46 protein-coding genes and 1 pseudogene (1 of these 47 running past the window's edge) are annotated in these 57671 nt (G+C 70.4%); 24 read left to right on the forward strand and 23 right to left on the reverse strand.

Annotated elements, in window-relative coordinates; translation table 11 throughout:
* Positions 1–370 precede the first annotated feature (370 nt).
* Positions 371–1021, reverse strand: a complete 651-nt coding sequence (locus C4V41_RS54215; RefSeq protein ID WP_235030971.1) for a TetR/AcrR family transcriptional regulator C-terminal domain-containing protein — start codon at positions 1019–1021, stop codon at positions 371–373.
* 403 nt (positions 1022–1424) lie between these two features.
* Here C4V41_RS54215 and C4V41_RS54225 point away from each other — a divergent pair, with 403 nt between their 5' ends.
* The 3 genes from C4V41_RS54225 to C4V41_RS61345 all read left to right on the forward strand — a co-directional run bounded on the left by C4V41_RS54225 (position 1425) and on the right by C4V41_RS61345 (position 5420).
* Positions 1425–1913, forward strand: coding sequence for a DUF6326 family protein (locus C4V41_RS54225; protein WP_103963917.1), 489 nt, complete (start codon positions 1425–1427; stop codon positions 1911–1913).
* Between the two features lie 573 nt (positions 1914–2486).
* Positions 2487–4067, forward strand: a complete 1581-nt coding sequence (locus tag C4V41_RS54230; RefSeq protein ID WP_103963918.1) for a class I adenylate-forming enzyme family protein — start codon at positions 2487–2489, stop codon at positions 4065–4067.
* Between the two features lie 309 nt (positions 4068–4376).
* Complete coding sequence (locus C4V41_RS61345) at positions 4377–5420, forward strand: VOC family protein (protein WP_146104176.1); 1044 nt, start codon at positions 4377–4379, stop codon at positions 5418–5420.
* A gap of 156 nt (positions 5421–5576) precedes the next feature.
* Here the strand turns inward: C4V41_RS61345 and C4V41_RS54240 are convergent, their stop codons facing one another.
* Together C4V41_RS54240 and C4V41_RS62495 are read right to left on the reverse strand one after the other, a co-directional pair.
* Complete coding sequence (locus C4V41_RS54240) at positions 5577–6032, reverse strand: CYTH domain-containing protein (RefSeq protein ID WP_160150716.1); 456 nt, start codon at positions 6030–6032, stop codon at positions 5577–5579.
* Between the two features lie 490 nt (positions 6033–6522).
* Complete coding sequence (locus C4V41_RS62495) at positions 6523–6672, reverse strand: hypothetical protein (protein WP_160150717.1); 150 nt, start codon at positions 6670–6672, stop codon at positions 6523–6525.
* A 364-nt stretch (positions 6673–7036) separates the two neighbouring features.
* On the opposite strand from C4V41_RS62495, the gene C4V41_RS54245 reads away from it, so the two are divergent.
* From C4V41_RS54245 to C4V41_RS54265, 5 genes and pseudogenes are all read left to right on the forward strand, one after another.
* Positions 7037–7981 (forward strand): phosphotransferase family protein, encoded by a 945-nt coding sequence (locus tag C4V41_RS54245; protein WP_103963921.1) that lies wholly within the window; start codon positions 7037–7039, stop codon positions 7979–7981.
* 308 nt (positions 7982–8289) lie between these two features.
* Positions 8290–9261 (forward strand): aldo/keto reductase, encoded by a 972-nt coding sequence (locus C4V41_RS54255; protein WP_103963922.1) that lies wholly within the window; start codon positions 8290–8292, stop codon positions 9259–9261.
* Positions 9262–9481: 220 nt separating this feature from the next.
* Positions 9482–9756, forward strand: a pseudogene (locus tag C4V41_RS64970) (ATP-binding cassette domain-containing protein); the annotation flags it as partial.
* A gap of 163 nt (positions 9757–9919) precedes the next feature.
* Complete coding sequence (locus tag C4V41_RS63640; RefSeq protein ID WP_200824898.1) at positions 9920–10324, forward strand: hypothetical protein; 405 nt, start codon at positions 9920–9922, stop codon at positions 10322–10324.
* Between the two features lie 7 nt (positions 10325–10331).
* On the forward strand, positions 10332–11285 hold the full coding sequence (locus C4V41_RS54265; RefSeq protein ID WP_103963924.1) for a hypothetical protein: 954 nt from the start codon (positions 10332–10334) through the stop codon (positions 11283–11285).
* 5 nt (positions 11286–11290) lie between these two features.
* Here C4V41_RS54265 and C4V41_RS54270 read toward each other — a convergent pair whose 3' ends face one another.
* The 5 genes from C4V41_RS54270 to C4V41_RS54290 all read right to left on the reverse strand — a co-directional run bounded on the left by C4V41_RS54270 (position 11291) and on the right by C4V41_RS54290 (position 15129).
* Positions 11291–11614, reverse strand: coding sequence for a YbaB/EbfC family nucleoid-associated protein (locus C4V41_RS54270; protein ID WP_103963925.1), 324 nt, complete (start codon positions 11612–11614; stop codon positions 11291–11293).
* A gap of 58 nt (positions 11615–11672) precedes the next feature.
* A complete protein-coding gene (locus C4V41_RS54275; RefSeq protein ID WP_103963926.1) occupies positions 11673–11885 on the reverse strand; it encodes a hypothetical protein in 213 nt (70 codons plus the stop codon).
* Between the two features lie 66 nt (positions 11886–11951).
* Positions 11952–13604, reverse strand: a complete 1653-nt coding sequence (locus C4V41_RS54280) for a YncE family protein (protein WP_103963927.1) — start codon at positions 13602–13604, stop codon at positions 11952–11954.
* Between the two features lie 401 nt (positions 13605–14005).
* Complete coding sequence (locus C4V41_RS54285) at positions 14006–14497, reverse strand: hypothetical protein (RefSeq protein WP_146104177.1); 492 nt, start codon at positions 14495–14497, stop codon at positions 14006–14008.
* A gap of 101 nt (positions 14498–14598) precedes the next feature.
* Positions 14599–15129 (reverse strand): hypothetical protein, encoded by a 531-nt coding sequence (locus C4V41_RS54290; RefSeq protein WP_103963929.1) that lies wholly within the window; start codon positions 15127–15129, stop codon positions 14599–14601.
* 469 nt (positions 15130–15598) lie between these two features.
* Between C4V41_RS54290 and C4V41_RS54295 the strand changes: the two genes are divergently transcribed.
* From C4V41_RS54295 to C4V41_RS54310, 4 genes are read left to right on the forward strand one after another with little or no spacing between them, the layout of a single operon-like run.
* Positions 15599–16603, forward strand: a complete 1005-nt coding sequence (locus C4V41_RS54295; protein WP_160150718.1) for an NAD-dependent epimerase/dehydratase family protein — start codon at positions 15599–15601, stop codon at positions 16601–16603.
* A gap of 10 nt (positions 16604–16613) precedes the next feature.
* Positions 16614–17279 carry a PIG-L deacetylase family protein gene (locus C4V41_RS54300; RefSeq protein ID WP_160150719.1) on the forward strand — a complete coding sequence of 222 codons (666 nt, stop codon included), beginning with the start codon at positions 16614–16616 and terminating at the stop codon, positions 17277–17279.
* The gene (locus C4V41_RS54305; RefSeq protein ID WP_103963932.1) at positions 17276–18217 is read left to right on the forward strand and encodes a methionyl-tRNA formyltransferase; all 942 of its coding nucleotides are present in this window, start codon (positions 17276–17278) and stop codon (positions 18215–18217) included. The genes C4V41_RS54300 and C4V41_RS54305 overlap by 4 nt, the downstream gene beginning before the upstream one ends.
* Complete coding sequence (locus C4V41_RS54310) at positions 18202–19848, forward strand: hypothetical protein (RefSeq protein WP_146104178.1); 1647 nt, start codon at positions 18202–18204, stop codon at positions 19846–19848. The genes C4V41_RS54305 and C4V41_RS54310 overlap by 16 nt, the downstream gene beginning before the upstream one ends.
* On the opposite strand, the gene C4V41_RS63645 is transcribed toward C4V41_RS54310, so the two are convergent.
* The 3 genes from C4V41_RS63645 to C4V41_RS54325 are packed head-to-tail and all read right to left on the reverse strand — an operon-like array spanning position 19827 to position 23252.
* Positions 19827–21779: a N,N-dimethylformamidase beta subunit family domain-containing protein gene (locus C4V41_RS63645; RefSeq protein ID WP_200824899.1), complete on the reverse strand. Its 1953-nt coding sequence runs from the start codon at positions 21777–21779 to the stop codon at positions 19827–19829. The two genes, C4V41_RS54310 and C4V41_RS63645, sit on opposite strands and share 22 nt — an antisense overlap.
* Positions 21776–23020, reverse strand: coding sequence for a condensation domain-containing protein (locus tag C4V41_RS54320; protein ID WP_103963934.1), 1245 nt, complete (start codon positions 23018–23020; stop codon positions 21776–21778). The genes C4V41_RS63645 and C4V41_RS54320 overlap by 4 nt, the downstream gene beginning before the upstream one ends.
* The gene (locus C4V41_RS54325; RefSeq protein ID WP_235030972.1) at positions 23013–23252 is read right to left on the reverse strand and encodes an acyl carrier protein; all 240 of its coding nucleotides are present in this window, start codon (positions 23250–23252) and stop codon (positions 23013–23015) included. Before C4V41_RS54325 ends, C4V41_RS54320 begins: the two co-directional genes overlap by 8 nt.
* Positions 23253–23395: 143 nt before the next feature.
* On the opposite strand from C4V41_RS54325, the gene C4V41_RS54330 reads away from it, so the two are divergent.
* Genes C4V41_RS54330 through C4V41_RS54345 form a run of 4 tightly spaced genes read left to right on the forward strand, consistent with a single transcriptional unit; the run spans position 23396 to position 37954 of the window.
* Positions 23396–24820 carry a class I adenylate-forming enzyme family protein gene (locus C4V41_RS54330; protein ID WP_235030973.1) on the forward strand — a complete coding sequence of 475 codons (1425 nt, stop codon included), beginning with the start codon at positions 23396–23398 and terminating at the stop codon, positions 24818–24820.
* 2 nt (positions 24821–24822) lie between these two features.
* Complete coding sequence (locus tag C4V41_RS54335; RefSeq protein WP_103963937.1) at positions 24823–26316, forward strand: condensation domain-containing protein; 1494 nt, start codon at positions 24823–24825, stop codon at positions 26314–26316.
* On the forward strand, positions 26313–32483 hold the full coding sequence (locus C4V41_RS54340) for a non-ribosomal peptide synthetase (protein ID WP_103963938.1): 6171 nt from the start codon (positions 26313–26315) through the stop codon (positions 32481–32483). The genes C4V41_RS54335 and C4V41_RS54340 overlap by 4 nt, the downstream gene beginning before the upstream one ends.
* Entirely contained in the window at positions 32480–37954 is a 5475-nt protein-coding gene (locus C4V41_RS54345; RefSeq protein WP_103963939.1) for a non-ribosomal peptide synthetase/MFS transporter, read from the forward strand. Before C4V41_RS54340 ends, C4V41_RS54345 begins: the two co-directional genes overlap by 4 nt.
* Here the strand turns inward: C4V41_RS54345 and C4V41_RS63650 are convergent.
* The 4 genes from C4V41_RS63650 to C4V41_RS54360 all read right to left on the reverse strand — a co-directional run bounded on the left by C4V41_RS63650 (position 37928) and on the right by C4V41_RS54360 (position 42026).
* Positions 37928–38989: a 2-oxo acid dehydrogenase subunit E2 gene (locus C4V41_RS63650; protein WP_200824900.1), complete on the reverse strand. Its 1062-nt coding sequence runs from the start codon at positions 38987–38989 to the stop codon at positions 37928–37930. The genes C4V41_RS54345 and C4V41_RS63650 overlap by 27 nt on opposite strands.
* Positions 38982–39962: an alpha-ketoacid dehydrogenase subunit beta gene (locus C4V41_RS63655; RefSeq protein ID WP_200824901.1), complete on the reverse strand. Its 981-nt coding sequence runs from the start codon at positions 39960–39962 to the stop codon at positions 38982–38984. Before C4V41_RS63655 ends, C4V41_RS63650 begins: the two co-directional genes overlap by 8 nt.
* Complete coding sequence (locus tag C4V41_RS54355; RefSeq protein ID WP_103963940.1) at positions 39959–40837, reverse strand: thiamine pyrophosphate-dependent dehydrogenase E1 component subunit alpha; 879 nt, start codon at positions 40835–40837, stop codon at positions 39959–39961. The genes C4V41_RS63655 and C4V41_RS54355 overlap by 4 nt, the downstream gene beginning before the upstream one ends.
* 514 nt (positions 40838–41351) lie before the next feature.
* Positions 41352–42026: a class I SAM-dependent methyltransferase gene (locus C4V41_RS54360; RefSeq protein WP_103963941.1), complete on the reverse strand. Its 675-nt coding sequence runs from the start codon at positions 42024–42026 to the stop codon at positions 41352–41354.
* Between the two features lie 143 nt (positions 42027–42169).
* On the opposite strand from C4V41_RS54360, the gene C4V41_RS54365 reads away from it, so the two are divergent.
* The 7 genes from C4V41_RS54365 to C4V41_RS54395 are packed head-to-tail and all read left to right on the forward strand — an operon-like array spanning position 42170 to position 47728.
* Complete coding sequence (locus tag C4V41_RS54365) at positions 42170–42424, forward strand: acyl carrier protein (protein WP_103963942.1); 255 nt, start codon at positions 42170–42172, stop codon at positions 42422–42424.
* On the forward strand, positions 42421–43806 hold the full coding sequence (locus C4V41_RS54370; protein ID WP_200824902.1) for an aminotransferase class III-fold pyridoxal phosphate-dependent enzyme: 1386 nt from the start codon (positions 42421–42423) through the stop codon (positions 43804–43806). The genes C4V41_RS54365 and C4V41_RS54370 overlap by 4 nt, the downstream gene beginning before the upstream one ends.
* Before the next feature lie 5 nt (positions 43807–43811).
* Positions 43812–44234, forward strand: a complete 423-nt coding sequence (locus C4V41_RS54375; protein ID WP_103963943.1) for an acyl-CoA thioesterase — start codon at positions 43812–43814, stop codon at positions 44232–44234.
* Positions 44227–44694, forward strand: a complete 468-nt coding sequence (locus C4V41_RS54380; protein ID WP_103963944.1) for a 3-hydroxyacyl-ACP dehydratase FabZ family protein — start codon at positions 44227–44229, stop codon at positions 44692–44694. The genes C4V41_RS54375 and C4V41_RS54380 overlap by 8 nt, the downstream gene beginning before the upstream one ends.
* Complete coding sequence (locus C4V41_RS54385) at positions 44691–45809, forward strand: beta-ketoacyl-[acyl-carrier-protein] synthase family protein (protein ID WP_200824903.1); 1119 nt, start codon at positions 44691–44693, stop codon at positions 45807–45809. The genes C4V41_RS54380 and C4V41_RS54385 overlap by 4 nt, the downstream gene beginning before the upstream one ends.
* A complete protein-coding gene (locus tag C4V41_RS54390) occupies positions 45799–46299 on the forward strand; it encodes a beta-ketoacyl synthase N-terminal-like domain-containing protein (protein WP_103963945.1) in 501 nt (166 codons plus the stop codon). The genes C4V41_RS54385 and C4V41_RS54390 overlap by 11 nt, the downstream gene beginning before the upstream one ends.
* A gap of 7 nt (positions 46300–46306) precedes the next feature.
* Positions 46307–47728: a class I adenylate-forming enzyme family protein gene (locus C4V41_RS54395; RefSeq protein ID WP_103963946.1), complete on the forward strand. Its 1422-nt coding sequence runs from the start codon at positions 46307–46309 to the stop codon at positions 47726–47728.
* On the opposite strand, the gene C4V41_RS54400 is transcribed toward C4V41_RS54395, so the two are convergent.
* From C4V41_RS54400 to C4V41_RS54430, 7 genes are all read right to left on the reverse strand, one after another.
* The gene (locus C4V41_RS54400; RefSeq protein WP_160150720.1) at positions 47719–49440 is read right to left on the reverse strand and encodes a non-ribosomal peptide synthetase; all 1722 of its coding nucleotides are present in this window, start codon (positions 49438–49440) and stop codon (positions 47719–47721) included. The two genes, C4V41_RS54395 and C4V41_RS54400, sit on opposite strands and share 10 nt — an antisense overlap.
* Positions 49441–49466: 26 nt before the next feature.
* A complete protein-coding gene (locus tag C4V41_RS54405) occupies positions 49467–50204 on the reverse strand; it encodes a thioesterase II family protein (protein WP_160150721.1) in 738 nt (245 codons plus the stop codon).
* Positions 50201–51973 (reverse strand): condensation domain-containing protein, encoded by a 1773-nt coding sequence (locus tag C4V41_RS54410; protein WP_160150722.1) that lies wholly within the window; start codon positions 51971–51973, stop codon positions 50201–50203. Before C4V41_RS54410 ends, C4V41_RS54405 begins: the two co-directional genes overlap by 4 nt.
* Before the next feature lie 91 nt (positions 51974–52064).
* Positions 52065–52445, reverse strand: coding sequence for a hypothetical protein (locus tag C4V41_RS54415; protein WP_103963950.1), 381 nt, complete (start codon positions 52443–52445; stop codon positions 52065–52067).
* Positions 52446–52759: 314 nt separating this feature from the next.
* The gene (locus tag C4V41_RS54420) at positions 52760–53542 is read right to left on the reverse strand and encodes a neutral zinc metallopeptidase (protein WP_103963951.1); all 783 of its coding nucleotides are present in this window, start codon (positions 53540–53542) and stop codon (positions 52760–52762) included.
* 386 nt (positions 53543–53928) lie between these two features.
* Positions 53929–54666, reverse strand: a complete 738-nt coding sequence (locus C4V41_RS54425; protein WP_103963952.1) for a DUF6461 domain-containing protein — start codon at positions 54664–54666, stop codon at positions 53929–53931.
* A gap of 193 nt (positions 54667–54859) precedes the next feature.
* Positions 54860–55705 (reverse strand): dienelactone hydrolase family protein, encoded by an 846-nt coding sequence (locus tag C4V41_RS54430; protein ID WP_103963953.1) that lies wholly within the window; start codon positions 55703–55705, stop codon positions 54860–54862.
* 96 nt (positions 55706–55801) lie between these two features.
* Between C4V41_RS54430 and C4V41_RS54435 the strand changes: the two genes are divergently transcribed.
* A complete protein-coding gene (locus tag C4V41_RS54435; protein WP_103963954.1) occupies positions 55802–56770 on the forward strand; it encodes a GlxA family transcriptional regulator in 969 nt (322 codons plus the stop codon).
* Between the two features lie 448 nt (positions 56771–57218).
* On the opposite strand, the gene C4V41_RS54445 is transcribed toward C4V41_RS54435, so the two are convergent.
* Positions 57219–57671 carry the 3' portion of a dihydrofolate reductase family protein gene (locus tag C4V41_RS54445; protein WP_103963955.1) on the reverse strand. The gene runs 111 nt beyond the window's last position, so 453 of the gene's 564 nt are visible here — the last part of the coding sequence; its start codon lies off the right edge, out of view — the gene reads right to left on this strand; the stop codon is at positions 57219–57221.

A 57671-nucleotide genomic window follows, 5' to 3' on the forward strand; every position in this document is an offset into this window, starting at 1 on the left:
GCCTGGCTGAACGCCTTCACCGCCACCCACGACCCACCCGCACACCCGGCCTGACCCGCCGAACCCCAGGTCACCGCCGCCCTCGACGGTCCCGCACCGACACCCGCGCTGCCGCGCCCACCCTCGCTTCCGACCCCTGAAGGACACCGGACAGGCCGCGACCCCGCACGCGGCGGCTTCACCATGCCCAAAAGCGCGCCCTCACCTGCACATCCGGCCCTCGTCGAGGAATTGGACCGAAAAATGATCAGGCCAAGTCACACCGTGGATTCAGGCTAAGTAACCGCGCCATCCCAGCACAACTGGACCCGCAGACTGGCGGTAACTCAACAAATCCACACGATCACATAACGGCATCACGGATGGAGGCTCACGTAGGTACTCTCAGGGGCTCGAGGGCGGCTAGGACGAGGTCGAGGCCGAAGGTGAACTCCTCCGCCGGGTCGTAGCCGGCAGCGGCGAGCACCGCGGCGGACTCGTTGAGGTAGGGGAACTCGTTAGGAGGAAGCTGGGGCAGGAAGACGTCCTCGGCCATGTCCGCGAACTCATCGGCGGTGTCGAACGGCAGGCTGGCTTCCTGCAGGGCGAAACCGTAGACATAGCTGTCGAGCAACCAGTTGGCGTGCGTCGCCATCAAGACCGGGAAGCCGGCCCTTCGCAGGCAGGCGGTGACCGCTTCGCGGTGGCGGAGGTTCGCGGGCCCCGGCGATGTCCGCGACTCCATCAGGCCGATCGCCCACGGGTGGCGTGCGAGAACCTGTCGGACGGATACCGCCCGACGTCGCATCGCTGACTGCCAGTCGGTCTCTTCGGGCGGGAGCTCGATCTCCTCGAACACGACGTCGATCATGGCGTCCAGCAACTCCTCCTTGCTCGCTACGTAGTAGTAGAGCGACATCGCGCCCGCGCCGAGCGCGCCGGCCAGCCGGCGCATGCTCAGCCCTCCGACCCCCTCGCGGTCGGCGAGCCGGACCGCCTCGACCACCACCCGTTGCTTGCTCAGCGCCGCGTCTGTCGACACCTGGCGTTGTTCCCTCGCAGACACGGGTCTCCTCTCGCTCGCTCGAGCGGCTTGACAATCGTCCAGCGCACGGTCATGGCACAGCGTACTACTCGTAGTACAGCGTACGACGTACGATGTACGAACCAGCGAGAGTCGTGGCTCGGACGTGAGGAGGCTTCTGTGGGAATCGAACAGCGATCGAGTGCCGGAGTACGCCTGGCGCCGGGGGCGAGTCCGCCGGGGCGACGACGATGCGGGCCGCCGACCGGCACCGCTACGGCCTGCCCTCAGCGCTCGAGTCGTCCGAGGTCCGGGCTACCGCTGCCCGGTCGAGGCGATGTGCTCGTCCAGGTGGGCGCGGCCTCGGTACATCCCTGCCGCCACTCCGGCGGAGGGACCGCTCCTCTCGAAAGAAGTTCCGATGACCATCCGAACGAAAACCCCGAACCTGCTCGACAACCCGCCGGTCCCCGTGCAGGCCAAGCTCGCCGCCGCATGGACCAGCTTCATGTTCCTCTACATCTACGTCGACTACTTCCACCTCCACAAGCCCGGCATCATCGACAACCTCCGCGCCGGCGTCGTCTTTGAGTTCGACATCAGCCCGACGTTGTTGACCATGATGCTCGCGTCCGTGGCGATCCCGGCCCTGATGGTGATGCTCTCCATGACGCTGCCCGCCCGGGTGAACCGCGCCACGAACCTCGTCGTTGCATCGCTCTACATCCCCTACTCGGTGGTCAACGCGGCAGGGGAGTCCTGGAACTGGGCCCCCTTCTACGGCCTCTCCATTGGAATCGAGGTGCTGCTCCTGGCCTTCATCCTGCGCTCCGCCTGGACCTGGCCTCGAACCCCCGCCGTCCCAGCCGGTCCCGCGACGACCGACCTTCGACAGGACCTTCGACAGTAGGTGTCCGTGTAAAGCCCTACGGCGTGAAGCCCGCCGCCGCGGGCACCGGGCCGACCGTGACCAGCTCAGTCGCGGTATACGCAGAGAACCTGCTCACGAGCGGTCCGGTGTCCGCGCCAGCCGCGCCCGTAAGCCAAACGGTGGCTGACCGACCAGCAGACCTCATCCAACCAACCGCAACGACGAAAGGGCATTGGCTCGCTTAACGCACTCTAAAGACCACGCTGGCTCGCTACACGGCACTGGAGCCGGCCGAGCAGGGAGTGCTGGTCAGGCCCGGATTGTAGGTGGCGCTGGAACTGCGATGAAGTCGGTGATTCTTTACTCGGCCTGAGGGCGTTTCGTGTTCCGTGACTTAGTGCAGGTCGGCTTGCATGGCAGATGTGAGTTCTGTCAATCCTTTCGCCGAAATGGCTGCTGGGGTATCCGTCCCTGATCCAGATGCTGGGGGTCACCGTCCTGGAACGGGACCACAGCACCATCTCCGACTTCGGCGAGACGGGGAGAGCTCGCTGTGAAGGTAACCAAGTGACGTTCGCGAGATTTCGGCAAGGCGACTGACGGGGGAAGCGCATGAGCCTGGTGACGCAATGGTCGTCGCAATTGCCCGCCACCCATTTCGAGCAAGGCTGGTGGCGCCGCGAAACCTTTCTCGACGACCTACGGGCGCTGGTTCGCGACGCTCCCGACTCGCTCGCCTACCTACAGGCCGGCAGCGCCGACGAGGAGGCTCAGGCCATCACCTTCGGCAAGCTCTCCGATGCGTGCGAGCGACTGGCGGCGGCGCTTTGGGCCCGTGGCGTGCGGCCGGGAGACGTCGTCGCCTACCAGCTTCCCGACACGTGGGAAAGCGTCGCTCTCTGGTTGGCATGCAGCCGGATCGGGGTGGTCGTGACATCACTGCGGATCACTGCGGGCCTCCGCGAACGCGACCTCATCGTTGAAGGCACGGGAGCCACCCTCTTCATCTTCTCGAACGTGCTGGCCGATGACGTATCCGCGAGGAGCGTCCCAGTGGTCGCTCTGAACGACCTACTCCGTCAAGCCGAGAGCCTGGGACCGCTGGCACCGTCCGACCCTGCGGCTCTCGGCCCTGACGACATCTGCCAGATTCTGTTCACCTCGGGCACCACCGGCCGGATCAAGGCCGTGACGCACACCTACAACACCCTCTTCGCTGGCCTTCGTCCAGTGATCAAGCTGCTGCCCGCCGACGGACCCAACGCCTGCCTCGCCCCGCTGAGCGGCACCTATGGCCTGGCCTTCAACGTGCTCGCGCCGCTCGTGGCCGGGCGCTCCACAATGCTCCTGCCCGTGTCCGATGCCGAGGCGTGCCTGGATCTGATCGAACGGCACCGCGTCCGGTGCGTGTCCTCCAACCCGACCTACTTGAACCCTCTGCTCAAGGCCCAGCGCCGTCGTCGCAGAGATCTGTCTGCGCTGGGTGCGATCGTCACGGCTGGAGCGGCGATTCCCGCCCCCATCGCAACCGGGGTCCGCGCGGAAATGTGCCCGGTGCTGGTCAATGTTTTCGGCATGACAGAGGGCGGTGTGCTCTGCGCGACGTCGCCCTCCGATCCGGCCGACCGGGCAGAGGACGGCATCGGCCGGCCGTTCGCCGGCGTCGACGTCGAGCTGCGCGACCAGCGCCCCAACGGGGCCGGCCGCCTGCACGTCCGGGGTCCTTCAATGTGCTGCGCCATGGTGGACCTACGGACAGGGGAGACCCTCTGGGACTCCTCCACCGATGAAGGCTGGTACGACTCCGGCGATGTGGTCCAGCAGGATCAGCAGGGCCGACTGCGCTTTCTGTCACGCGTGGCCGATCGCATCGGGTGGGGACACCTCATTCCCATCTCCGAGGTGGAAGGCGAACTTCTCAACCATCCAGCGGTGGCCGACATCGCTCTGGTCGGCGTGCCGGACCCCGACGGCCTGGAGGCGGCCTGCGCGGTCATTGTGCCCGACGGCGCCCCGCCCTCCCTGGAGGAGCTGCATGCCTACCTACGCGCCCGAGGCATGACTGAAGGCTACTTGCCCGTGCGCTTGGCGATCGTCTCGGCCCTGCCGCAGACCTCAACCGGCAAGGTGGCGAAGTCCGCGCTTCGCGAACAGGTCATCTCGGGAGGGTTGAGTGCGGATTCTCTCTCATGACATGACATCCAGGCGGCAGTCTCGACTCGACAGTGGTTGTCCGAGGCGGTGCGGACGGATTTGCGACCGTGGGCATCCGGCCCGTGTCATCAGAACGACATCTCCCCTGCCTGCCCCGCTGGGCGCACGCCTGCGACGGCGAGCACCTCGACCGGCTGCCGGCCGTCAAACCCGCCTACGACCCGCACGACCTCGTCCGCAACCCGCAAGGAGACGGCAGCCAACCGCCGACAAGCGTAATGCCATGACCGGGCGCCCCTCTGTCCTCCTCACCACGTTGCAACGCCCCCTCGGGCCGCGTTGCCTTCCATGAGAGGCATTTTCCAGATGGATCCGGAACTACAACAAATAAACATGTGGCGCCGTCGGCTCGCGGAAACCGAAGCCGGACTCACCGCCTACGTAGCCGCTCGTGGCGATGCGGAAGCACTGGAAGCGCTTCTGCCGATAAAGGCGGCCTTCCTGCGCGCGCTGCCGGCCGATGATTTCAACCCGTCGGCATGGCAGCGCGCGTTCTTCACAGCACAGGCGGCCATGGAACGTTTCGTCGTTCGCCGGTTCGGTCACCAAGGCGTAGCAGAGTTTGCACGACATGTCGGAAAAATCTATGGGAAGGTATCCTATTCTGGGCAAGGCGGCGCCGGCGAGATCATGGAACGCATTGAACGCCAGGCGGCCAGTTACCGATCTGAAGTGGAGCTAGGGCCCGTCAGCGACACGCACGGTGTGCTTGAGATCCAGCATTGCGCCATTTGGGATTATCGAGAGCGGGCTCGCGACTCCGGGATGGAGCTGGTGCTCGATTCCCCCTGCCAATACTGCACGCATCTGCTCAGCTCGATGATCGCCTCCGCCCGCTTGCGCGCCTGTCATTCGCTGAGGAGTGCGCCTGACGATCCAGGCTGCCGGTGGGAGGCCAAGGAAGCCGGCGATGGACAAGAGGATCTGGCATGGCCCGAAACCGTGAGGCTGATGGAGGACGACGTAGCCCGGCTTCCCATGATCCAGGTACGGACGTTGGTGGCGGCCGCGGATCTGGACCTCACGGTACGGTTCTACGAGGAACTCCTAGGCCAGCCATGCAACCTGCGCTTCTCCTACGCCGAACGGGAGTTGGAGGTGGCGGCTGTGGGGCCGGTGCTCGTCATCGCGGGCTCCGAAACGGCCCTGGCGCCGGTACGCGACGCCGACGCGACGCTGCTGGTGCCATCGCTCGACGCCTATCTCGCCCGTGCAACGGAGATCGGTGGCCGGGTGGTTGAGCAGCCGAAGGTGGTCCCCTCCGGTCGAAATGCCCGTGTACGGCATCCCGATGGGCTCCTCGTCGAGTACGTGGAGCACCTTGGGGAGTAGGCATTCACCTAGCGTGGCTGGCCGACCAAGCCGCCACCTACACCGCCGCCCCCCTGGCTGACCCCCAGGCCCACGACTGGGCCGTGTGCGACTACCGGATGTGGCTGCTGCGCGATGGCCCCGCCAAACGCAGCCCCGTCTACGTCGACTCCGCCCTCACCGCCCTTTGAGATTGGGCCATTCGGTGACGGTGATCACCGCGTCCACACCATCCGCCGACCTGGACGCCTTCCTGGTCCTGGAGCGCACGAGGGAGTCGTAGGTGTCGCCGGTGCGCTCCCGTTCCACCCCCAGCGACCGCGCCCACGCGTCCGGCTCGGCCTGCACCACGACACCCGGCTGGTCGGCACCTGCAGTCCGCTCGATCTCCATGAAGACGCCGGCGAGCTCGACCTCGTCCACGCACACCCCAAGGCCGTCGACCGTGGCAGTGCGCCTGGTCTTGACGATCCGCACGGTCGGCCGGAACCCCATCAACATGATCGCCTGATGCATCTGCGCCCGGTCGGTGACTTCGCTCTCGTACTCCAGACACGCCTGCTCGATGGCGACCGGCTTCTTGACCGTGAACAGGTGCTGGCCCTCCTGGGTCCGCAACCGCGCGAACGCCACTCCGATCTTGCTCTGCCCGTACTCCCAAGCGGCGCCTTGACCATCAACCTGCGTGCTTCCGGCTTCGAGTCGGGGTAAATGCTGATCCTGAACGTGTTGTATCCCGCGGCACACTGCCATGATGTCCGGAAGCCCCAACTCATCACGATCGTCAGCTTCCCCTGAGAGCTCGCACAGGCTACAGCGATCTTGTATGAGCTCCCCACCTCAGCTTGCCGACCCATTCGGTCTGATCACCGGTGCCGGCGACATGATGCAGAAGCACCTTGCCCTTCGTCTCCTTCCGCAGATCCGTTAAGGGCTGTGTCGGAGGAGCGCTTGCCGACCGGGAAGGCGCAGAAACACCAGCAGACGGGTTCGAATCCCCAGATAACCGAACCGAGCAGGCGGTCATGAACGGCAGACCACGACGAAACCGACCAGGAACTGGCCGAGCCGACTGGAATGAAGATCAGGAAGCATCACGGCGAGCACTCTAACGACAACACCCCTATACCGGGCCGAACACCCGCGCCTTGGCCACAGGGACGCTCACGCCTGTGGCGCTGACGCTCTCGGCGGCCTCAAGGAGGGATGCGGCGGTTGCGGTGCTGGTCGTGGTGGTGTGGTGGTAGCCGAGCATGGTTGCGATCACCGACACCGTCTCCTCCATCGCCCGGCTCCTCGGCGTCAGCCTGCTCCACGATCTACAAGTACGTGCCCGAACTCAAGCCCGGCAGCGTCCAGCAGATCGAGACTGGCGACGCCCCCGCATCACCACCCGAACTCGCAGCAGCCACCCCGCAGGAAGAGCACCTGCCATGACGCCATCTGTTTCACTCGACGACTTCGACAGTCCCGAACACCTGGCCAAAGAGCTTCCCGCGGTGCAGGCGTGCCTGATGGCCCAGGCCGACCAGCGACAACAGCTACACGCCGACCGGCTTTCACGGCCCGGTACTCCTGAAGCTGCCACCAAGTGCAATAGTTCTCTGTCCATGCGCTGAAATTTCGAGGTCGAGCCGATGAACCAGGGCACCCATCCCGAAGAGCTGCCGGCCGAGGTCCTGGACGACGTGGCCAGCGTGGTCGGAGCAGAGGTCACTCTTCTCAGTCGCCTTCCCGGAGGCGTCAATGGGGGTGCCATCCGCGTCCAGTTGGCCGGAAGGGCAAATGCAGTGCTCAAAGCAGTGCCCCGGGCACACCCCAGCCACCTGGATGAGACGTTGCGGGCCCAGAGAGTGGTCGAGCACATGCGTAGGCGCGGCTATCCCACCCCGGCCTGGCTCGGAGTGGGGGCCACAGCCACTCATGTATGGCATCTGATGGACTTCGTTGACGCGGCTCCCGCGCCAGATCTGACCCCGTCCCTCATTGAGCAGCTGATGGAGATCATCGAACTCCAGGCCGGCCAAGCCTCCGAGCCCTACGACCACTGGTCGTACGCCTGGCGGGTCGCCACCGGTCAGGAATCGGCTGTCGCCGGGCTGGATTTGAACGAGACGCCGGAGCAGTCGCGTCTCCGCCAGTCCGTGGCCAGGCTCTCGGGGTATTCCTCCGTGGTGTCGGCCTTGGTCGAGCGCCTGCGGCTCGTGTGTGCCGACGTCCCACCACCACGAGAGGCACCTGACATGGTCCATGCCGATCTCTCAACCCCCAGCAACATCCTGGTCCGTGACGGAACGGTGGTGGCGGTCGTGGATATCGGGAACGCAGGCAGCGGCACGCGGGCGACTGATCTCACCGCCCTCGTGTGGTCCACCTTCCAGGATCCGCTGCTGGACGGTGTCCGAAGGCGGCTGTGGACGAGAATCCTCGACCTGGTCGGCTGGGAGGGGGCGGCGGTGCTCGCAGCGGCACAGATCCTCCTCATGCTCGAGGTCCCCATCCGTCACGGGCGCCACGATGTCGTTCCGGGAGTGGTCAAGCGCGGCCATCGCGCCCTCGACGAGCTGAACGCGCTTCGCTGACCCTACGGAGGGCGTTCGCGGAAACCGGCCCTACCGTTCCGACCTTCACATTCTGGTGCAAGCCCCGGACGGGACCATGGCCGCGTCCGCGATCATCTGGCTCGACGAGCACAACCGGACCACCGAGTCCGAACCCGTCGGCACACACCACCGCTATCGGCGGCTCGGCCTGGGCCGTGCCCTCCCAGGTCCCTACCTGGCGCACCTGCTCCGGACCGGCCCCGCCCGACAACCGTCCGCCACACCCTGCCGCGTAGAACCAACCGCCGAACCGCGGCAACCGCCTGTAACCTGCAAGGAGCGTCATCATGGAGTACGTCCGTCTCGGCACCACCGGCTTGAAGGTGAGCCGCCTCGCCCTGGGATGCATGAGCTACGGCGACCCCACCGCCCCCGGAGCCCACCGCTGGGCGCTGACCGAGGACAAGGCCGGGGCGTTCTTCCAACAGGCCGTCGAACTGGGCATCACCTTCTGGGACACCGCCAACGTCTACCAGGCCGGCACCAGCGAGGAGATCGTCGGCCGCGCCATCCGCGAGTATTCCCGGCGCGCGGACATCGTGCTCGCCACCAAGGTCCGTGGGAAGATGCATGACGGGCCCGGCGGTGAGGGACTGTCTCGCAAGGCGATCCTCGAGCAAGTCGACGCTTCCCTGGCGCGCCTCGGCACGGACTACATCGATCTCTACCAGATCCGCCGCTTCGACGATGAGACGCCGGTCGAGGAGACGATGGAGGCATTGCACGACACCGTCAAGGCCGGCAAGGTCCGCTACATCGGCGCCTCCTCGATGTACGCCTGGCAGTTCGCCAAACTCCAACACGCCGCAGACCTCGGTGGATGGACCCGCTTCGCGTCCATGCAGAACCAGTACAACCTCCTGCGCCGCCAGGACGAACCCGAACTGATGGCCATGTGCGGCGACATGGGCGTGGGCCTGGTCCCCTACTCGCCCAACGGAAAAGGCCGCCTCGCCCGCCCCGCCGGCGAACAGAGCACCCGCTCCCGCACCGACCACGTCGTGCAGTCCTTCGACAACCCGCACGACAAACCGGTCATCAACACCGTGCAGCAGGTAGCCGAAAGCCGAGGCGTGCCCATGGCGCAGGTCGCTCTCGCCTGGGTCCTGCGCAACCCGCTGGTCTCTGCCCCCATCGTCGGCGCAACCCAGCCCCACCACCTCCAGCAGGCCGCCGACGCTCTCACACTCCAGCTGACCGACGAAGAAACCGCAGCCCTGCAGAAGCCCTACGTCAACGCCGGTCCGTCCTGGTTCTGAGCACCGCTTCCCGAAGCGGTGATCTTCCATCGAGATCAGGGTGAAGGACCGAGGCGCCGCATACCCATACCGCTCTTCACACAACGTGGCTGATCAACTACTGATGTTCAGGAGGATGCGGGGCAGCGTTCTGGAGGGGGCATCTCTCGCAAGAGGGTGTCCGACCGGCAGCAGCTGCGGCGGCCGGACACCCCCCACCCTCGAGGCAGGACCATCCCGCGCCGCCGTGACCGCCGTCGTCGGCCCGAACGGCTCCGGCAAGTCGACCCTGCTCGGCGTGCTCGCCGGGACGGTACGCCCGTCACGCGGCACGGTCGGGCACGCCGCCCCGGTTCGTGGTCCAGCGCGACGCGGTCGCCGAGTCACTGCCGATCACCGTGCGCGAGACGGTGGCCAGGGGCCGCTGGGCGGCCCCTGGCCACGTCTGACGAGTGGTCGGTGGTCGACACCTGCATGGCGAGCCTGGCCGCGCGCCGGCTGGGCACGCTGTCGGGGGCCCTCCCGCGTCCGTCCTGACCCGGCGGGCCCTGGGCCAGGTGTTCCACGACGACCCGCGCCCCTCCGGACCACACGCCGCACAACGGCAACCGCGAGGTCATCTCCCGGTAATACGAGGTTCAGACACTGGCCGCTGAGCACGTCGGCGGAGGGGACCACCTTGGACATCGATCATTCGAGCATGCAGGGCAACGGCAGGGCCATCCACACCGAGGGCGGTGAGTTCGGCCGGACCGCCGGCCGGCTCCACGCTCAGATGGAACCCCTCCTGCCCTATTTCGGCAACCCTGAGAGCGACGAGGCGGCCCAGATCTTCCGCCGGGGCAAGGACGGGCATCCCGGCTTCGACGGCGCCTACGAGGACATGAGCACGGCCCTGCGCAACCTCCGCGAGTCGTACGAGGTCATCGGCGCCGCCGTCGTGGCGATGAGCAAGAACGTGCGGGGGGCCGAGTGGGCGAGCATGGCCGACAAGAACGGCGTCCTGAAGGACCTGCTCGAGTTCGCCCGGCGTGAGGACGACGAGGTCGGCGTGCCCACCACGCCGGTAGAACGGGACCGGTGAGGCGCGCATGCCCGTCGGGCTCGCGACGAAGGTCGCCCTGGGCGGTATGGCCGGCGCCGGCCTGGCAGGGGCGCTGGCGCCTGAGGTGCTGTTCGGCGTCTCGTTCCTCGACGGCGACCCGGATCGGATCCGCGCGGCGGCCGACGTGCTGGACGACCTCGCCGACGCGATCGACCTGCACTTCCGGGACGCGAACGCGGCCGCCGAGACCGTCTGGAAGACCAGCTCGGACGCGGCGGTCGACGCCTTCAGGAGGTTCTGGACCGAGGAGTTCGGCCCGGCGGTGCTGGCGGTCTCCCTCAAGCACCGCAACGCGGCCAACGCCTGCCGGGCCTACGCCGACGTCATCGAGAAGATCAATCACGCGCTGAAGGTGCTGTGCTGGATCATGACGGTGGACATGATGTTCACCATCGGATATCAGGTGCTCACCTGGAAGCTCTTTCAGGCGATCATGAAGAGGCAGGCGCTCCTGCTCAAGATCACCGCGCGGCGTTTCGTCCTCCTGCTGCTGCCCACGTTCTCCTACTGGGTGGCCGACAGCGCGGCGTACGCCACGGGCCAGGTGGCGCTGCCCCTGGGGCTCAACCTCCTGGGCGGGATCAAGACGGACCTGTCCGGCGCCGACGTCAGGTCGGCCGGCCACAACCTCACCACGTTCCGGGAGCACTTCGTGGCGAACATGGTCTTCGACGGGGTCGCCGACGGCGGAGCGGCGCTGATGGCGAAGGTGCCGGGGCTGCGCACGGTCGCCACCGCCGTCCCCCTGCCGAACGGGATGACGCTGAACACCGGCAGTTTCGTACCCCGGATGGCCGCGTCGACCTCGTACTCGATGGCCATGGACGCGCAGCACGGCGACAACCCCCTGCCCGGTTCCGAGCACGGGCTGACCGAGGAGGAGATGTACCAGAAGTTCCTCATCCACGGGACGCGCAGCCTCATCCCCCGGGTCAGGTGAGCGGGCTACCGCTCACCCTGCCCGAGATAGGGCCGCGTCACGTCCATGAGGCGCCGCGCCGCGTCCTCGGTCGCGCGCATCGACAGATCCATGATCGTCTCGGCCAGTTCCCGCGAGCCCAGCCTCATCGCCCTGGGGTCGATGTGCAGAGCGGTGAGCTGGCCTGACGACGAGACCCGCACCCTGACCTTGTCATCGGGGCTCGCCGCCTCGCCGGCGATCTCGCCGGCCAGGCCGATGACCTCGGAGAACTCCTGAGAGTTCGCCTGGAATTCCGCCATGATCCGGTCGAGCTCGAGGTCGCCGGTACGAAGATCGCGTTCCGCCATAAGGCATTATCCACCCGAACGTCACATAACTCGCGTTAGGCCGCAAAACGTAACATTCTTAACTTCGGTCGCCTACGGATTGACCACCACGTAGGAGACCTGGGGTGAGCAACGGCTCCGGCCAGTCGACCTGCACGAGCACGAGGACGCCGCCGTTGTACGGCGCCACGTTGCGCATCGTGAACCGCCCGTCGCCCAGCATCGGCGGGGGGACGTCGACCTGGCAGTCGGCATTCCGGCGGGCCGACCAGCGGTGCGCCAAGTTCGGCATCCCAACGGAGATCCATCCGCACACCCTTCGCCACAACCCCCCGCCTGTCAGGCGGGGGGTTGGATGTCAGCCGGTTGCCGGGGTGCCGCGTGGCCGGCTGGGGACGGTTACCACGTGGCTGGTGTTCGCCGGCTCGATGGCCGAGTTTCCCGCCAGCTTGATGGTGTAGGTGTGTTCGCCGGGCGTGGTCGGCGTATCGGCGAAGCCGAACGACCCGTCGGCGGCGGGAGTCACCTTTGGCAGGGTTTTCGAGGTGACGGTGCCGTCCCAGGCGATGATCTTGCAGGAGACGGTGATCGTGGTCGGCGGGAAGACGACGCCGTCGGCGGCGAAGGTTCCGCTGAATTCGAGTCGCTCGCCGAGGACGCCTGTCGCCGGTCCGGTCACGGTGAGCACCGGCTGATGCGAGGCCACCGAGACGGCCGTCGAGGCGCCGTCACCCATGAACCATGAGTTGCCCGGCCAGTACAGCTGGTACTTGAACGTTCCGCTGGAGGGTGGGATGTCGGTGAATTGATAGGTCCCGTCCGCCGCGGTGGTGATCTCCTGGAAGGGCCTGTCGGTGCCGTCGGGGAGCCAGCGGTGCAGTTCGAGCGTCTGTACGCCGGGCAGCGCACCGGTGCTCAGCGTGAGCCGCCCGCTGAGCGTCAACTGCTTGAGCGCGGTCGCCCCGGAGGGAGCCGTCATGGTCAGGGTGGAGGCGTGGTAAGGCGAATGCGGCAGCCGCCAGAGGTGCATGCGCCCGGTGCCAGGCTCCTTCAGCACCGCATAGGTGAGTACGCCGTAGAAGGCGATGCTGCCCGCCACCAGCGCCTTCCCCTGGTGGTCGGCCGCGTAGATCACCTCCGCCGTGGCCGGGTCGTACACCACGAGTTCGGCCGCCTCGCCCGCAGAGGAGTTCCAGCCGCCCACGACGTACGCGCCGTTCGGGCTGGCCGCGACCGCGGCAGGCAGGCCGTGCTCGGGCAAGGCGCTGCTGTCGTAGGAACGGGCCCGAGCCAGGGTTGTCGTGTCCCAGGCGTCGAATTGGCGGGTATCAGCCAACGCCGACAGCGCAGCCGACCCGTCCTCGGTGAGGGCGAGATCCCGCAGGAGCGGCAGCCCGTTCGCGTCTCCGCGGATCTCGCCGCGCGGGATGGCCGAGTCGGTGCGGACGTCGTACACCCTGATGACGGCGGGGTCGGCGGCCGGTTCCCCAGCCACCAGCGTGCCCCTGGCGACGGCGACCAGCGGAGGCTGGGTCGTGCCCGGCCCGACCGGGACGAGGGTGGGTGTCGGCGTCCACAGTCCGAGGGCGACGACGCCACCCTCCCCCGCTTCGCCGCACCCGTATCCGACCCACAACCGCTCGTACGACTGGGCCAGCGTGGACGGGCACGGATAGGCGGTGAGGTCGATCCGCTTGGTGATGGCGAGCGTTGCGATGTCGATCTCGATCACTTCATGCGAATCGCGCAGCGCCGCGTACACCTTCCTGCCGTTGTCCGCCACGGACAGGGCCACGGCACCGGACAGGCCGCTGATCGTGTCGATGAGCGCGCCGTCGCTTTTGGTGACCACAATCCGATCGTCGGCGGCGACGAAGATTTTGCCGCTCTTCCCCACCACGTCGCCGCCCCTGTCGGCGGCGACGCCGAGGTCGGTGACGGTGTCGGCGGCCGAGGCGGCGGGCGCCTGAGCGACGAGCAGGCCCGCCGTCACGAGCAGGGACCCGGCCAAGGCGACTAATCGCCGGGATAGAGGAGCACGGCGAAAGGTTGATGGGCGCACAGGCACTCCATTTCTGGAGGAGAAGAAGAGAAGCGACCCCCCCGCCATGACCACGGGACGCGCTTCCGCTGACGATCTTCGTCAATCGAACACATATTCGCATAGTGTGTCGTTGTCGTCCAGGGGCACGTTCGGTGTTACCGGCAGCCGGACGGAATCCGCCAAAATTCTCTAAGGACTACAGCGAGGCCTCCAGGGCGGGCGCAGCGGCCGCATCCGCGCAGCAGGTGAGACTCTTTCGGGCCACCCTGCGGGGTCTTCCCCGGGACAGGTTTCCGTTTGAGGGCAAGAACGGCCGGCGCCCCTTTCACCATCGTGGGACGGATGGATTGCCTCCGTACGAGGGTTGCTCACTCACCCGCGCACGTGCGGAAGCCGTATGCCGCCGCGAATGCCCGCAACGCCTTCTCGTTCTCGTCCGGCTCCAGCGACCGTTCCACCGCCAGCCGCGCCTCCTTCTCCCTGCCGTCGCGCAGCGCCGCCTCCGCGCGCCCGCTGAGCTCACGCAGGCCGGCGGCCAGCGCCCGGGCAGGTGTGTGGAAGCCGTCGCGTACCCGAGCCGCGTCCTCACCGGGTGGCGCGATGGCCTCGATCTCGGAAACGGTGGTGGTCATCGACTCCGATACGCGATGCAGCTCGTTCACCTGGGCGGCCAGCCCGGCGGGCTCGTTCTCGTCAGACTGGCGGGACGCCCGCTCGCACACCGCGTCCACGGCGGCGATGTAGCGCTCCTTGACCCGCGTGTAAGGCTCCTCCTCAGCCGCCGAGGCCCACCCCCATAGCAGAAAGGCCGTGATCAGCGCGACCACACCGACGACTGCGCCCCACAGACTCGCTCTCACGCGTCATCCACCCCTTCAGGGAAAGGCCCTTGGCGCACTCGCGGGGCGCCAAGGGCGAATGTCCGGCCGAGCCACGTGCAGAGGCAGGCCCTGGCCTGCGGTCAACAGCGGATCCGTCGCTCCTCAGAGCGCTTGAAGAGGGTGGCCGTCTTGCTGCCGCGCAGGAGGGAGTAGAGGTGGATCTTCGTCTGGTTGCGGTAGAGCTGGCTGCCGCCGGAGCACTTCCATGAGGGGGTCGTCGTCACGGTGAACGCCGCCCTGCCCTTTTTGACTTCGGAGGTGGCCTTCGTCCGCCAGTAGCCCAGCCCCCGGTACTGCTGCAGGGTCGTCTTGACCACGGCCTGGCGCCCCCACTCGCCCTTGCCACAGTGCACCTGACGGCTGGTCGTGATGCGGTTGCCGCTCCGGTGCGGGGTCTTGATGCGATGCCAGCCCTTGCAGCGGTCGTGGTACCCGATGCGCAGGTAGGACTTCTTCGACCAGCCCGGCTCCAGAGCGGCGGCCGCCGCTCTGTCCGACACCGCGGCGACGCCCGACCGCGCCTGTGCCGACGCGGGAGGGATCATCATGAGCTGGATCGCCGCCAGCCCGATGGCTAAGACCGCTTCTGCCGTCTTCTTTCGTCCGATCATCGGATCTCCTCTCAGAGAAATCCTCAGTGCGTACCGACCGGGGATGTCCCAGCGCGAGCATGGGCTGCGGTGAGACCGGCACCACCGTGACCGCCGAGGGGCACGGCTGGCAAGCGATCGGCCCCGTCCAACCGTCCAGACAATGTCCAGAATCATTAGGACAAGGGAAAGCTCCTGATGAACAGCCAGACCCTACGGCGGATGTCGTGGTCGGCCAGCAGCGGCAGTGTCACGGATGCCCGCCTTGATCATGCCGCACGGTATGGGTCCTCACCCGTCCAGCTTGCCCATGAACCGGCACGTCCGTACCACCGGAACCGGCAGGCTCAAGTACGCTCCGGTGAAAACTAATGTCACGCGTGACAAGTGTTGCGAAAACTGTTTTAATCCGACGCTAGGCGCCACTGTGGCAATACATGCCCAGTGTGGCCGTTTCCTCGAAATCGCGACTTCGTGGGAAGGCAGGCTTGTGGGAGCTCCAAGTGGCGAAGTCATCGTCACGGGCGGTCTCGGTTTCATCGGCTCACACCTGGTGGACGCGTATCTCGAAGCGGGCCACCGCGTAACGATCATCGACTCCAGCACAGGCGCCGTCATCGACGGCAAGGACTACGACCGCGACCCCCGTTGCACGGTCATCCGGCAGCGGGTGGAGGACTACCTGGCGGCGGGCGGTGACTTCGCCGGCGCCGACCGCGTCATCCACGCCGCCTCCTACGTCGGCCCCGCGAGCATCCTGTCCAGAGCGGGGCGGCTGGGCCACGACATCATCGGCAGTACCGCACCCGTCATCGACGCCTGCATCGGTGCCGGGACGCCGATGTGCCTGTTCAGCTCTGCCGAGGTCTACGGGCGCAGCGGCCTGCTCGACGAGAAGGACGACATCGTCGTCCCGACGCACTACAACACCCGCATCGAGTACGCGATCGCCAAGACGCTGGCCGAGGCGATGGTCACCAACAGCCGGCAGCACGGCCTGCGCGGCATCGTCATCAGGCCGTTCAACGTGGCGGGAGCACGGCAGTCGCGGGCGGGCGGGTTCGTCATGCCCACGTTCGTCCAGCAGGCGCTGGCCGGCAAGCCGATCACCGTGTTCGCGGGCGGCGAGCAGGTCAGGGCGTTCATCGCGGCGAGCGACCTGACTCGGTTCCTCATCGAGCACATGGACGCGGCGCTGGACAGCGACGACACCGTCATCAACGTCGGCAACCCGGCGAACGCCATCACCATCATGGGGCTGGCCCATCAGGTGAAGAAGCTGCTCGGCAGCGCGTCGCCGATCGTCGGCGTCGACGGCAGGAGCGTGCACGGGCCGCACTACGCGGAGGCCGAGTCGTTCCACAAGATCCCGGCGCTGCGGGCGGCGACGAGCCTCGGCTGGCAGCCCAGGATCGCGCTCGACGAACTCATCCTGAGCACCGCCGCCTACTATCGCGCCCGTGAGGACCGGAGGGCAGTGAATGCGCCGCTTTGATCGCGTACTGGTGATCTCTCCCCATGCCGACGACGAGGTGCTCGGCTGCGGCGGGCTGATCGCCGCACAGGTCGGGGCGGGAGCCGAGGTCCACGTCCTGTATCTGGCGGTCGACGGCATGCGGCACTACGGCCTCGACGGCGCCACCACCTATCAGCAGCGGCTGGAGGAGATCGAAGCCGTCCGGGACACGCTCGGCTTCTCCTACGAGATCGCGTACGGCGACATGGAGCTGACCGAGCGGCTGGACACGCTGCCGCGCAGGGAACTCGTCGACCTGTTCGAGCGCGCCCTGAACGAGCGGCGGCCCAACCTGCTGCTGCTGCCGAGCTTCGCCGACTATGACCAGGACCACCTCGCGGTGTTCGGCGCCGGGTTCGCGGCGGCCAGGCCGATCGCGCCGCAGTTCGGCAAGTGGCTCGTGCCGACCGTGCTGCTGTACGAGATGTCGAAGATCCAGTGGGCCGCCGAGCCGATGCCGCGCTCGACGGCCTACTGCGACATCAGCGTCCATCTGGACCGCAAGCTGGAGGCGCTGCGGGGCTACAAGAGCCAGCACCGGCCCTCGCCGCACATCAGGAGCGAGGAGTCGGTGACGGCGCTGGCGACGCTGCGTGGCGCGGAGATCGGAGTCGCGCACGCCGAGGCGTTCGCCGTGCTGAGGGAGGTCCTGTGAAGGCGTTCGCGTTCTGCACCGGTATGGAGTTCGCGGCGCCGGCCGTGGACGTCCTGGCCGCTCAGGGCACTCCCCCGTCGCTGCTCATCGGCTACCCGCCCCAGCTCCAGCACCGTTCGGGCTACGCGCCGCTGCGGGACGCGGCGGCCACGTACGACATCCCGCTGCTGGAGACCGCCGACATCAACGACGGCCGGGCGCACAAGCTGGTCACCGAGCTGGGCATCGACCTGTTCGTGGTCGCCGGCTGGTCACAGCTCGTCCGTGAGCCGCTGCTGTCGGCGTGCCCGCTCGGCGCGGTCGGGTTGCACCCGACCCGGCTGCCCGAGGGCCGGGGGCGGGCTCCGCTGCCCTGGACGATCATCAAGGGCATCCGGTCGAGCGCGGTCAGCCTGTTCTTCCTCAACGAGGGCGCCGACGAGGGAGAGCTCATCGCCCAGCGTGAGTTCGCGGTGAGCCGCCGCGACGACGTCACCGAGGTGTACCGCAAGGTGACCGAGATCAACATCGAGCTGCTCGCCACGTACGTGCCGCTGCTGCTCGCCGGTCAGGTGGTGGCGCGCCCGCAGCCGCCGGGCGGGTCGGTGTGGGAGCGGCGGCGGCCCGAGGACGGCCTGATCGACTGGTCCAGGCCGGCGAGCGAGGTCTACGACTGGGTACGCGCGCTGGCCGCGCCGTACCCGGGAGCCTTCACCTTCGTCGGCGGACGCAAGCTGTTCGTGCACAGCGCCGACCTCATCGAGTGGGGTGAGCACCGGGAGCCGCCGGGCACCGTGCTGGCGCCGGTCTGGTCGACCGGCACCGCCGGGGTGCTGGTGGTGTGCGGTTCCGGGCTGCTCGTCGTCCGCGAGGCCCAGTGGGAGGGCGCGGGACGGCATGACGCGCTGACCCTGTTGGAGTCGGGTGAGCTCGCGGCAGGCACATGTCTGGGGACGTGACGCTCACCGGGGCGGTGATGGCGCATCCCAAGCGCAGAGAGGCGGCCGTCCGCCTGGCGGGCGGCGTCCTGAACGTGGTCACCGACCCGGATCCGGGAGGGCGGCCATCGGCGTTCCGGACGTCGCTGCTGGCCTGGTCGAGCATTCCCGAGGGTGCCACCCACCACGTGCTGCTCCATGACGACATGGTGCTGTCGGAGACCTTCTTCGAGCGGGCGGCGGCGGCCGCACGGGCCATGCCGGACGCGGCGCTCGCGCTGTTCGCGTTCTGGAACTCGCGCAACGGCGCCGCCGTGCGGCTGGGCGCGCTCGCCGGGGCGCGCTGGGTGCGCGGGGCCGGGGAGTACACGCCCGTCGCGGCGCTGCTGCTGCCCCGGCGGGTGGCCGAGGGGTACGTCGACTGGGCCCGCGACCGGGGCGGCACCTGGCCGGACGACGTCCTGATGGGCCGCTACCTCCGGCAGGCCGGTGTGCCGGTGTACGTCGCGGTGCCCAGCCTGGCCGAGCACGAGGACCTGGCCAGCCTGGTGGAGAACGACTTCCAGGGGCTGCGGCGCTCCCCCTGCTTCCTCGCCGACGAGCCGCTCTCCGGCGAGGACCAGGTGCTCGGGTCCTTGGCCGCGATCCCGTTCTTCAAACGCGGGGTGGCGCAGTGCGCGGTCCCCGGCGCCTCGGGGTGGCGGGACATCCTCTGTGAGGACTACCTGGACGGGCTGGGCTTCGACGTCGGCGGCCTGCGCGCGGGTTTCGCGGGCCGCTGGTGGCCGCTCTGGCTCACGGCCTTCACCATGGGCGTGGTCCAGGAGGACGCGGGGGATCCTCGGGTGCTGGATCGGGCGCTAGGGACCATGGGGGCCGGCGGGCTCTGCCATGAACTCGGCTCTCGCGAGCTGGCCCGGCTGTCGGAAGAACTCCACGACGTCGCACGGGACGGGCTCGCGGCAGGGCTCGCGGCGTCCCCTCGGCCTGCCGCGCGGCCGACGGTGGCCGTGACCGGGGCCGACACGTGGCTGCGCGAACAGCTCACATGGGCGCTCAGCGACCGCGGCCACCTGACCGCGGCCGATCCCGACGTGGTGGTGCACGTCTGCGGGCCGGACTCCGGCACGGACCCGGCCGAGGACGTGCGGCTGGCGCGAGCGGCCTTCTCGGGCCACGCCGGGCGCGGGATCCTGCTCACCGCCGGTGGCTCGCGCGGGATCGAGGTCGAGGAGGCGGTGGTGTTGCGCCTCGGCGAGCCGTACGGGCCGGGGATGCCGCCCGGCGGGACGGTGATGGAGCAGGTGCTGCGCTCGTCCCTGAGCCGGCCGCTGCGCGCCGGCGGCGAGGCGGGCCGGCTCGTGCACGTGCGGGACGTCGCCGCCGCCGTCATCGCCGCCATGACCCGCGGCGCGGGGGTGTACGACATCGCCTGCCCGCGGGAGGTGAGCGGGCTGGAGCTGGCGGAGGCGGTGGCCAAGGCGGTCCGGCCCGTGCCGATCGAGGCCACGCCTGACGGGGGTGTGACGGAGGGAGCCGTGGTGGACGTCGAGCGGGCCTTCGGCGAGCTGGGGTGGCGGCCGGAGGTGGACCTCGACTACGGGCTGCACACGTGTGCGCAGTGGCTGGCCTACGAGAGCGACCGCCAGTAGAGCCGTCCGTCGGGAGCCCCGATGACCAGCCGCCCTGAGGCGGCGGCCAGCGCGACACGGCCCCCGGAGAGGACCGGTCCGGGGCTCTCCGGGCCGGAGTCGGGCGGTGCGGGGACGGTCGTGGGCCGGGACGGGCCGAGGCCGGTCCAGTCGCGGTTCTGACGGTCGACGGTTCGCGTCAGGACACGGTCACCCGCGATGGCGAACAGGCGCCCGTTCATCGCCGTCAGGCCCGTGGCCCCTCCCCCGCCGCCGATCCGGATCCAGGCGGCGTCCGCGAGGCGGCGGATGGGGAGGTGCCAGAGCTCGTCGTCCGAGGTGAGGGCGAACAGCGCCTCGTCCGCGGCGGCCAGGTCCGTGGTGCGCTCCGGGGCCCGGCTCACGTCCGTCCAAGGGGCCGGGGAGAGGACGGGGTCCCGATAGCGGATGGCGCCGTCGGGGGCCAGGCCGTACAGGCCCGCCGGTGGGCCTCCGTGGGCCTCACGGGGGGCGGCGAGCGCCTGGGCGTCGGTGACGTCGATCGGGCGCCAGGGCAGGTTCTGGCCGGACAGGTCGCGCGTGCTCAGCACGCCACCGGGCCCGGCGGCGAAGAGCCGGTTCTCGCACACGACCAGCGCGACCGGCCGGGCCTCCGCGGCCGGGCGCGCTGGAGCAGACGAGCGCGACGGAGCAGACGGCCCCGACGGGGCAGGCGGGCCCGATGAAGCGGCTGGGTGCGGAGTGGCCGGGCCGATGTCCTCCCACCGCGGCGGGCCGGGAGGGCCGGATAGGCGGTCCAGGACGTTGCGGGTGATGCGGGCCAGGACCGGGTCGGCGGCCAGGGTGTTGCCCCAGTTGATGGTGCCGGCGTTGAAGACCGTCCCGGCCCCCAGCCGGTGCACGCCCATGGTGGCCGCGCCGCCCCTGCCGTACCTGCGCCAGTGCGACAGGTCCGCCGTGGCGAGGACGACGAACGACGGCGGGGTGCCGTCACGGCCCGTGGCCCGGGGGACGCCGTCCAGCCACTCCAGGTCTGCGGCGTCGGTCTCGTAACCGAGCGCTCCCCTGCCGAACGTGTCGCCGTCCCGCAGGCCGGTGCCCGTGTAGACCCAGTGATCGGTGAAGCGGGCCGTGTAGGACTCCTGGGACATCACCCGCGAGTCGACCCAGCAGCCGGCGCCGTTGCGGAAGGTCAGCCCGGTGAGGGTGTTCTCGGGACGGTTGACGGGGTCGCTGGGCCACTCGACGGTGGTGCGGCCGGGGTCGGTGCGCGCGAGGGGGTCGGCGACGGCGTCGCGGTAGCAGACCATCGTGCGCAGGTCGTCCTCGAAGCGGACCTGCCACCAGCAGGTGTTGCCGGAGAAGATGGCGATGTTGCCACCGCCCCGCGCGAACGCCTCCACCGCGTCCCGCATCTCCCACGACCAGTACTCGTCGTGTCCGTTGATCACCAGCAGCCGGTAGCGGCTCAGCAGATCGAGACCGCCGTGCAGGTCCAGCCCCGAGCAGTAGTCGACCGCGTATCCCGACGGCCCGAGCCACCGCAGCAGCCCGAGCTCCCACTCCTCGACCTGCGGCCCCGCTCCCGGCCGGTCGAAGCTGACCTTGACCGCGCGATCGGGCTGCTCGGACTGGTAGAGCCCCTCACCGGGCACGCCGGGCCGGTTGTACGCCTCCCAGGTGGGAAAGGGGATCGCCACCACCACCGGCGAGGCCGGCGCACTCGCCCGTACGACGAAATACGCGCACCCGTCGCCCAGGACCGCGCGATAGAGGGAGCTGGGCCAGTCGGAGCCCACCTTGAGCGTCCAGGTGTCACCCTCGGCGGTGTCGCGGAACACGACCCGCCCCGACGGCACGTCCTCGACGGTGATCGTGCCCCCGTCTCCGAGCAGGTGGAACCGGAGGGCCTCGCCCTGCGCGCACGACGTGGCCGCCGCGTACAGGCTCATGCGAACGCCGCTTCGACCAGCGTCGACTCCAGGTCGAACAGAAACCGTTCGATCGCCGGCGGCGCGAGCAGCGCGGTGTCGGCGTACAGCGACACCTCCATCCGCCCCGGCTCACCGCCCACGTGCAGCCGGAAGTCGCAGATGTTGCGGTCCATGGTGTCCGTCCAGGCCAGTTCGGTCCGCTCCATCGAGGCGCGGACGGCCCGCTCGTCCGGTCGTGCCGCCTCGTCGCGCTGCACCAGCCGCTGGTCGTTGAAGCAGCCGAACGACCTGATGCCCGTCCCCATCCCCGACACAGCCTCCTCCATCGCGTACGGATCGAACTGGGCCTGCCGGTACGCCTTCATGGCCACGCGCCAGCCCTGCCGCGCCAATTCCCCGAAGTCCGGGGTGCGCAGGTCGAGGAGCACGAGCCCCTCCTGCGAGATCGTGGAGACCACGTCGCGGCGATCGGCCGCGAACCGGTTGTTGACGATCACCCGCATGCCGCAGAACCGCTGGCCCGTGAGCCGTCCGGCGAGCCGGATCGCGGCCGTGAGCAGCACCGTCGATGAGCTCACCCGCGCGCGGGCCGCCACGGCCTGCGCCGCCGCGGCGATCGCCACGGAGGTCAGCGTGGCCTCCCAGAACCGCGGGTGCCGGGGAGCGTCCGACAGGATCACCGGATCCATGCGCCGGTATTCGGACCGCCAGAAGGACAGGGCCTCCTCCGACACGCGCCGGCCCTCTTCCGAGCGCTGCCATGCGGCGATCTCGCGCGGTGCCGCGCTCGCCACCGGGGGCAGCGAGTCGCGCAGCAGGAGCAGCCGGAAGTCCTTCACCAGGAGTTCGGCCGCGTGCCCGTCGGCGGCCAGGTGGCACAGGACCAGCACGACATGCCGGACCCGGTCCCCGTCCACCAGGAACGCCACCCGCAGCGGCCACTCCTCCCAGTAGTCGAACGGCCTGGCCGACAACCGGTCGCACACCACCTGCGCGGGTTCGTCGGTCACCTCGACGTAGGGCCGGGCGATGGGCGAGATCCGTTGACGGGGGTGGTCGCGGGGCCCGCTGAGCCGGGTGCGCAGCGCCTCATGCCTGGCGACGAGCCTGTCCAGGGCGTTGACGGCGCGCTCGACGGTCACGGGCCGCTTCGGTGCGGCGAAGATCCGGCCGATGTTGAGGTAGTGCTCCTCCGGCCGTGCCGCCACGACCGCCCGCCAGATGTCCTGCTGTCCCCACGTGAGCGGTGACTCAAGCATGGAGCCGCAGGTAGTCCGCCAACGCGTCCAGGCTGTCGGCCGACGCCAGGTCGAGTTCGACGCCGAACTCCGCCTCCACCGCGTCGATCAGCCTGAGATAGCCGAGCGAGGTGACGCCGAGATCGGACAGCCTGGCCTCGCCCGTCAGCACCTCGGCCGCCTCGACCGCGCCGTCGGTGGCCTTGGCGATCATGTCGGCGAGCCGTCCGCGTAGCTCCTCGTCCGTCTGCACCTGGAAAGCCCTCCCGTTCTGGGAAATTCGGGGCGAGTGTGTCATGCGGGGCCTGATGGCGGCAAGCGCCTACAGGTAAGGGGTTGACGGGAATGTGCATTTTTTCTAGCGTCATGCGGCAGCCCGATAAAAAATTTTGGGGGGTGGTTCAGTCGGCCCTTCCTGTCCCTGCTCTGCTGAGCTCACGAGCCGCTACCGCCCCCGATCACGAAGCCCTCATCGTCGCCGGAGCAGGCGGCCTCACGCTCCGCGAGTGGGACGAACGCTCCAGCGCCGCCGCCCATGGCCTGCTCGCCCGGGGCGTACGCAGAGGCGACCGGGTCGCGCTGGTGTTCGGCGGTGCCGACTGGCTCGACTACGCCGTGCACTGGATGGCCGTGCTGAAGGCGGGCGCCGTCGCGGTCCCGCTGTCGGACCGCCTGGCCGCGCCTGAGCTGGGCCGCCTGGTCGAGCACTGCGGCGCGACGACGATCATCCGCCGCGACGACGCGCCCGGCCCCACCCCGTCCGTCGCGGCCCCGGTCCCGGTCCCGGTCGACATCGATCCACTCGATCTCGCCCAGATCCTCTACACCTCCGGCACCACCGGACAGCCCAAGGGCGTGGCCGCGAGCCACGCGAATCTCGCCTCCCCGCCCGTCCACCCCAGACGGCGCCCGTTCGCGCACTCCAGGCATCTCGTGCACGCGTTCCCCATCGGCACGAACGCCGGCCAGGTCATGCTGCTCCACGCGCTGACCGCCGCGCCCGCCGTGGTCACGCTGCCGCTGTTCACGCCGGCCCGCTTCGCGGCGCTCATCGAGTCGTACGCGGCGGGGACCGTGTTCGTGGTGCCCGCGATGGCCATCGAGCTTCTCGGCGCGCGCGTCCAGGACCGCCACGACCTGTCGAGCGTGCTGCTGCTCGGCTCGGCCGCCGCCGCGCTGCCGCCGGCGGTCGCGGCCCGGCTGAGCGAGGCGTTCCCGAACGCGACGGTCGCGAACTACTACACCTCGACCGAGGCGGCCCCGGCCCAGACCATCATGATCTACGACCCCGACCGGCCGGGCGCTCTCGGGCACGCGACCGGCGACCTGAGGATCGCGGGCGCCGACGGGACCCCGGCCGGGCTGGGCGAGACCGGCGAGGTGTGGCTGCGCACCCCGGCGCACTCCCGTTCCTACTACGGCGAGCAGCGGAGCGACACCTTCCGGGACGGCTGGGTACGCATGGGCGACCTCGGCTACCTCGACGAGGAGGGCTACCTGTACCTCGTCGACCGGGAGAGCGACGTGATCAAGTCGGGCGCCTTCAAGGTCTCGACGCTCCAGGTCGAGGCGGCGCTGCACGAGCATCCGGCCGTGTCCGAGGCGTCGGTGTTCGGCGTGCCGCACCCGGTCATGGGCATGGCGGTGGCGGCGGCCGTCGTGGCCGGCGAGCCGGTGACGCTGGCCGGCCTGCGGGCCTTCCTGTCCGAGCGGCTCGCCCAGCACGAACTGCCCACCCGTTTGCTGTGCGTGGACGCGCTGCCCAGGAACGCCGCCGGAAAAGTGATCAAGCGAGACTTGCGCGGCTTGGCAGAGGAGTGAACATGGTCCTGGCGTCGCAGGCGCAGCACGGGATGTGGCTCACCGAGGTGATGCACGGCACCGGCACGGCCTACCACATGCCCTTCGCGTTGTGGTTCGACGGCCCGCTGGACCGGGAGGCGATGCTGGCGGCGTGCCGGGCGGTGGTCGCGCGGCACCCGGTGCTGGGCTGCGCCTTCGATGAGCGTGACGGCTCACTGCGCCTGGTGCCCGCCACGGGCGCCCCGCCGATCGCGTTCGTGGTGGAGCCGGATCCGGGGGCGCTGACCGACAAGGAGATCGCGCTGCCGTTCGAGCTCTCCAGCGGGCCGCTGGCCCGGTTCACATTGGTGGAGATCTCGCCGGTCCGGCACCTGCTGCTGTTCGTGGCTCACCACCTCGTCTTCGACGGCATGTCGAAAGACCTGCTCGTACGGGATCTCGCCGCCGCCTACTCCGGAGCCCCCGGCCCGCCGCTGCCCATGCCGCACGGGAGGGCGGAGCGGCCCTCGCCGGAGGCGCAGGCGTACTGGCGGGCGCGCTGGCGCGAGGTGCCGCACGTGACGATCAACGGGGTGACCAGGACGCCACGACTGGCCGGGCACGGCGAGAGCGTGCTGCGCGACCTGACGCCCGACATGCCCGACATACCCGGCGTGACCAGGTTCCAGGTCTTCCTCACCGCCGTGCACGCTCTGCTCCACCGATACGGCAACGCCGACACGGCCGTGGCCGTGGCCATGTCGACCAGGACCGCCGAGACCCGGGACCACATCGGCCTGTTCGCCACCGAGCTGCCGACCTTCTCGTCGTTCCCGTCCGCGGGCTCCTTCCGTGAGCTCGCCCTGGGCTTCAAGGACGAACTGCGCGAGCTGAACGCCTTCCGCGAGGTGCCGGTGGCCAGGGCGGTGGGCGGCATCAAGCCGGCGGTGGCGCTCGCGCCGGTGTCCATCAGCTTCCGGCGGCGCGCGCCCGACCAGGTCTTCCCCGGGCTGGGGCTGTCGGTGGAGTGGAAGATGTCCAACCACATGGTCAGGACCGTCCTCCACCTCCAGGCCGTCGACGGCGACGACGGCCTGCTCCTGACGCTGCACTACAGCCCGGACGTCATCTCCCGGCAAGACGTCGAACTGGCCGCCGACCATCTCTCCGCGGTGCTGCGCGCGGTCCGCGCCGATCCGGACGTACGGCTCGCCGACCTGCCGCTCCCCGCGGCCCCGCTGGACATCCCCTCGCCTGCCACTCCGGAGGCCGGACCGGCGCGCTCCGGGGCCCGGGCGGAACCCATCGAGGAGGAGCTGGTCGAGCAGGTCCGGCTGATCTGGATGGAGGTCCTGCGGATGGACCACATCGCGCCGGACGAGGACCTCTACGACCTCGGCGGGCATTCCCTGACCATCACGCAGATCAGCGCCCGGATCAGGAAACGGCTCGGGGTGGAGGTGCCGTTCGACGTGTTCCTCGACGATCCGACGATCATCGGGGTGGCCAAGGCCGTGGACGGGCTGCGGTCATGATCTCTCTGGGCCAGGAGCGGCTCTGGTTCCTGCAGCGGCTCGACCCGTCCGACGCGGCCTACCGGGTGGCGGTGGTGCGGCGGCTACGGGGGACGCTCGACGTGGAGGCGCTGAAGGGCGCGTTCGGCGAGGTCGTGGAGCGGCACGAGTCGCTGCGCACGCGCTTCCCCGACCAGGACGGGCTCCCGGTCGCGGTGATCGACCCGCCGGGGACGGTCCCCGTCGAGCTCGTCGCGTTCGAGCGGGCGGGCACCGGGGAACCCGTGCTCGACCAGGTCGCGCGGCTGCTCGGCGAGCGCGCCAACACGCCCTTCGACCTGGCCTCCGCCCCGCCCCTGCGGATCACGCTGGTCCGGCTGGCGAACGACGACCACGTGCTGTGCGTGGTGCTGCACCACATCATCGGCGACGGCTGGTCCCTGAACGTGCTGATGAACGACCTGGCCGCCTGCTACCTCGCCCGCGCGCGGGGTGTCCCCGCCGTCCTTCCCGGCCTGCCCGTCCGCTACGCCGAGTACGCCGCCGAGCAGCGGAGCTCCGACGCCGGCGCCCACATCGGCTACTGGACGGGCCGGCTCGCCGGAGCGGCGCCGCTGGAGCTGCCCACGGACCGGCCGCGTCCCGCCCGGCGGAGCAGCGCGGGCGACGACGTGGGCTTCGACCTGCCGCCCGAGCTCGCCGGCGCGCTGTCCCGGCTGGCCAGGGCCGAACGCTCGACGCTGTTCATGGTGCTGCTGGCCGCCTACCAGGTGCTGCTGGCCAGGCATGCCGGGCAGGACGACATCGTGGTCGGCTCGCCCACCGCCGGGCGGGACCGGCCGGAGCTGGAGCCGATGGTCGGACTGTTCGCCTCCACGCTGGTGCTTCGGGGGGATCTGTCAGGGGATCCGACGTTCGCCGAGCTGCTGCGCCGGACCCGCCGTATTGTGCTGGAGGCGATGGCGCACCGCGAGGTGCCGATCGAGCGGGTGCTGTCCGCGCTCGACATCGAGCGCGACCTGTCGCGTACGCCGCTGTTCCAGGCGATGCTGGCGGTGCACAACGCCGCGGTCGGCTATGACGAGGTGGAGTCGTTCGCCGGGATGGAGAGCCTGCCGTTCCCGCACGGGGCTCCTCCGGCCATGGTGGACCTGCGGATGGACCTCTGGCCGTCGGGCGAGGGCTGGCACGGGGCGTTCTTCTACAGCACCGAGCTGTTCGACCGGGAGACGGTGACCCGGCTCGCCGAACGTTTCCTGACTCTGCTCGCCTCGATCGTCGCCTCTCCCGAGGCGCGGGTGTCAGAGCTCGACCTCCTTCCGGTCGCCGAACGCGCGCTGCTCGACCGGGTCTCGACCGGCCCGATCCTGGAGACGCCGGCCACGACCGTGGTGGACCTGGTCCTGCGGCAGGCCCGGCTGCGGCCCGGCGCGACCGCCGTCACGTGCGGCGGCGAGCGCCTCTCCTACGCCGAACTCGCCGCCCAGGCCCTGCGGGTCGGGGGCGGGCTGCGGGAGCGGGGCGCGGGGCCCGGAGCGGTCGTGGCCGTCCGGCTGCGCCGGTCGGCGGCATTGCCCGGGACGCTGCTCGGCGTGATGCTGACGGGGGCCGCCTACCTGCCGATCGACCCGGCGCTGCCGCCGAGCCGGGCGGCGTACGTGCTGGCGGATTCGGGAGCCCGGTTCACCCTGGACGACGACGACCCGCTCCCGGGGGCCGCCTCCGGGCCCGTCACCGACGCCTCCGCCGACGGGCCGGCCGCCTACGTGCTCTACACCTCCGGTTCGACCGGCCGCCCCAAGGGGGTGGCCGTGCCCCACGCGGCGCTGGTGAACCTGCTCACCGGGATGGAGCACCTGCTCGGAGCCGGTCCGGCGGACGTGTGGCTGGGCAGCACCTCACTCTCGTTCGACATCGCGGGGCTGGAGCTCTTCCTGCCGCTGGTGACCGGCGGGCGGCTGGTGCTGGCCGGCGACGAGACCGTGCGCGACGGCACCGCGCTGGCCGGGCTGATCTCCGCGTCCGGCGTGACGCACGTCCAGGCCACCCCGTCGGGCTGGAACATGCTGCTGTCGGCCGGGCTCGACGCGTCCGGGCTGGTGGCGCTGGCGGGCGGCGAGGTGCTGCCGCTCGCCCTGGCCAGGCGGTTGCGGCGGAGGGCGGCGCGGCTGTTCAACCTGTACGGCCCGACGGAGACCACGATCTGGTCCACCGCCTGGGAGGTTCCCGCCGAGCCCGGCCGGGTGAGCATCGGGCGGCCGATCGCCGGCACCCACGTCCACGTGCTCGACGGCGCCGGCGCCGTCGCGCCGATCGGTGTGCCGGGTGAGCTGGCGATCGGGGGTGCCGGGCTCGCGCTCGGCTACCTGGGCCGGCCGGAGCTGACCGCCGAGCGCTTCGTGAACGGGCTCTACCGGACCGGTGACCGGGTCAGGTGGCTCGGCGACGGCACCCTGGAGTTCCTCGGCAGGGGCGACGGCCAGGTGAAGCTGCGCGGGCACCGGATCGAGCTGGGTGAGATCGAGACCGCCCTGGAGTCTCATCCGCAGGTGCGGCAGGCGGCCGTCGTCGTGCGCGACGACGAACTGATCGCGTACGTGGTGGCCACGACTCCCGCAGGGGCCCCGGCGGACCTGCTCGAACACGCGGCCCGATGGCTGCCCTCCTTCATGGTGCCCCGTGTCGTGGTGGCGCTCGACGTGCTGCCGATGACGCCCAACGGCAAGGTCGACCGGCTGTCGCTGCCCGATCCGGAGACGGCGGCGGCGGGAAGGGGCGGCAGGCCTCGCACGGCCCGCGAGCGGCAGGTGGCCAAGATCTTCGGGGACGTGCTCCGGATCGGCGACGTCGGCGTGGACGACGACTTCTTCGCCCTCGGCGGGCACTCGCTGCTGGCCACCCAGGTCATCGCCAGGCTGGAGGCCGCGGGGACGACGGTGCCGCTGCGGACGCTGTTCGGGCGGCCCACCGTGGCCGGATTGGCGGCGACGCTGGAGGGGCTGCCCGACGAGCCGGGCCGCCCGCCGGCCCCGCGTCCGCCGGGCACGCTGCCTCCACTCTCGGCCGCCCAGGAACGGCTGTGGTTCCTGCACCGGCTCGATCCGGGCGACGCCTCGTACAACATGTACATCGTGCGCAGGCTGCGCGGCCCGCTCGACCCCGAGGCGCTGCGACGGGCGCTGACCGCGCTGCTCGCCCGGCACGAGTCGCTGCGCACGCGCTTTCCCGAGGTGGACGGGCGGCCGGTCGCCGTCGTGGAGCATGCCGGCCCCGCCGCCGTCGAACGGCTTGACACGCGTGACGAGGCGGAGGCCCGCGCGTGGGTGGCCGCCCGCACCAATGCCCCGATGGAGCTCGGTACGGCGCCGCCGCTCCGGACCACGCTGATCCGCCTGGGCGACGGCGATCACGTGTTGTGCGTGGTGCTCCACCACATCATCGCCGACGGCTGGTCCATCACCGTCCTCCTGAACGACCTGGCCGCCCTGTACGCCGAGGCCCTGACGAGCGGCGCGCCGCCGGACGGGGCCCTGGCACCGTTGACCGTCCAGCACGGTGATGTCGCGCGCTGGCTGCGGGAGCAGGACGGGAGCGCGGCGCTGGAGTACTGGCGGGAACGGCTCGCCGATCCGCCCACGCTGGCGCTGCACACCGACCGGCCGCACACACCGGGCCCCGCGCGGGGCGACTTCCACCTGCTGGACATCCCGGACGATCTGGCCAAGGCGCTGGACGCGACGGCGCGGCGGCAGCGCAGCACGCTGTTCATGGTGCTGCTGGCGGCGTACCAGGTCTTGCTGGCCCGGCACACCGGGCAGACGGATCTCCTGGTCGGCTCGCCCACCGCCGGGCGGGACCGGGTGGAGTTGGAGCCGATCGTCGGCTATCTGAGCACCACGCTGGTGCTGCGCGGCGACCTGTCGGGCGATCCCACCCTGGACGAGCTGCTGACCAGGACGCGCGGGACCGTGCTGGAGGCGATGGCGCACCAGGACGTGCCGTTCGAACGGCTGCTGGCGGACCTGGACATCGAGCGGGACATCACCAGGAAGCCGATGTTCCAGACCATGCTGACGCTGAACAGCCGGACGGCGGACGGGGAGCAGGACCGGCTCGGCGACGGGCTGGAGATGTCGTACTTCGACGACGGGTATCGCCAGGCCAAGTTCGATCTGGTGGTGGAGGCATGGCGGGCGCCGGGGCGGCTGCGGGTGGCCTTCGGCTACGACGCGGGCCTGTTCGACCCGGAGACGGTGGCGGGGCTGGCCGGACGGTTCGCGGTGCTGTTGCGCGCGATGGCCGACCCGGACAACCGCCATGCCCGCCTGTCGAGCCTGCCGATGCTCACCGCCGCCGACGAGGAACTGATCGCTTCGGCGAGCGGCGCCGAAAGCGCCGCGCCGGACGCCGGCGTGCGCGACAGTTCAGAGGCCGGCGTGCCGGGCATGGTCGCGGAAGCCGTCGCCGCCCACGCCCATGAGCCGGCCGTCGTGTGCGGGTCCGAGAGCGTGACCTACGGCGAACTGGCCGAGCGGGTGTCGCGGCTGGCCACCGAGCTGACGCGGCGTGGCGTGCGGCGCGGTGACGTGGTCGGCCTCCATCTCGGCCGGTCGATCGACGCCGTGGTGACGATGCTGGCGATCTGGCGCGCCGGAGCCGCCTACCTGCCCCTCGACCCCGCCTACCCCGCCGCGCGCCACCGGCACATGATCGCCACGAGCGGTGCCCGCCTGACCGTCTCCGACGGCCTGCGCGTCTCGGCCACGAACCCTGCTTCCCCCGGTCAGCCTCCCCCGGACGGCGAATCCGGCGGCGGCCTCGCGTACGTCCTCTACACCTCCGGCTCCACCGGGACCCCCAAGGGCGTGGCGGTCGAGCACGCCGGCCTGGCCGCCCGGGTCCGGTGGATGCGCCGGGAGTACGGTCTGCGTCCCGGTGATCAGGTGGTCCAGCTTGCCTCCCTGAGCTTCGACACCCACGCCGAGGAGCTCTACCCCGCCCTGACCACCGGCGCCACGGTCGTGCTCCTCCCCGATGGCGGCGCTACCCTGCCCGACCTGCTCGCCGAACGTCCCGGCATCACCGTGCTCGACCTCCCGACGGCGTACTTCCACCAGCTCGTGGACCTGATCGACGAGATCGCCTGGCCCGCCGCCCTCCGCCTGGTCGTCATCGGTGGCGAGCAGGTGCACGCCACCGCGGCGGCCCGCTGGCGGCGTCGTTTCGGCGACCGGGTACGGCTGGTCAACACCTACGGCCCCACCGAGACCACGATCGTCGCGACCGCCGCCGACCTGGCGGGCGACCCCGGCGACGAGCCCCGCCCTCCGATCGGCCGCCCGATCGAGGCCACCACGATCCGCGTCCTCGACGACCACGGCGCGCCCACCCCGCCCGGCGCCCCCGGTGAGCTGTACATCGGCGGCCCGGGCGTCGCCCGGGGCTATCTCGGCCTGCCGGAGGCGACGGCGCGGCGGTTCGTCCGGCTCCCCGGCGGCCGGTTCTTCCGCACCGGCGACCGGGTCCGGCTGCGCCCCGACGGTCTGCTGGAGTTCCTGGGGCGCATGGACGAGCAGGTCAAGGTGCGGGGCTTCCGCGTCGAGCCGGGTGAGGTCGAACACTGCCTGCTCACGCATCCCGACGTGCGGCAGGCCGCGGTGACCGCCAGGGACGGCGAGCTCGTCGCCTATGTGGTGGGTGAGGCGGCGGACCTGGCCCAACATGGGGCCCAGCAGGTGGCCCAGTATGTGGCAGGGCGGCTTCCGCCGTATCTGGTGCCCACCCGCTGGGTCGTCCTCGAGGCGTTGCCGCTCACCGCGAACGGCAAGCTCGACCGCGACGCGTTGCCGGAGCCGGGCCGTGCCACCGGCCGGGCGGTCCAGGAGGCCACGCCGCCGCGTTCGGACGCGGAGGAGCTGATCGCCGATGTCTGGGCCGAGGTGCTCGGCGCGGACAAGATCGGCGCGTTCGACGACTTCTTCGCGCTCGGCGGGCACTCACTGCTCGCCATCAGAGTGGCGGCCCGGTTGCGGACGATCGCCGGCGTGGACCTGCCGATCCGTACGCTGTTCACCCGCCGGACCGTCGCCGACCTGGCGCGCGCCGTCGAGGAGGCGCTGCTGGCGGAGGTGTCCGCTCTGTCCGACGAACAGGCGCTGAGCATGCTGGATCCGGAGGACAAGGCGTGACCGAGCTGACCGAGGCCCAGCGGGCGCTGCTGACCCAGAGGTTGCGGCGGCGCAAGAGCGCCGCGACGATCCCGGCGCTGCCGGGAGGGCAGGCGCCGCCGCTGTCCTACGCGCAGGAGCGGCTGTGGTTCATGGAGCAGTACGCGCCGGGCAACCCCGCGCACACGATCCCGTTCGTACGGCGGCTGCGCGGCCCGCTCGCCGCGGACCTGCTGGGCGACGCGCTGAACCGGGTCGCCGCGCGCCACCAGCCGCTGCGGACCCGCTTCCCGGTCAGTGACGACGGGCAGCCCATGGTGACGGTCTCGGCCGCCGTCACGGTCCCGCTCACCGTCGCCGACCTCACCTCCTCCCCCGCCGCCGGCTCCGCCGACGAGGCGCGGGCTCTGGCCGACCGCTTCCTCGCCGAGCCGTTCGACCTGGTGACCGGGCCGGTGATCAAGGCCCTGCTGGTACGGCTGGCGGCCGACGATCACGTGCTGGCCATCGCCGTGCACCACATCGCGGCCGACGGCTGGTCGGCGAACATCCTGCTGCGCGAAGTTCTGACCTGCTACGACGGGGGGCCGCTGGCCGACCTGCCCGTCACCTACGGGGACTTCGCCGCCTGGCAGCGCGCGCGGCCCGGCGGCGCGGACGACGTGGCCTACTGGCGCGAGCGGCTGGCCGGCCTGCCGCCGCTGGAGCTGCCCACGGACTTCCCTCGGCCGCCCGAGCTGACCCACCTCGGTGCGGCGCACTCCTTCACCGTGGACCCCGCCCTGGTCGCGCGGCTGGAGCGGCTGGGGCGGGAGCACGGCGCCACGCCGTACATGGTGTTGCTGGCGGCCTTCGCGGCGCTGCTCGGCCGCTACGCCGGGCAGGAGGACGTGGCGGTGGGCTCCCCCGTGGCCGGGCGCTCGCTGCCGGAGCTGGACGGGCTCGTCGGCTGCTTCGTCAACATGCTCGCCATGCGGGTGGACCTGTCGGGCGACCCGTCGTTCGCGGAGCTGACGCGGCGGGTGCGGGACATGTCCATGGACGCCTTCGCGCACCAGGAGCTGCCGTTCGAGCGGCTGGTGTCGGAGCTGAACGTGCCGCGGGAGGTGTCGCGGTCGCCGCTGTTCCAGGTCCTGTTCGCGATGCAGAACTACGGCGGGGAGCCGTCGCCCGCCGGCGGCCCGGCCGTCGAGGGGTTCGCGCCGGGCGTGTGGGCCACCCGGTTCGATCTGGAGCTGTACACCGGCGGCGATGGTTCGTTCCTGTTCGTCTACAACGTCGCGCTGTTCTCGGCGGAGCGGATCGCGCGGATGGCCGGGCATCTCACCGCCCTGCTCGACGGGGTCGCGGCCGGCCCGTCGGCCCCCGTCTCCACGATCGAGCTGCTCACGGCGCCGGAGCGGGCGGAACGGGAGCGGTGGAACGACACCGGGCTCGACCTGGGCGCGGACGGCCTGCTGCACCGCCCGTTCGAGGAGCGGGTGCCGTACGCGCCGGACGCCGTCGCGGTGACCCACCCGGACGGCGCGATCACGTACGCGGAGCTGGACCGGCGGGCCACGCTGCTGGCCGCCGAGCTGACGTCCGCAGGCGTGCGACGCGGAGAGCTGGTCGCGGTCGTGATGGAGCGGGGGTGGGAGCAGGTGGTCGCGGTGCTGGCCGTCGGCAAGGCCGGGGCGGCGTACCTGCCGGTCGACGTGGACCTGCCCGACCAGCGGCGCTTCGAGCTGATGGCACGCGGCGAGTGCCGGGTCGCGCTCACCCAGCCGCGGCTGGACCTGACCTGGCCCGCCGGCGTGACCCGGGTGCCGGTGACCTCCCTCACCGCGTCGCCGGCCGTGGTGGGCGACGACCGCGCCGACTGCCCGGCGGCGCCCGGCGACCTCGCCTATGTGATCTTCACGTCGGGCTCGACCGGCTCGCCGAAAGGCGTGATGATCGAGCACCGGGCCGCCCTCAACACCATCCGCGACATCAACCACCGGTTTCGTGTCGGCCCCGCCGACCGGGTCCTGGCCCTGTCGGCGCTCAGCTTCGACCTGTCCGTGTACGACGTCCACGGCGCCCTGGCGGCCGGGGCGACCCTCGTCATGGGCGAGCCGTCGGCCGACAAGGACCCCGCCGCCTGGGCCCGGCTGGTCACCGAGCACGGCGTCACCGTGTGGAACTCGGTCCCCGCCCTCATGGAGCTCCTGGTCGACCACGCCGAGCACGAGGGCACCGACCTGAGCTCGCTGCGCCTGGTGATGATGTCGGGCGACTGGATCCCGCTGACCCTTCCCGACCGGATCCGCGCCCTGGCCCCCCAGTCCGAGATCATCAGCCTGGGCGGCGCCACCGAAGGCTCGATCTGGTCCATCTTCCACCCGATCGGCGCGGTGGACCCGGCGTGGTCGTCGATCCCCTACGGCCGTCCGCTGGCCAACCAGTCCTTCCACGTCCTGGACCGCGGCCTGTGCGACGTGCCCGTGGGCATGCCCGGCGACCTCTACATCGGCGGAGCGGGCCTGGCCACCGGCTACTGGCGCGACCCGGACCGCACCGCCGCCGCCTTCCTCACCCACCCGCGTACCGGCGAGCGCCTCTACCGGACGGGAGATCGGGGCCGCTACGGCCCGGACGGCACCATCGAGTTCCTCGGCCGCGCCGACGCACAGGTGAAGATCCGCGGCTATCGCATCGAACTGGGCGAGATCGAGAGCCACCTCTCCCGTCACCCGGACGTGGCCGAGTGTGTGGTCACCACCCACGGATCGGGCACGGCGGCACAGCTCGTGGCGTACGTGGTCGGCGAGTCCGCCGCCCCGCCGGACCCGGTACGCCTGCGCGCCCATCTCGCCGAGACCCTGCCCGCGTACATGATCCCCACCCGCTTCGTCCCCCTCCCCCGGTTGCCTCTGACGGCCAACGGCAAGGTGGACCGGCGCCGCCTCCCCGATCCGCCGGCGTCGGCGGCGGCGCCGAGCGAGCGGGCCGCGCCGGCCACGGAGGCGGAGCGCCTGGTCGCCGCGGTCTGGGCCGAACTGCTCGACGGGGCCGCCATCGGGATCGACGACGACTTCTTCGACGCCGGCGGACACTCCCTGCTGGCGATCAAGGTGGTGGCCAGGCTGCGGAGGGTGCTGCCGCCCGTCGCGGCGCCCATCGCCGTGGTGGACCTGTTCAAGCACCCGACCATCCGCGAGCTGGCCGCGCTGGTCGACGGCACCGCCACCGCGTCGCGCGGGCTCCTGCACGAGCTGACGCCTAGCCGTACCTCTCCTCCTGAGCTCACGTACGTCTGCGTGCCGTACGGCGGAGGCGCGGCGGTGGTCTATCAGCCACTGGCGGACGCCCTGCCGGAGACGTACGCCCTGTGGTCGCTCGCCATCCCCGGGCATGATGTCGGCCTGGACGAGGAGCGGCTGCCGCTGGAGGAGGTGGCGTCCAGGTGCGTGGCCGAGATCCAGGACAAGGTACGCGGGCCCGTCGCGTTGTACGGGCACTGCGGCGTGGGGTCGGCCCTGATCGTCGAGATCGCGCGGCGACTGGAGGCGGCGGGGCGCGAGCTCGAAGCGGTGTACATCGGGGCGATCTTCCCGTTCGCCCGTCCGGGGAGCGGGCCCCTGGCGGCGCTGTCCAGGCTGGCCAGGCGGGAGTTCCTGCGTAGCGACCGCGGCTATGCCAACTGGCTGACGTCCATGGGCCTGGACATGGGCGATCTGGAGCCGGGGCAGGCTCGGCACATCATCAAGAACATGCGGCGCGACAGCGAGGCCGCGGAGGAGTATTTCACCGGGCTGTTCGAGGGCTCGGTGGAGCGGTTGCGGGCACCGATCATCAGCGTGGCCGGAGAGCACGACCCGGCGACCGAGTACTTCGAAGAGCGGTATCGCGAGTGGCACTTCCTCACGCCGACGGCCGCCGTGGTGGAGCTGGACGAGGCCGGGCACTTTTTCCTGAAATATCGGGCGGCGGAGCTCGCCGAAATCGTCACCCGCACGCACCGCGCCATCAAACCGGTCACAGAGCCGGTCACAGAGCCGGTCACAGAGCCGGTCACAGAGCCGGTCACAGAGCCGGACGCGGGTTCAGCGGTCGCGGGCGGGGCCAGTTGGCGGGTACGGGAGGTGTCGCGGGCGGGAACACCCGCCGGGACGCAGGCCGGAGCACAGGCCCGCGTGACCGGGCCGCAGCCGAGCATGAAGCGGTTCGTGGCCGTCGCCGCCGGTCAGTCGGTCTCCCTCCTGGGGTCGGCGCTGACCGGGTTCGCCATCCCCGTCTGGATCTATCTGACCACGGGCTCGCTGGCGCAGTTCGCCCTGCTCTCCGTGATCGGGCTGGTGCCGGGGATGGTGGTGGCCCCGCTGGCGGGCGCGATCGTCGACCGGGGGAACCGGCGGGCCGTCATGCTCGGCGGCGACGTCGCCGCCGTCGGCACCCAGCTCGCCTTCGGGGCGCTTCTCTGGACGGGGAGCCTGCAGACCTGGCACATCTATCCGCTCATCGCGCTGCAGTCGGTGGCGCTCACATTCCAGCGGCTGGCCTACACCTCGGCCGTGCCGCAGCTCGTTCCCAAGCGTTACCTCGGCCATGCCAACGGCATCGTCCAGATGGCCGGAGGCATGACGCAGTTGCTCGTGCCCCTCGCAGCCGTCGGGCTGATGGCCGTGATCGGGCTGGAGGGGATCCTCGTGCTCGACGTGGCCAGCTACGTGTTCGCGATCGGGGTGACGGCGCTGACGCGCTTCCCCGCCGCGATGGCCTGGCGCCGGAAGGAGCCGGTGCTGACGGAGATGGCGGCCGGGTTCCGTTACTCCTGGGGGAACCTGGGGTTCCGTCAGATGCTCCTCTACTTCGCGGTGCTGAACATCTTCCTGTCGCCCCTGTTCCTGCTGATCTCGCCGCTGGTGCTCTCCTTCGGCACGCTGCAGGACGTGGGCCGGATCTCGTTCGTGTCCGGGCTGGGGGTCTTCCTCGGCGGTCTGGCCATGACGGCCTGGGGCGGCCCGCGGCGCGGGCGGATGCGGGCGGTGCTGTGGTGCACGCTGGCGCTGGCGGCGTTCTGCCTGGTGACGGGGTTGCGAGCGGATCTGGTGACGATCGGGATCGGGGCGTTCGGAATGTCGCTCTGGGTGACGCTGCTGAACGGTGTCTATGCCACGATCGTGCAGGTCAAGGTGCCGCAGCGGTTCCACGGGCGGGTGTTCGCGCTGAACACGCTGATCGCCTGGTCCACGCTGCCGCTCGGTTTCGGGCTCGTGGCGCCGTACGGGGCGGCGGTGTTCGACCCGCTGCTCACCCCTGGCGGGTCGCTCGCGCCGACCGTCGGAGCGCTCATCGGGACCGGCGCCGGGCGTGGGGTGGGGCTCATGTACCTGCTGTTCGCCCTGGCGATGGCGGTGCTGGCGGTGGTGGCGCTGCGGTCGCGGCTGCCAGGGCTGCTCGACAAGAGCGCCGACGCGGCCCCGGACGATCTCGTCGGGCTACAGGCCCTCGGACGGACGCTCTAGGGTCTCCTTCAGCGCTTGGAGGAACAGCACGACCTCCCTGCCGTTGACGATCCTGTGGTCGTAGGCCAGGCCGATCGCCGCCACCGTGCGCTCACCCTCGGGCTGCGGTGAGGTGAGGGCCACGGCGCAGGTCTGGCCGGGGAAGATGATCGGGATGGCCAGGATGATGTCGGCGTCATGGTGCAGGGTGACGACGATGTTCCCGCCGGTGAGGTGCTCTTCGCCGAAGCCGCCGTGCTGGGCGAGCCTGCGGAACTCGGCCAGGCGTTCGGCGATGTCCGGCACGGCGAGGCGGTCGCGGATCACCGGCACGTAGAGGCCGCTTCCCATGTCGATCGTCACTCCCACGCGCGGCTGGTCGGGGATGCGGACGGTCTGGTCGTCGATGAGCTCGGCGAAGAACATCGGGAAGTCGTCGTGCAGCCGGGCGACGGCGGCGACGAGCAGGTCAGGGAGGCCGACCAGCCTGCGTAGCCGTCTGGTCAGGGTCCGGGCCGTCGCGAGGGCGGGGGTGACGTCCACCTTGATGACGGTGTATCCGGCGGGGATGGCCTGGTGCGACAGGGTCACGGTCCGGCCGACCGCGCGCTGGTGGCCGGACAGCGTACGGGTCCTCCCGCCGCCGGTGGCCATCTCGGCGGCGAGCCGCTCCACGTCGGTTCGCCGTACCACCTTGACGTCCAACCCGGCCACCAGCGCGGGGTCGAGGCCGAGCTCGTCCAGCAACGCGCGCGCCGGCGCCGTGACGAGCGGCCCGCCGGCGGCGGGCACCGGCTCGGGGCCGGGCGCCGGGTCGGCGGCTGACATCGGGCCGACCCGGGCGATGAGCTGGCCGGGGACGCACCTCATGCCCGTCCGTACCAACTGAGTCAGCGCTCCGTCCTGCTCGCTGACCAACTCCTCCACCGTCTTCGACGTCTCCAGCGTCGCCACCGGGTCGTCCCGCCGCACCGGAGCCCCGTCCTCGGCCAGCCACTCCAGCAGCGTGTACTCCGAGTCGTTGTTGTTCAGTTTCGGGACCCGGATCTCACCCATCGAGCGCCTCCAGTACGGCCCGGCAGATCGTGCTGTCCTGCAGCACCACGTCACGCTCCAGGTGGGCGGCCGTGGGGATCACGCTGTCGGCGGAGCTGACCAGGCGGACCGGCCGCCGGAGTGAGCCCCACAGCCGGGCGTGCAGGTCGGCGGCTATGTGGCCGCCCCAGGTGCCGCCCGCGCTGCCGTCCTCCGCCACGCAGATCAGTCCCGCCCGGCCGAGCAGCGGCAGTAGCCCGGCGGGATCGAACGGGTACAGGCGCGACGGGACGAGCACGGCCCCGGCGAGGTCGTGGGAGAGCAGCAGCGTCCGCATGGCGGCGATGGCCCGGTGCGCCACGCCGCCAGGGGCGATCACCGCGTAGTCGAGGTCGCCGTCGAACCGCACCACGGCGACGTCCTCGATGAGGTCCCAGGTGAACAGCTCGTCCACGTCGTACATCCGGTGGGTGTAGAGGACCTTGTCCTCGAAGAGCAGGCAGGGCTCCTCGAGCGCGAGCATCCGGTCGAGGACGGCGCGGTTGTCGTGGAACGGCGACATCTCGAAGAGGGAGAGGCCGGGTACGCCGATGAAGTGCTTCTGCAGGTTCTGGCTGTGGGTGGGGCCGTAGCCGCGGTTGCCCCCCGAGGGACAGCGGATGATCAGGGGCATGGGGACGCGCCGGCCGTACATGGAGACGGACTTGGCGGCGAAGTTCACGATCTGGTCGAAGGCGAGCGCGGCGAAGTCGCCGAACATGATCTCGACGATGGCCTTCTCCCCCGCGAGCGCGAGGCCGGAGGCGGCGCCGACGATCGCGCCTTCGCTGAGCGGAGTCGTCAGGACCCGGTCGGGGAAGTGGGTGGACAGGCCGCGGGTGATCTTGAAGGCGCCGCCGTAGGGGTCCAGGAGGTCCTCGCCGAGCACGTACACGTCGGGGTCGTCGCCGAGCAGGCCGTGCAGGGCCTGGTTGAGGTTCTCGCCCACCCTCATGCGGTGGTCCAGGCGGCCGGCGGCCGGGCGGCCACCTCTGCGGCGATCGCGTCCATGCGGGAGCGGGCCGCCGCTTCGATCCGCGACGACTGGTCGGGGTTTTCAGCCTGGTAGGAGGCGTACCAGTCGGTGATCACGGCGTCGGGCGGGCGTGAGTCGTCACCCTTGCTGTGCGGGCCGAGGCGGTGCGTGGCGAATTCCACCACCGCCGGCGAGCCGCCCCTGACCCTCTCCACCCAGGGCGCGAGCTGCCGTCGTATCTCGGCGACATCCAGGCTCGACACCCGCGTGTGCCCGATGTCGAAGGCGGCCGCCCGCCCCGCGATGGTGCCGGCCATCTGGAGCTCGGTCGGGGTGGACTGGGCGATGCCGTTGTGCTCGACCACCACGAGCAGCGGCAACCGCCAGAGCCGCGCCATGTTCAATGCCTCGTACACCGCCCCTTCGCCCCACGTCCCGTCACCGATGTACACGCAGGCGAGCGTGCCTGGCTCGTGCCGCTTGAGCTGCAGGGCCACGCCGGCGGCCACCGGCAGGCTCTGCCCCTGCACGCCGGTCGACAGGTAGCGGTCGCGGCGCAGGTGCTGGCTGCCCCCCACCCCGTCGCACACGGCGCCCTTCCGGCCCATGATCTCGGCGAGCAGCCCTTCCGGGTCCTCGAACCGGGCCAGGTAGTGGCCGTGCCCGCGATGATTGCTGAACACCCAGTCGCGATCGTTCAGCAGCGGGCGCAGGGAGACGGGGACGTACTCCTGCCCGAGGCAGGTGTGGGTGGTGCCGTTGAGCTCGCCCTTGGTAAAGAGCGCGAGCACCTTTCGTTCGAAGGACCGGATCAGCAGCAGTAGCGCCAAGTCCTCATCCGCCAGCCTGTTCATAGGCCCCTTGAGTCCCAGGAAAACCTCCAGAAAGGCTATACAACACCGACATATCGCGTCTACGCCTGATCGTCGAGTGTTCAGGACACCCGGATACAGGCGAGCCGTGACCCGAGTCGAAGTCGAGGTGCTCGACGTGGCCGGCGCAGGTCCTGGCGACCGAGCGACACGTTCGACGTCAGGTCTTCGGCGTGCCGGCATCTGTGAGAGCGCATCGAGTTTCCCTTCCAATATGCGGGAAATCCTCCCCCGGGCACGCGGGTACTACAGGCGAGCCTCCCCCACGCCAATGCCGGCGGCCGTGAATGCTTACGAATGAACACCCTCTGATATCGCACAAGGTCCAGCGGCCCAAGAAGCCGTGCGTCCAAAGCGGGAAACGATAACAAGCCTTATCACCCCCTGAGCCGAGAGCCGCTTGACGGCGTAAATCGCGGAGTCTCGCGCGGCGGATCGGTGCCGACCGAAATATCATTGTTTTATGCCGCGCCCGCCGAGCGATCAGCCCAGGCAGCTATCGCGTCGCGCGGGCGGCGAACCACGTGCGATCGGGAGTGAGGAAACGATCGATCGCCAGGCCCGCGTCGGCCAAGGCCGTCGTGAGCTGGTCGTCGGTGAGGGGCCGCTCCGTGAACGACTGCGTCCACCGGCGGCCGTGCGTCTCGTACGCCATCGTGACGCTCATCAGGCCACCGGCGGCCGGCGTGAACTCCGTGATCGTCGTGGTGAATCCCGACCTGTCGAACGTGGTGCCCACCGACCACGTCGCGCGCACGTCGAGAGGGATCCACTGGATCACCACCACGCCGTCATCGCGCACGTGGCGGCGGCAGCAGTCCAGGAAATGCCTCCTGGAGTCCTCCCCGGGCACGTGGATGAGAAGCGAGGCCAGCAGGACGGCGTCGAAGCGGCGGTCCAGGGCGAGATCCTCGATGCGCGCGAGCACCGTCCGCGCGCCCCGGATCCTGGCCAGCATGTCGGCGGACTCGTCGACCGCCACGACCTCGTAGCCGAGATCGAGCAGCGCGTGCGTCACCCGGCCCGCTCCCGAGCCGAGTTCGAGGATCGATCCGCCCGCGGGTACGGCGGCCTGGACGATGCCCGGCTCGCCGGCCGCGGTGACCGCGGCGTAGAACTCCACCGGTGAGCCGTCGGGGGTGAACGCCCCCGGCCCCGTGCCTGCGTTCATGCCTGTCACTGTAGATCGTGGCGGGCGTTCCTTGAGAGCGAAGCCGCCCGGAAAACGCAATTGACGAACAACTTCGGCTGGTTCATGCTGGCCGGTAAGTGGGTGAATCCGATAATGGGAAATTCCGCTGACTTGGGGGTGTCATGGCAATAGAGGCCGCCATAAAGAAGATTCTGGCGACCGAATTGTTCGTGGAAGCCTCGCCCGAAAAAATCAGCGACCAGGAGAGCCTGCGCGACGTCTACGGACTGGATTCGCTGGGATTCACCGAGTTACGGGTTCAGTGCGAGGACCATTTCGAGGTCCGCATCTCCGACGCGGACTTCCAGCCCGAGAACTTCCGGAACATCGCCAGCCTGGCGGGCCTGATCCGGCGCCTGCGGGACGGCGAGACGTGAGCCGGAACGAATCGACGGCCGGCTCCCTCCCCCATGCCCTCGCCGGCGGCCTTCATCTCGATCACTACGGCGGCGACAGGTTGCCGTTCGTCTCGCTCGGCGCCCGCGGGGTGCGGATGCGGCTGGCGGAGGGCGACGACCACCCGGCGGCGCGCGAGCCGTTCGAGGTGATCGACGCCTCCGGCGGCTACGCCAGCGCCTGCCTGGGCGCGGCGCACCCCACCGTGCACGCCGCCCTGAGCCGGGCCGTGACGGAGCTCGGATACGCGACGGACGAGGTCGAGGTCGCCGAGCGGACGCGCCTGCTCAGCGAGCTGTTCGGCCCGGACGGGCTGTGGTGCGATCGGTTTCCGGCCGGCGACTTTCACGTGGCGGGCCGTAACTCCGGCTCCGAGGGCATGGAGCTGGCGATGCGGCTGGTCCTGGAGTCGCGCTTCGACCGGCGCCGGCTACGGCCCGACCCCGAGCGCGGTGGCCGCGACCTGATCCTCGCGTTCGAGGGGGCCTGGCACGGCTGGACCGGCGGGCTCACGCTGCTGCTCAACCGGCGTCACTTCCGCGTCGGACTGCCACGAATCGCCGACACCGGCGCGTACGGGGTGAAAGCGGAGTTCCTGCCGTTCGGTGCCCTGGAGCCGTTGCGCGAGTTCTTCGCCCGCGCGGGCGACCGGGTGCTGGCCGTGGTCGTCGAGCCGGTTCAGGGCGACGCCGGCCTGCTGGTCCCGCCGCCCGGCTACCTGCGGGCGCTGGCCGAGCTGGCGGCGGGGCACGGCGCGCTGCTGGTCGCCGACGAGGTGCTGACGTTCGCCAAGACCGGCGCCTTCTTCGCCATGACGGACGAGCTCGGCCCGATCCCGGCGGACATCACCGTGATCGGCAAGAGCCTGGGCATGGGAGCGCTGTCCACCGCGATGGTGATCGCCCGCCGATGGCTGGGGATCCGGCCGTCCGGCGCGGTCGCCACGTCCGACCTGCGCCCGCTGACGTGCGCGGTGATCCGTGACGGGCTGCGGCTGATCGTCGCCGAGAAGCTGCTCGAACGGTCGGCGGCGCTCGCCGAGCGGCTGGCCGGGTTGCTCGAAAGCGAGGTGCTCGACCGGTTCCCGCAGGTGTACCGCGCGTCGAGGGGCATCGGCCTGCTACACGGGCTGGAGCTCACGGAAGACGCCGCCGGCAGGCTGCCCGGCCTGCGCCGGCACATCATTCGGGCGGGATGCTACGTCGAGTTCATGGCGGGCGCCGGCCACCGCTCTCACGACCTGCCGTACATCTTCCCGACCATGCGCGTGGCCCCGCCGCTCGTCGTCACCGAGGCCGAGTCGGACGAGATCGTCTCGGCGATTCAGCGCGGGACGGCGGCGTTCCTGGAGGCACGGCGGTGAGTGTCATGGTGTCATTGCCCCGCCGCGTGGAGCACGTGGACACCGACGCCGCCGGTGTCATGCACTTCACCCGCTACGCCTCCCTGATCGAGACCGCACTGCTGGAGAACCTGGAGGCCCTCGGCGTCGGCACCCGCCTGATGGACGAGCACAAGGTGCAGCCGGCGGTGTCCGAGCTGCGCATGCGCTACAGCGCCGCCGCCCGCTTCTCCGACGAGCTTCTGGTACGGGTCGGCGTCGAGCATGTCGGCGGCGCGTCGTACCGGATCTCCGGCTTCGTGTACCGCCGGGAGGACGGCGCCGAGACGCTGCTCGCCTCGGGCTTGCTGGTGATGTGCCTGGTCAGGGTCGCCGACGGCGCCCCGGCCGCGTTGCCCGCCACCCTGCGCACCACGCTGGCGAGATGCATGGGAGAAGCCGATGGGTGAGTCGACACTGGGGTTCAGCGAGATCAAGCAGTGGCTGCGCCACCGGCACCCGATGATCTACATCGACCGGGTGCTCGACTACGTGCCCGGGGAGTCCCTGCGCAGCATGCTGGCGGTCTCCGGGACGATGGACGCCATCGCCGGGCACTTCCCCGAACGGGCCATCTACCCCGGCAGCCACCTGATCCAGGCCATCGCTCAATCCGGCATCATCCTGTACCAGCTGAGCACGTCGAAACTGGCGGACGATGAGATCACGCTCATCGGTTCCGTGCAGGCCCGCTTCCAGCGCATCGTGGTCGTCGGCGACCAGGTGATCTTCAACGTGCGCGCCGACCGCCTCACCGGCGACACCTTCCACTTCTCGTGCCGGGCGACCGTGGACGGCGAGCCCGCGGCGGCCTTCCGCGGCTCCCTCGTCAAAGTGACGGTCGAGCAGCTCGGGCGGCGGCTGTGGTGAACGTCTGGGTCACCGGGATGGCGTGGTCCACCGCCCTGGGCGACGGGCTGGCCGGCGTGTGGCGGCGGCTGCTCGACGGGCACGACGGGTTCGAGGCGCTGCCGTCGGAGCATCCGCTGCGCAACCCGCTCGCCGCGACCGTGGCCGATCCGCCCGCGGGCATGAAGCCGTCGGCCCGGCAGCGGATCCTCGCGGAGGGCACGCTGTCGCGGGCGCTGGCCGACGCCGGCGGCCCGGCGGACGCCTATCCGGTGCTGGGCACGAGCTTCGGGGCGCTCCTCGACGACGAGGACGGCGACCTGTGGCAGTGGGCCGCGGACGTCGCCGCCGCCGTGGGCCTGCGCCGGCCGCCCGTGGCGGTCAGCACCGCCTGCTCGTCCGGGTCCGACGCGATCGCGGTCGGCGCGGCCGCGATCCGGTCGGGGGCCGCGGACGTGAGCGTGTGCGGCGCGGCCGACGTGGTGACGCCGGCCAAGCGGCTGGCGCACACCGCTCTGCGCACGATGTCGCCCACGCGGCTGCGCGCCTTCGACCGCCGCGCCGATGGCACGCTCCTCGGCGAGGGTGCGGGGTTCGTGGTGCTGGAGCGCGAGGAGGCGGCCCGTGCCAGGGGCGCCGTCCCGTACGCGGTGCTGGCCGGAACGGGAGCGGCCAACGACGGGGCCGGGATGACGGCGCCCGACCCCGGCGGGACCGGCGCCGAACTCGCCGCGCGGCGCTGCCTGGCCTCCTGCGGGCTCACCGTCGAGGACGTCGCGGTGGTCAACGCGCACGGCTCAGGCACCCCGGCCAACGACAGCGCCGAGTCGGCCGCCCTGGCGAGGCTGTTCGGCGGGTGCGAACGGCCGCCGGTCGTGTTCGCCACGAAAGGGGCGCTGGGGCACACGCTCGGCGCCACGGGAGCGCTGGAGGCCGTCGCCGTCGTGCTCGCGCTGCTGGACGGGCGCGCGCCGCCCATCCCCGGGCTGGACGAGGTCATCGAGGGTTTCCCCCTCCCCGTCGCCACCGGCTCCGCGAGCCGTCTGCGGCCGGGCGCTGGGCTCAGCCTGACGCTCGGCTTCGGCGGGTTCATCACCTGCCTGGCGTTCACCCCGGGGCAGCGGCATGCCCATTGAGCTGGTCACGCTGGCGCGCGGGCGCAGCGAGAGCGATGACCTGACGAGTGCCGGGCGTCGCACGACGTCCTTCTACGCCGACCCGGCCGCCTGGCTGGTGGTGGCGGCCGTCGAGGACGCGCTGGCCCGAGCCCCCGAGAAGGTGCGCGGCGAACCGGAACGGATCGGCGCGCTGGCGGTCAGCGACCACGGAACCCGCCACACCATGAGTTCGGTCGCCGCGACGGCCGGCCGTGGACGGGTCTCGCCGCTGCGGTTCGCCGGGGCCAGCCCCGGCTCCCTGGCGGGCCTGCTCTGCATCGCGCTGGGCTTTCGCGGGCCCAGCCTGCTGGTCTCCATGCGGCCCGACAGGGCGCACGCCGTCATGGAGCTGATCGCCTCGGACTGGCTGGCGACCGGCCAATGCCGGTACGTCGCCGTCGCCGAGCACACCGTGACCGGCGACGCCCACACGGTGTCCGGCCGCATCCTGGGTCGCGACGGGGACTGAGACACCGATGGAAGACCTGGGCCGGGTGGAGACGTACCTGAGCGAGCGCACCCTCGACATCGACCCGGGACCCGGCGCGCGCACGCCGGTGGCGACGGCCGCCGATCTGTTCGCCGGCCTGACCGACCGGCGGGGAAACGTCGTGCTGCTCGCCCTGCCGAGTGGCACGACCTTGCTGCGGCACCTGTTCGGGGCGCTGCACGGCGGCGCCGTACCGGTCGCGGTGTCGCCCGCGATGCCGGCCGGCCGCCTCGAACAGGTCGCCCGGCGTCTCGGCGCCCGCCTGCTGGTCACCCCGCACGGCAGGCCGGCGCCCGGCACGGCCGTACGGCGTCTCGGTGACACCGTCGTCGCCACGCTGCCCGGCCCCTGGCAGCGTCACGACCCCGACCATGTGATCATCATGACGTCGGGGACGTCCGGTATCTTCAGTGGCTGCCTGCACCGGGCCTCGTCGCTGTTCCGCAACGCCGCCCGGCACGCGGAGTCGGTAGGGCTGGGTTCCCACGACACCATGCTGGTGACGTTGCCGTTGAACTTCTCCTACGCCCTGGTGGCCCAGGCGCTGGCGGGCCTGGTCACCGACGCCCGCCTGGTGATCGCCGGCCCGCCGTTCAGCCGGCGCGGCTACCTCGACGCCATCGTCCGCCATGGGGTCACCAGCTCGTCACTGACGCCCTTCCTGCTGCGGCACCTGCTGTCCGAACGGCCGCCCGCCGGCCTGCGCATGCTCACGGTGGGCGGCGACGGGCTGCCGGGCGAGGAGGTGAGCCGGCTGGTCGCCGGCCGGCCCGGCCTGGAGGTGTACATCACGTACGGGCTGACCGAGGCGGGACCCCGGGTCAGCACGCTGGCGGCGCACCGCGAACCGGCCCACCGGCACGGCTCCGTCGGCCTGCCGCTGCGGGGCGTCGGCGTGGCTCTGCGCGACGTGCGCGACGGGGTCGGGGAGCTGCTCGTGACCTCCGACACGGTGATGGTGCGGCGAGTCGGCACAGTGGACGGACCAGTGGACGGACCAGTGGACAGCCCAATGGACGGCGCGGTGGACGGCCGCCACGCCGGGACCCGGCGGATCGCCACCGGCGACCTGTTCCGCCTCGACCCCGACGGCTACCTCCACTTCGCCGGCCGCCTCGGGGACTCCTGCGTCGTCGAGGGGGTCAAGGTGTCGCTGCCGTCGGTGCGGCGCCTGGCCACGGCGCTGCCCGGGGTGGTGCGCGCGGCCACCCGCCCCTGCTCGGGAGGCGCGGCCGACGAGGAGCACGTACCGCACGACGGGCAGCGTTTCGTTCTGGAGCTGCACATGCGCGAGGTCACCCGCGAGGCGGTGCGCCCGGTGCGGGCGGAGCTGCACCGCCTGCTGCTTCGGGCCGAGCGCCCCTGCCGGATCCTCGCGGTCCCGGCGGCGGACACGCCCTACAAGTGAGCGTCGATGTAGGCGGCCAGCTCGCGAACGGTGGGATGTTCGAAGACCGCCCGGACCGGGATCTCCAGGCCCCACTCCTCGATGACGGCCGCCGCGATCCGTACCGCCATGAGCGAGTGCCCTTTCAGCTCGAAGAAGTCGTCGTCGGCGCCCAGGTCCTCGCGCTCCAGGACCTGCCGCCAGATCGCGGCGAGCCGGCGCTCGGTGTCGGTGGCGGGCTCCTTCGGGTCGGCCTGCCGGGTGGCGATCGTGCCGGGGTCGGGCAGCCGCTTTCTGTCGATCTTCCCGGTGGAGGTGAGGGGCAGCCTGTCGAGCACCACGTACGCCGCCGGCACCATGTACGACGGCAGCGTGCCGGCCACCCGGCGGTGCACCGCGCGCACGTCCACCGCGGCCCCCCGCGCCGGCTCCAGATACGCGGCCGGATGGGCGGTGCCCTGCTCGTCGGTGAAGACGCCGACGGCCGCCTGCGCCACGCCCGGCTCGGCCCGCAGCACCGCCTCGATCTCGGCCAGCTCGACGCGGGCGCCCCGGATCTTGACCTGGTGATCGCGCCGTCCCAGGAACACGAGGGCGCCATCGGCCCGCCTGCGCGCCAGGTCCCCGGTCCGATAGGTGCGCAGGCCCGACGCGTCGGGCCCCGAGAAGGCCGCCTCGGTCTCGGCGGGCCGGCCCAGGTAGCCGTGAGCGAGGTAGCGGGTTCTGATCCACACCTCCCCCTCCTCGCCGAAGGTGTCGTCGTCCTGGTGCAGCAGGGTCTGCACGCCGGGGATGTCGCCGCCGATCGGGATCTCGCCGGCGCTGTCCGGCTCGACCCGGTGAAAGGTCGCGACGGTGGTCTCGGCGGGGCCGTAGACGTTGTAGATCGCCGCCTGGGGGAAGTGGGCGCGCACCTGGTTCACGGTCGCGGTGTGCAGCGGCTCGCCGTACAGGCTGACCACCCGCAGAGCCGGATCGGGGGCCGCGCCGGCGCTCTCCCGGGCCAGCAGCAGGCGGCGCATGAGCGTGGGCACGCAGAAGACGTGCGTCACCTGGTGGGCGCTCACCCAGGGCAGGAGCTGCGCGCCGTCGGGCTTCACGGTGGGTGGGGGGATGACGATCGCGGCCCCGGCGTCGAGGGCGCTGAGAATCTCCAGGTACGCGGCGTCGTAGCTGAGGCGGGCCAGTTGCAACATGCGCGCGCCACGGCCGAGCCCGCTCTCCGCGGCCATCCAGCGGCCGAAGTGCAGCAGGTTGCCGCTGCGCTGCATGATGCCCTTCGGCCGTCCCGTGGAGCCCGAGGTGTACACCAGGCAGCTCGTGTCCTTGGGCACGATGTGCTCGCGTGAGCCCGGCGGCGCGGCCGACAGAACCTCCGCGCTGTCCGCCTGGACGGTGATCACGGCGGGACAGCCGTGCGGCGGCTCGTCGCCGGGGCGCGTCACCACGCCCGTCGCCCGGCAGTCGTCCAGGATCGCGCGGTGCCGGGCGGCGGGCTGGTCGGCGTCGAGCCAGACGAAGGCCGTGCCGGCGGTGAAGGCGGCGAGCATCGCGGCGATGCCGTCGGCGCCGTCGGGCAGCGCCATCGCCACCACGTCGCCCGCGCCCAGGCCCGCCCCGGCCAGCGCGCCACGGTAGCGTTCCACCCGCGCGGCCAGGCCCGGGTAGCCGAGCACGCCCTCGGCCGAGATGATGGCGGGACTGTCGGGGGCCTCAGCGGCGTGGGCTTCCACACGCGGCCCGATATCGGAGTCGAACATCATTCCCCTTCGGCCTCGGCTGAGATCCGCGCGGCGACGCGGGTGATCTCCTCGACGACGAACGCTTCCGCGTCCTGAACCACGAAATGGCCGGACGGCACGGACCTGACCGAGCAGCCCCCGCTCGTACAGCGGGCCCATCCCGCGGCCTCCCCGGCCGTCAGACCGGGATCGTCCGCGCCCACGAGCACCCGGACGGGCACGGCCGGCAGCGGCCCCGCGCTCGCGGCGTAGCCTCGAAGCAGCCGCAGGTCGGCCCACAGATCGCGCAAGATGAGCCGATGCACGACCGGATCGTTCAGCGCCTCCCGCATCCGCTCGTCACCACGCCACATCCGGGCCAGGACACGATGGTCGTCGGGGGTGTGGTCGCCGAACCTCTCCGCCCACAGCCGCGGAGGCGCCGACGAGACGATCAGGCACGCCACCGGCGGGCTCCCGGACATCGCCCTGGCCGTCTCGAACGCGATGAGCCCGCCCAGGCTCTGGCCCACCATCATGTACGGCCGCCGCACCCGGACCCCCGCCGCCACGATCCGCCCGACCAGCCCGGCCAGATCGCTCACCTCGACACCGTCGCCGGGGCGGGGCATGCGCACGGCCAGCACCTCGACGTGATCGGGAAGAGCCCGCGCCAGGGCCTCGTACGACGGCGCGTCCCCGCCCGCGTGCGGAAAGCACACGGCCCGTAGCACCGCCTCCGGCCTGCGACGCGGCGTCCAGAAGCACTCTGTCACGAGGGCTCCCCCGGCACGAAGAAGACCACCGGCGCGTCCGGCTCGCCCTCCCAGGTGAAGGAGCCCGGCACGAGGAAGCCGGGCAGCCGCCGGCGCAGCCGTGCCCGCAACTCGCCGGCCGCGGGACGAGGCAGGCCGGGCACCGCCCTCAGACGGGCCGCGAGCCCGCCACCGTCTCCTGCCGTGACCTCGGCCGCCGCGATCGACCGGTCGGCCAGCAGCGCCTCCTCGATCAGCCGGGCCGGCACCCGAAGCCCCCGGACCACGAGTTCCTCGCCCACCCCGCCGAGGAACTCGACCGTGCCGTCCGCCCGGATCCGGGCCAGCAGCCCCGTACGGTTCCCGGCCAGCCACGCCTCGCCCGGCACCCCGAGCGGCAGCGGCACCCCGTGGGTGTCACGGATCGACACCGCCACCTCCGCCTCGCCGCCGCCGATCGCCGCGCACGTCCGCGAGATCGGCTGGTCAGGGTTCTCGCAGAGCGCGCGCAGCAGGCGGAAGTAGTCGTCGATCAGCCGCGCGACCGTCTCCTCGTCGAACAGGTCCGCGTTGAAGCACGCCTCCACGCTCAGCTCGCCGCCGGCGCGGTCCAGCAGGTGGACCTCCAGGTCGAAGCGGGTCGCCGGCGCCGTCAGCTCCTCGCCCCACACGCGGGCGCGCACCTCGCCCCAACGCGCCTCCCCGGCCTGGGGCAGCACCAGCATCTGGAAGATCACCTGGACCAGCGGGGCGTAGGAGGGGTCACGCCGCGGCTCCAGCCGGTCCACCAGCACGTCGAGGGGCAGCAGGTCGTTGTCGTAGGCGTCGAACAGCGCCTCGCGCGCCCGCGCCAGCACGGTGCGGAAACCCGGGTCGCCCGACAGGTCCATCCGCACCGGCAGCGTACCGACGAAGAAGCCCACCGTCCGCGCGAACTCCGGCCGCGACCGCCCGGCCACCACCACTCCGAGCACCAGGTCGTCCGCGCGCGCGTAGCGGCCGAGCAGCACCGCGAAAGCGGCGTAGGCGACCGTGTACGGGGTGAGACGCCGCCCCGCGGCGAAGGAGGCCAGGAGGTCGGCCACGTCTTTCGGCATCGCCGTGGCGATCTGGCCGCCGCCGGTGCCCTGGAGCCTCGGCCGTGTGCGGTCGGCGGGCAGGGTGACGAGCTCGGGCACTCCGGCCAGCCGCTCCCGCCAATAGCCCAGCACCCGCTCGGCCGCAGGCGACCCGGCCCGCTTGCGCTGCCAGTCGGCGTAGTCGAGATAGTCGGCCCGCAACGGCGGCAGGCCCGCCGGCTCACCGCCGGCCTCGGCCGCGTAGAGCCGCCCGAGTTCCTCGTCGAGGATCGGCACCGACCAGCCGTCGATCACGATGTGATGCACGCACAGCAGCAGGACGTGCAGGTCGGAGGCGACGCCCAGCAGGTGGGCCCGCATCGGCTCCTCCCGCCCCAGGTCGAAGGGCCGCGAGGACCAGCGGCGCGCGAACGCGCTCGCCTCGGCCTCCCAGCCGTCCGGGGCCAGGCCGGCGCGGGGCAGATCGACCAGGCAAGGAACAGGAGTCACCGCCACGCGGGGCGAGCCCGCCTCGGCGGGGAATCTCATGCGCAGCGCGACATGGCGATCGGCCAGCGCGCCGAGCGCCCGGCCCAGGGCCGCCGCGTCGAGCGGCCCGCGCAGCTCGTAGCCGCGAAAGACGTTGTACTGGTTGGACTCGGGGGCGAGCTGCTGGTGAAACCACAGCCGCTGCTGGCTCGGCGAGAGCCTCGGCTGGCGTGCTTCCGGCATCGTCGCATCACCTGTATGAGAGGCGAGGTCGCTGATCGTCGAGTTGTCGCGCGTGGAACCGGGGATCTCTGTCATGAGGCTCTACCAGGGCCTAAGGGTTGTCAACCCTGATCCCCTCGGCCGACGCCGCCCGGTCGGTGCCGGCACCGGAGCGATGCTCGGGTCGAAAGCGGTAGGCACCATGCCGTCGGCGGCGTTGGTCGAAGTAGCTGCAGGCGTGGTCATGCCGTGTGACGGACTCCGCGTCGGTGCCGCCCGCCGCCGTCCAGCCGCACGGCTCCACCGCCGCGCACCCGTCGTCGGCGCCGCTGTGCAGGTGGGCTGACCAGAGGCTCGGTACGGAAGGGAAGCGGGTGCGGACCGCGCGGACGGCATGATGCAGAGCCAGGGCGGGACCCAGGCTCAGCCGGTCGTAGACGTCGGTGGCGATGTCTGCAAACCCCGCCCTGTTCGAGCCGTAACCAGCCCGCACCGTCCTCCGGCCCGCACATGGCCCCCGGGTTCACTCCGGCCGAAAAACCCTCACCGCGAGAGTCCTTGGGTTCGGCATCGGACGCGCGAATCCCGCGACCGATGAGAGGTCCGCGATGATCACTAAGGCTGCCTGACCTGCGCAAAGAGCAAGTGGTCGCAGGTCAGGGGCATATCCGTTGGATTTCCGCAGTCAGAATCCCGCCTTGCGCCTTCACTACTGTGGCCGTCATGCAGGCGAAGCGGACGAGGCGGGCATCGATGTCCCGCATTCCGTGAAGGATGGCGCCTGAGCAGGAAAGACCGGGCGCGATGCTATGCCACCTTGGCCGAGGCGGCGGTCCAGGTGTTGCACGAGGCAGGGTCGGCGGTGGCGAAGCCCCGCTTGAGCCAATAGCCGACGCTGGACTCCTTTCCCCAGCGGCGATCCTTCTCAGAGGTGTCACCGCCGGGCAACGTCAGGAAGTAACTCCAGTCTTTGCCGGTACGCCCGGTCAGTGGCCAGACGCTTTTGATGAACGCGGCGGCCAGGCAATCCCGTTGCAGGCTGTAGCGCCGTTGCTGCTCTTGGAGCTCGGACTTATTGCGGTACCGCACCACCTCGTAGGCGGCCGCGATGCCGATGAGGTGCTGGACGTGATAGCCGTACATATAACCGGCCTGGTACAGCATCCAGAGGTCTGTGGGGTCGTCCAAGTATCCCTCGCCGACTTCGAATGTCAGCGTGCCGGTCCTTTCGCAGTAGTAGGCCTCTGAGTCGTCCTCCTGGTTGAAGGTGTCTCCGCAGTATTTCTTCGGAATGTTGTCGACCTGCCGCACCTTGGCCGGGCGGTAGGGCAGGTTCGCGCTGGTGAGGTGTTGTTCCCAGGTCGTTTCCAGGCAAGCGAGCATCGCGTTGATGTACGCGCGTCCGAGCTGGCGATTGTTGCGTTTGACCGGGGGTTCTTCACAGGTCGTCGTCGGGAGGACTCCGGCTTCGTAAAGGGGGTGGGCGATCAGCTTGGGATGTTTGACCGGATACGCGGTTGCCGCGGCGGCCGTTCCGGCTAAGGGGGCCATGAGCACGCACGTGAGTGCGGCGATCTTGACGATTTTCATGATCCCCGACCTTAAGGGGAGGCGGCAGGTCACGCAATTGCGGCCCCGGCCGGGCCCCGCGGCGGCTCGGCCGGGGGGCGCCGCGGGCCTGGGTGAGCAAGGTATTCTCGCCGGCTCTTCTGCGGCTGACGCACGATCCGGCCCTGTCGTCCCAGACCATCATCTGTCCGCGCTCCTGAGAGATCGATGTCCCGGCGGCCGCCGCCATCCGCCAGCAACTCCTGGAGATGCCTGCCCCCGTCGCGTCTCCTCAGAGAAGGAGGTGGAACGTGGAGCCGCTACGCCGTCGGGGAACACGGCACGTCACCCATAAAGCCTTACAGGAACGACAACTTACGACAGCTGAACAGGCGAGCCCACCAGTCAGTACCGGAGACTCATGGGGGTCAAGCGGCGTCGTGATCAGATTCAGGGCCGCTTACCGCTTTCAGTTGCTCGAGTAAAGCGCCGAGGCCCTTCCCGGGCTGAGGCTCTTGTGGCGGTGGCAGGTCGGCGATCGCGCCCACCAGGAGCGGTCCGTCCAGCAGGTCGGCGGTGAACGTCACGCCGGTGAGGCGGGCCGCCATCGCGAACATCCGCGCGAGGCCATGTCCGGACAGGTCGTCGTAGCGTTGGTCCCAGTCCTCATCTGAGCTCTCCTCGAGAGGCAGGCCGAACTCGCGCATGAGGCCGGCGAGCCGGTCAGTGTCGGCACCGGAGCGACGCTCGGGAAAACTCGGGTCGAAAGCCGTGAGCACCATGCCGTCCGCAGCGTAATGAAAGTAGTCGCAGGCATAGTCATGCCGCAGGACGGACACCACGTCGGTGCCGGCCGACAGCCGCGCCAGCATCTCCGTCCCCGACCAGCCGCACGGTTCCACCGCCGCGCACCCCTCGCCGGTAGCGACCACTCCGACATAACCACTTCCGTCACCACCCTCGGTGACCATCGTGAAGTCGGAAACCGCCAGCCCCAGCTCGGCGAAGCTCATCGGCGTGCTCGTGCGGGCGCCGAACCTGCGCAGCACCTCGGCCGGATCGAGCCCGCGCAGCAAGGTCACGCAGTAGATCTCGCCAAGCAGGTCGCCCCGATCGCCGTACGGCGGTTGCAGCCAGCGGAACGGCGTCAGCGCATCGATCGTCATGTCGCGATCTTGGCAGGCCCAACCGACATGGTCAGGCCCACTTCACCCCTCCGCGCGCACCTGCTGTCCGAGAGCCCGGCTTGTTGCCGCCGACATCACGGAAAGTCACTATCACGGCCCTCGGCATCGAGAACTCGCGATGGTCGAAGAGGTGACTCCACCAGTAAAGCGCCGCCCAGGCGGGGTGTGCCGCTCAGCCGCATGTCGTCTCGGAATGTCCGAACGGGCTCAAGCGGTCGGTCAGGAAGGCGATGATCTCGTCCCTGGCCTTCAGCGTGGGATGTCCGGCTTCGTCGACGAGGTGAGCGGTGACCACGCTGTGGGGGGACCCGACCACGTCGCCGAAGAACGGTGGCGGGCTGGTGTTCGCGGAACTGCCCGCGAGAATACGGCCGTCGAAGGCGTCGCCGAGGAGCGCCTGGTAGGCGGCGAAGCGCCGGCCGGTGCACCAGCGGTCGTCATCGAAGCGGTAGGCAAGAACCTTCAGCCCGTCGCGCGCGATGCGGTCTCGGACCGCGCGCGCGTCCTCGTCGCTGATCTCGAGTCCGGCAGGGTCGTCCAGCGGCAGCGACGGGTGGTTGACCACTGGCGCGATGACAGCCGGCTCAAGCGCCATGGTGAGAGCGAAGTTGCCGGTGAAGCACAATCCGATCGCGCCGACTCCCGGACCGCCGCATTCGGCATGGGCTTGGCGCGCCAGCCCACGTAGCCATGCCGTGACCGGGCTGGTGCCGCCCCCCGCGAACGCGCGGAACTCGGCACTGACACACGCGCGGCGGACGACCTCCCTACCACCCTCGACCGTGGGATAGGCACCGTCGATTCCGAAGAGTGAGGGGACATGAACGGTGAAGCCCGCATCTCGCACCCACCGCGCCAGTCGAAGGACATCGGGACTGATGCCGGGCATCTCCGGCATCAACACGACGGCCGGCCCGGAACCCGCGGCGTACACCGTCTTCACCACCCCCTCCACATCCACGAGTCGGCGGGAGAAGTCCGTGATCATGTCGTCAAGTCGTTCGCCGGCAGCGCTCATGGTGACAGCGTGGACCGATGCCCCCGCAGAGGGCGAGAGGCGACATCGCCATGTGTGCGGGTAATCTCGCCATGGGCTGATGGTGAGGAGGCGAGCGTGAGCGCGCTGCGGGTCGGTGTCCTGGCCTATCCGGGCTGCTTCGCGTCCGAGGTGTTCGGCGTACCCGATCTCTTGACGATGGCCACGCACGTTGCCGGTCCGGACGGCTCCGGATACGAGGTGTCGATCTTTTCGCCTCGTCGTCGTGTCGTGGCATCGGGTGGTGCGGTGTTGGGCGTATCCGCGCTGCGCGAGGTAGATGTCCTTATCGTGCCAGGGTTCGAGCTCGTGCCGGGCCTCGGCGTGGACGCGAAGCTCGCACCCCTCGCGCCTGAAGTTGAGGCGATCCACTCATACGCTGCTGCGGGTGCTGTCGTCGTCTCGATCTGTGTCGGTGCGTTCCTGCTCGCCGAGGCTGGGCTCCTCAACCGACGCCGTGCCACGACAGCCTGGCTCCTCGCGGACGAACTGGCTCGACGCTATCCGGACGCCGACGTCCGGCCTGAGCGTCTGGTCATCACCGACACTGGGGTGACGACGACGGCGGCCTTCAGCGCCATGTACGACTTCGCGCTGGATCTGATCCGTCAACACAGTGGTGCCGGCGTGGCACGGACAACCGCGCGGGTGGCGCTCGTCGACGACGCGCGATCGTCCCAGACCCCATACGTTGACGAGCGATTTCTTCCGCAGCCCGGAAACGCGTTCTCCCACAAGGTCATGCGATGGCTCGACCAAAACCTTGCCGCCCGATACGACCTCGCCGCGTTGTCGGACACGTTCAAGGTCAGCACTCGGACACTGCTGCGGCGCTTCGCGGACGAGACCGGCCAGAGCCCGCTGGAGTACCTGCAGTCGTCGCGTGTCCGTCGCGCCCGCCACCTCCTTGAGGCCACGAACCGAACCGTCGCCAGCATCTCCGCCACGGTCGGATACAGGGATCCAGGCACGTTCGCCGCCCTCTTCGCCAAGCACACTGGACGGCGCCCGAGGGACTACCGCGCGGCCTTCCGCCGCGTCGACTGATTCAGGCGCATGAAGCCGGTTTACCCCCGGAGATCACAGTCAGTTATGGCCGCGCCCCTCTACCGTGGGCCTCCAGGCCCAAGCGATCAAGGCCGAACCCCAAGGTTTCTCCCTCCGTGTTGTGGGAGCGGGTACTGGCCGTCCACGCGCACTGATCGCAGAGCTCAACCCCGAGATGGCGGCTGGTGCCGGTCGCGTTGACGGCACCCCAACAGAGGCAGGGGCAGGAACTCAGATCATTCGATCAACGGTCTTACCAGTAGTGGTGTTCAGGAGTGCTGATGCTCCTTCCGCCGCTGGAGCAGTTCCTCGACCGCGTTCGGCAGAGTCGTCTCGAAGTCGGTCGGCTTCGCCCATGTCGGGGTCACGACGAGAGCGGACGCCGGCTGATGCGCCAAAACGAGCAGCATCGTCGGCGTCCCATTCTTCGAAAAATACGGACTTCCGTCTATTTTTTGATCTCGTAGCGCAGAACTGCCACGCCGTTGTCGAACCCGGTGGCCTCGATCAGCTTCAGGTCTTGCCGATCCTCGAAAATGCGCGTTCCCTTGCCGCGTGACGCCGGGCAGACGAGCAGGGTGAGCTCGTCGACGAGGCCGGCGTCTATCAGGGAGCGCATGAGTGTCAAGCTCCCCCACAGCCAGATGTCCTTGCCGCTCTGCTCTTTCAGCTCCCGGACGGTGGCGACCGGGTCGCGGGTCACGGTCGCGGCCGGGAAATCGCCCCAGGGGGCGTGCTCCAGCTTCGAGGAGGCGACGAACTTGGTGAGGTTGTTGAGCTTCTCGCCGTACTCGCCCTGATCAGTGGCGGTCGCCCAACCCTGGGACTGGGCGTAGGTGTTCGCACCGAGAATCAGCGTGTCGACCGCGTCGACGAACCCCATCACCTTTTCCTTGTACTT

It is taken from the genome of Nonomuraea solani, assembly GCF_900108335.1.
Lineage (GTDB): Bacteria > Actinomycetota > Actinomycetes > Streptosporangiales > Streptosporangiaceae > Nonomuraea > Nonomuraea solani.

Bases quoted from the DNA above. Each gene is read 5' to 3' on its own strand.
- C4V41_RS54225 (WP_103963917.1), top strand. From the start codon at position 1,425: ATGACCATCCGAACGAAAACCCCGAACCTGCTCGACAACCCGCCGGTC.
- C4V41_RS54230 (WP_103963918.1), top strand. From the start codon at position 2,487: ATGAGCCTGGTGACGCAATGGTCGTCGCAATTGCCCGCCACCCATTTC.
- C4V41_RS61345 (WP_146104176.1), top strand. From the start codon at position 4,377: ATGAGAGGCATTTTCCAGATGGATCCGGAACTACAACAAATAAACATG.
- C4V41_RS54245 (WP_103963921.1), top strand. From the start codon at position 7,037: ATGAACCAGGGCACCCATCCCGAAGAGCTGCCGGCCGAGGTCCTGGAC.
- C4V41_RS54255 (WP_103963922.1), top strand. From the start codon at position 8,290: ATGGAGTACGTCCGTCTCGGCACCACCGGCTTGAAGGTGAGCCGCCTC.
- C4V41_RS54265 (WP_103963924.1), top strand. From the start codon at position 10,332: ATGCCCGTCGGGCTCGCGACGAAGGTCGCCCTGGGCGGTATGGCCGGC.
- C4V41_RS54270 (WP_103963925.1), bottom strand. From the start codon at position 11,614: ATGGCGGAACGCGATCTTCGTACCGGCGACCTCGAGCTCGACCGGATC.
- C4V41_RS54275 (WP_103963926.1), bottom strand. From the start codon at position 11,885: ATGCCGAACTTGGCGCACCGCTGGTCGGCCCGCCGGAATGCCGACTGC.
- C4V41_RS54290 (WP_103963929.1), bottom strand. From the start codon at position 15,129: ATGATCGGACGAAAGAAGACGGCAGAAGCGGTCTTAGCCATCGGGCTG.
- C4V41_RS54310 (WP_146104178.1), top strand. From the start codon at position 18,202: ATGTCTGGGGACGTGACGCTCACCGGGGCGGTGATGGCGCATCCCAAG.
- C4V41_RS63645 (WP_200824899.1), bottom strand. From the start codon at position 21,779: ATGAGCCTGTACGCGGCGGCCACGTCGTGCGCGCAGGGCGAGGCCCTC.
- C4V41_RS54320 (WP_103963934.1), bottom strand. From the start codon at position 23,020: ATGCTTGAGTCACCGCTCACGTGGGGACAGCAGGACATCTGGCGGGCG.
- C4V41_RS54335 (WP_103963937.1), top strand. From the start codon at position 24,823: ATGGTCCTGGCGTCGCAGGCGCAGCACGGGATGTGGCTCACCGAGGTG.
- C4V41_RS54340 (WP_103963938.1), top strand. From the start codon at position 26,313: ATGATCTCTCTGGGCCAGGAGCGGCTCTGGTTCCTGCAGCGGCTCGAC.
- C4V41_RS63650 (WP_200824900.1), bottom strand. From the start codon at position 38,989: ATGGGTGAGATCCGGGTCCCGAAACTGAACAACAACGACTCGGAGTAC.
- C4V41_RS63655 (WP_200824901.1), bottom strand. From the start codon at position 39,962: ATGAGGGTGGGCGAGAACCTCAACCAGGCCCTGCACGGCCTGCTCGGC.
- C4V41_RS54355 (WP_103963940.1), bottom strand. From the start codon at position 40,837: ATGAACAGGCTGGCGGATGAGGACTTGGCGCTACTGCTGCTGATCCGG.
- C4V41_RS54360 (WP_103963941.1), bottom strand. From the start codon at position 42,026: ATGAACGCAGGCACGGGGCCGGGGGCGTTCACCCCCGACGGCTCACCG.
- C4V41_RS54365 (WP_103963942.1), top strand. From the start codon at position 42,170: ATGGCAATAGAGGCCGCCATAAAGAAGATTCTGGCGACCGAATTGTTC.
- C4V41_RS54375 (WP_103963943.1), top strand. From the start codon at position 43,812: ATGGTGTCATTGCCCCGCCGCGTGGAGCACGTGGACACCGACGCCGCC.
- C4V41_RS54380 (WP_103963944.1), top strand. From the start codon at position 44,227: ATGGGTGAGTCGACACTGGGGTTCAGCGAGATCAAGCAGTGGCTGCGC.
- C4V41_RS54390 (WP_103963945.1), top strand. From the start codon at position 45,799: ATGCCCATTGAGCTGGTCACGCTGGCGCGCGGGCGCAGCGAGAGCGAT.
- C4V41_RS54395 (WP_103963946.1), top strand. From the start codon at position 46,307: ATGGAAGACCTGGGCCGGGTGGAGACGTACCTGAGCGAGCGCACCCTC.
- C4V41_RS54410 (WP_160150722.1), bottom strand. From the start codon at position 51,973: ATGCCGGAAGCACGCCAGCCGAGGCTCTCGCCGAGCCAGCAGCGGCTG.
- C4V41_RS54420 (WP_103963951.1), bottom strand. From the start codon at position 53,542: ATGAAAATCGTCAAGATCGCCGCACTCACGTGCGTGCTCATGGCCCCC.
- C4V41_RS54425 (WP_103963952.1), bottom strand. From the start codon at position 54,666: ATGACGATCGATGCGCTGACGCCGTTCCGCTGGCTGCAACCGCCGTAC.
- C4V41_RS54430 (WP_103963953.1), bottom strand. From the start codon at position 55,705: ATGAGCGCTGCCGGCGAACGACTTGACGACATGATCACGGACTTCTCC.